Genomic DNA, 56,203 nt, shown 5'->3' with positions numbered 1-56,203 from the left:
CCCGCGCCACCCTCACGCAGATGACCGACCGCGACGAGGCCGACCGGTTGGCCGCCAGGCTGAGCAAGATCGACGCCGGCGTGCGTGAACTCGACCGGATCAACCGCGACCTGACCGGGATCACGCTCGACGACGCGGGGATGCGGGCCATCGAGGCTGCCGCGGTCGCGGTGGAACGTGCTGCAGGGCAGGCCGAACTGGCTTCGGCGCGAATCGAACTCGTCGCCGTCGAGAACCTCGATGTCCGAGTGGACACGGCCGGGGTCGCTCTGGAGGCCGGTAGTCCCTGGTCGGTCAACACCACCGCCGAGACCGAGATCGCCGTGCCCGGTGTGCTCACCGTCCGTGTGGTGCCGGGCACGCCGGCCGCGCAGACACAGGCCCGTCTCGACGAGGCGCAGAACGTGTTGACGGCTGCGCTGGCCGCGGCCGGGGTCGACGGCGTGGAAGCCGCGCGGGCCCTCGATGCCCGGCGTCGGGAACTGATCGGCAGCCGGGATCGGTTGCGCGCCACCGTAGAAGCGCTCACGGGCGATGACCAGTTGGCGGATCTGCGGGCCCGTCTGGCGCAGCTGAGTGCCGGGCAGCCCGACGAGGCCGGGTTGTTCGAGCTCGCCGGGCCCACCGATATCGCCACCGCCCGCACTGAACTCGATACCGCGGTGAAGGCGCACCGCCAGGCCGTGGCCGACAGTGAGACCAGCCGCAAGGTGATCGCCGCGGCGGCCCAGAAGCTCACGGAGAAGTCGACCCGCTACAGCGTGCTGCGCGAGAAGCTCACCACGGCGCAGGCCGAGCTGACCGTGGCCGGTGGCCGGTTGGAGGTCCAGCGTGCGCAGGCCGGCGACGATGAGTTGGCGGTCAAGGCTCAGGCCACCGAGGAGGAGGCCACCGCCACAGCAGGCCACGCGACCGCGCTGCGTACCGAATTGTCGGCCACCGCACCGGATTCTGTGAAGGCCGCCCTCGACGAGGCGGTCCGTCGCGCGGCGGCCCTGGATGCTCGCCACGGGGCGGCCGCTGATGCGCTGCGGGAGTTGGCTGCGCAACTCAAGGTCTACGGCACCCAGGGGCGCAAAGGGCATCTCGATGCTGCCGAGACCGAACGCGAGCACGCCCACGCCGAATACCTCCGGGTGCACCGCCGGGCCCGGGCGGCCGAGACGCTGCGGACGGTGATGGCGCGCCACCGCGATGCCACCCGTCAGCGCTACGCCGATCCGTTCCGTCTCGAGGTGCAGCGGCTGGGCCGGCTCGTCTTCGGTGAGGATTTCGAGGTCGACGTCGACAGCGACCTCAACATCCGGACCCGCACGTTGTCCGGGCGCACGGTGCCCTACGAATCGCTGTCGGGCGGCGCCAAGGAGCAGCTGGCCATTGTCGCGCGGCTGGCCGGCGCGGCGATGGTGGCCAAGGAGGACAGTGTGCCCGTGGTCATCGACGACGCCCTCGGATTCACCGATCCGGACCGGCTGACCAAGATGGGAGCGGTATTCGACGCCGTCGGCGGAGACGGGCAGGTCATCGTGCTCACCTGCAGCCCGGAGCGTTACGCGAGCATCCAGGGCGCGCACCACATCGCCTTGACGGCCTAGAAGTAGGCGTTGGACGGAACGGGCGTGCCGTGCAACAGGTTCTGGCCGATCACCCGGGCCTTGTAGGCCACCGGGTTGTGCAGGGTGATAGTGCGGATGTTGCGCCAGTGCCGGTCAAGGTTGCGCTGCCGGGACGCCGCACTGGCCCCGCCGAGTTCCAGCAGTCGGGTGGCGGCCTCGGGTGCGACGTCGTCGAGGTGCACTTTCACTTTGGCGACCTTGAGCTGGGCTTCGGCCGCGAGCCGCAGGTCGGGCACCCCGTCGACGGCAGAATCGGTCGCCGCCCCGATCGCCGTCGCTGCGTCCAGCACGGCGGCCCTCGCGACGTAGGCCGTGCTGGCCAAGACTCCGAGTTGCCGCTGCAGCAGGGGATCGTCGGTGGGTCGTTCGGTGACGGCATGGCTGAAGTTGCGCTCGCGGGAGCGCAGCAGCGCCACGCCGTCGTCGACGACATTGGCCAGGATTCCGGCGACCACCGCGTGGATGAACAACTGCAGTGAGGCGTACTGCACGGTCGGGACCGGGTCGGCGTCATACGGGGTATCGGAGAGGATCTCGTCGGCAGCGACCGTGACATCGGTGAACGTCGTGGTGCCGGTTCCGGTGCGGCGCTGGCCGAAGCCGTCCCAGTCATCGACGAGCCGTACGCCTTCGCGGTCGGTCGGCACCAGGACGTTGGCCACCGAGTCGTGGTCGGTGGTGGCGGTCACGGTCAGGTAGTCCGAGAACAGGGTGCCGGTGCTGTAGTACTTTTCGCCGGTGAGCCGGTAGGTGCCGGCCCCGTCGGCCAGCAGCCGGGTGTTGAACACCAGGCTGCCCACGGCCAATGAGCCCTTCTCGCTGAATGCGTTACCGAAGATCTTGCCTTCGGCGATCTTGCCCAGCCAGCGCGCCGACACCGGATCCTCGGCATTGCGTAGGCGCTCCTCGGTGAACCAGAAGTGGGTCCGGAAGATGTGGGCGACGATCGGGTCGGCCTTGGCCACGTCGATCACCGCGGAAAAAAGCTGCGGCACAGTGAATCCTGAGCCGCCGAGGGACTCGGGCAGGCGCAGTGTGCCGAACCCGGCCCGCTTGAGCGCCGCGACCTGATCGAAAGGGTTCTCGTCGTTCAGGTCGCGGTCCTTGGCGCCTGAGGCGATCGAGGCCAGCAGGTCATCCCATTCCGGGGTTCCGGGCCGGAGGTGGGTCACGTTCTCGACGGTGGTCATGGCACCGTTGTATCTGGACCGGCTATCACTGGGCACGTGTTTGGATCAGCCCGAACCTAAGCCCTTCACCCGCATTCCGTAGAGATAGGTGGTCAGGTATTCGTCGATCACCTGGACCCGCACCTCGGGGGTGTCGGGAATGGTGATCAGCAGTGCGTAGAGCCCGGCGAAAAACGATGCGCCGTTGTGCAACACGTCTACCGTGTCCGGGATCTCGCCGGCGTCCCTGGCGCGCTGGAGCTCTTCGATCAATGCGACCAGCACGGGATGGTGTTCCCATTCCTCCGAGGGCGGGCGGGTCGTTGAAAAATGCAGCGCCAGAAAATCTTTGAATAGCGGACGGCCCAGCCGCCGCTCCAACTTCTCCAGCATGCGCACCGATTCGGTGAGGGTGGCGCGCACATCGTGCGGTGCGGCGAAGCGCCGGATGAGCTCGGCGGCCATCCGGGCCTCCTCGCGCTGTTCCAGCTCCACCAGGACGTGTTCCTTGGTGGGGAAGTGGAAGAAGAAGGTGCCGTGGGCGACGCCCGCGGCGGATGCGATTGCTGCGGTGTCGGCAGCGGCCATGCCCCCGCGCTTGAACTCGGCGATCGCGGCCCCGAGTAACCGTTCGCGGGTCTGCTGGCCCTTGCGGCTGCGGGGGGTGGCGTGGAGCACGGCCTCATGCTACGTCAGAAATAACTGACTGTACTCAGTTCTGGCCTTTCCTTTGAACCGTGGAGCCGCTACGGTTTCGAGTATTAGTTGATCTGACTGAAGTCAGTATTTGGAGGTCGGCGTGCAGATCCTGGAGCAGGTTCAAGACCTGCCGAAAGCCGGGAACATCAAGGCCCAGTGGGTGAGCCTGTGGACCGGGCCGGCAGTCGGTGCGGTCCTGCTGGTGGCGGCGCTGGCCTTCCCCGGCTTCTGGCCACCCATGTCGCCCACCTGGAGCGCGCAGCAGGTTGCCGGTTTCTATGCCGACCACACGGCGTGGATCCGGTTCAGCCAGGTGACGTTCAACCTGTGCGGGATCCTGATCCTGCCGTTCTTCATGGTGATCGTCGTTCAGATGAAGCGGATGAAGACCCAGAGCCATGTGTTCGCCTACTGCTACCTGACTGCTGCGGTCAGCGGTGCCACGATCTTCGCGCTGTCCAACGTGTTCTTCCTGGTGGCGGCGTTTCGCCCGGATCGCAATCCCGAACTGATCATGCTGCTCAACGACCTGGCCTGGATCGTGCTGGTCGCTCCGGTGGGCATGGTGGTGTCGCAGTTCGTCTTGCTGGCGGTGGCGGTCTACTTCGACAACGGGCCCGAACCGGTGTTTCCGCGCTGGGTCGGGCACTACTCGCTGGCCACCGCGGTGGCGATGATCCCGGCTGCGGGTGCTGCGGTTTTCCACACCGGGCCGCTGGCGTGGGACGGTGTGCTGGCCTTCTGGTTGCGCAACGGTGCGTTCGCGGTCTTCGTCATCGTGATGTTCTTCGTGCTGCGCCGCGCGGTACTCAGCCAGGCTGTTCAAGACGGGGTCGTGGAAGCTCGGGTGCGGGCGTGACAGTTCAGACCGAGGCGCCGCCGGGCAGACCCGACGTGCGGCTGATGACCTGGTTCTTCCCGCTCTGGTACGGCGCCTTCGGTGTCATCATCTGCATCCTGACCCGAGTGACGCCGCCGCCGCGCCCCGATGTCACCGCTGCCGACAAGGTGGCGTTCTTCGTCGAGCACGGTCTGACCATCAAGATCGGCTTCTGTCTGCTGCTGATCCTGCTCGGCGGGGCGGCGATGACCAACGGATTGGTCGCCTACCAGATCAAGCGCATGTCGGTGGGGTCGGTGTTCGCCTACGGCTACATCGGCGGCATGGGCGTCGGCGCGCTGCCCGGGTTCTTGTTGGTATCGGTGTGCTTTCTCACGGCGGCGTTTCGGCCGGACCGTGACCCGGAACTGATCAGCCTGCTCTATGACCTCGGAATGCTTTCCTACAACGGATCATTGGGGTGTTTCACGGCGGCCTACCTGGTGTTCGCGATTGCGATCCTCTACGACAAGAACCAGATCTTCCCGGCGTGGTTCGCCTATGTGACCATCTGGCAGATCATCACCGAGGTGATCGCCACCCAGATGTTCGTGTTCGAGTCAGGGCCGTTCGCCTGGAACGGATCAATCGCCTTCTGGTGGGCGGTGGTGGTCTTCTCCGTCTGGCTGTCTGCCCTGATCGTGCTGCTCCGGCAGGCGCTCAAGCGTGAGGAAACATACAGTGACGCAGACTGATTCGCGACCACAGGCCTCGTCGGAGCACCTGCCCGGCGACGGGCACATGTGGGTGATGGTGCTCGGCGACCTGGTCATCTTCGGTGGCTACTTCATCGTCTTCATGATCTACCGCACCATGTATCCGGACGAATTCCTGCGGGCCCAACAGCATCTCGACATCACGATCGGTGTGGCCAACACCGTGATCCTGCTGACCAGTTCCTGGTTGGTGGCCCGTGCGGTGCTGGCCGCCCGCGCCGGGCGGCACGAAACGGCGATCCGGCTCACCTGCGCCGGAGGTGTCGGCGGTCTGATGTTCATGGCCTGCAAGGGTTATGAATGGGTCGTCAAGATCCGGAACGGGCACACCAATTCCGAGATGTTCTACTCGTTCTACTACGTGCTGACGGGTGTGCACCTGATCCACGTCCTGATCGGGCTCATCGTGTTGGGCGTGATCGTGCGGGAATTGCGCAATCCCTCCCGACGGCGCGCATCGGTCGTGGAGGCGAGCGCGGTCTACTGGCACATGGTCGACCTGCTCTGGGTGATCATCTTCGGCCTGCTGTACGTGGTGAGGTGACGATGACCGACAAGGCTGTGACCCAGACGTGGCTGGTACTGGTCGCCATCACCGTCGGATCCTGGTGGTTGGCACCGGCGCAGTATTCGGACGCGCTGCGGGCCAGTGTGCCGATCACCGCGCTGGTGCTTGCGTTGACGCTGATCAAGTCCCGTTTGATCATCCGGCAGTTCATGGAGGTCCGGACCGCGCCGAGGTGGCTCAAACTCGCCACGGACGGCTGGCTGGTGGCGCTGTTCGGAGCGATTCTCACCATCTATCTGATGTGAGCATCGCGCGGCACAATGGAACGCAATGACCATGAACGCCAAGCGCAGGCGGGTGCACGACAAGCTGGCTGCGCTACCGGGGGTGCGCGCGGTGCGGCGCCCGGTCAGCCCTGGTTCTGACGAGCGGTTCGACCTGTTCTACGTACGGTCCGGGCGTAAATCCGCGCATCCGGTGGTGATCATCCCGGGAGGTCCCGGCGTGGCATCGATGCAGCCGTACCGCGCGTTGCGCAGGCGGGCGGCTGCGACCGGATTCGACGTGATCATGATCGAGCACCGCGGCGTCGGGATGTCGCGGCATACCGACGCGGGTGCGGATCTGCCGCCGGCGGCCATCACCGTCGAACAGGTGGTCCACGACGTGGCCGCGGTGCTCGACGACGCGGGCGTGCACGAGGCGGTGCTGTACGGCACCTCGTACGGGAGTTACATCGCCGCCGGCTTCGGTGTCCGCCACCCGGACCGGGTCGCGGCGATGGTGCTGGACTCGCCGCTGCTGTCCACCGCTGATATCGAAGTGGTGCGCAGTGCTGTCCGGGGCCTCCTGTGGGAGGGTACGGACCCGGACACTGCGGACCTTGCGCCCAAGGTCCGGCGCCTGGTGGCCGGCGGGGCATTGGCCACCAGGGGAGGAGAACTGGCCGGTCTGCTGTACGGGTTCGGTGGCGCTGCCCTGCTGGACCGCCAACTCGATCTGCTGCTGCGCGGCCGCACGGTGGTTTGGTCGGGGCTCGCCCGGCTGAGCCGACTGTCGACGCGAAAAGCGCCGTACCGCAACGAGGTAGACCTCGTCGGGCGGATCGCCTTCCGCGAACTGAACTACGCCGGCGTGCCCGATGGCCTCCCGCTGGACCCTGCGCTGGAGATGGCCGACATGATCGGCAGCGCAAAGTTCTTCGAACCCTTCGAGGTGGAGCCCTTCGACCTGCCGGCCGAGCTACCGGACTTTCACTGGCCCACCGTCGTACTGTCCGGTGGCCGGGACCTGACCACACCGCCGGCCGTTGCGGAGCACATCGCCGAGCTGGTCCCCGGGGCCGTGCTGGTTTTCATGCCGACGGTGGTGCACAGCGTGATCGACACCAGGGAGCGTGCGGCGTTCGCAGTGATCCGTGCCGTGCGCGACGGTGTGGCCGAACAACTTTCGGCCACCGCCGACGAACTGGATGCCCTGCCCGCACGTCCTGCCATCCGGGTCGCGGTTTCGGCGATAGCGGCGGCCACGGCTGTGGAATCGGCGGTGCCGGCCGTCAATCGTCCGTGGCAATGATGACGGTGGCCGAGCCACGCGGGCGGCATACGGCAATGAACTCGTGGAACCCGCTGAGGCCGACAACCCATCCGTAGGAATGCTCGTTGCCCTCCCGCGGCACGCTCAACCGGTAGATCTCGTCGGCGGTACTCAGGATCGGCGCCGTCCACGCCATCACCAGTTCGCGCGACAGCAGGAACTCGGCGCTGACCCACGGGTTCAGGTTAGTCGCAGGCCACGACCACAGGGTTGCCACCGCGTCGGCGTGTGAACATCGCTGGAAGCCATCAGCATTGAGGGAATCCAGCCGGTAGGGACCATGCACGGGGTCGGGTTTCCCAGTCCACGGGGAAGCACAGTCGTGGTGGTAGCGGGGATGAGTCAGGACACTGTCGATCAGGTCGGTGCCCGACACCGCCACCGGGATCGCGAACGTCAGCAGAGCACACCAGCTGTACATACCCGGAGCCATGCGTACGGTGGTGTCGCCGATGAGTTCGACGTGCACGGGCGGCGCTACTTGAGGAAGCCGACCTTCGTATAGTCGGTGTCGGCCAGGCCGGGGGCCCCGAAATTGGCCAGGTTGCTGCGCACCGCCACGTTTCCGGGCGACTGGAACAACGGAAGGCTGAACACCTCGTCGAACAGCATCTTGTCCAACTCGTTGGCCAGGGTCAGGGCTTTGGCCGGGTCCAGCTCTTCCAGCGTCTGCTCGATCTTGGCGTCGATCTCCGGGCTGCCGATCTTGCCGAAGTTGCTGGCCCCGTCCTGCGCGTAGATCTGGGTCAGCGAGCTCAGCGGGAAAGCGTCTCCGAGGAAGGCGAACTGGGCAATGTCGAAGTCGCCCTTGATGATGTAGTTGGTGAAGAACCCGGTACCCGGCTTGGTGTCGAGCTTCAGGTTCACCCCGATCTGGCCGAGCATGTTCTGCGCGATCTGGGCCACCTGCCGGGTGCTGCCCGCGTCGTAGAACACATTGCGGATGACGAGTTCTTTGCCGTCTTTCTCCCGGAACTGCCGTCCTTCAGGCACTTTCCAGCCCAGCGCGTCGAGTTCGGCCTTGGCTTTCTCGGGGTCGAACGCCACCGACGCGGCGTTGTCCTGGTAACCCTGCTGACCCGCGACGAAGATGTGGTTGTTCAGCGGGACCGGGTTGTCGGTGAGACCCCGCTGGGTGATGTTGGCGAGCGCCTGACGATCGATGCCCTTGGCGACGGCGCTGCGCAGCGCCGGGTCGGCCAGGATCGAGCCGGGTGCGCCGTTGAAGGTCAGGTGGTACCAGCTGGCCGACGGTGCCCGTCGGATGCTGATCCCCGCGGTCTTACGGGCGATGGTCAGTTCGTCCAGCGACGCGGTGCCGGTCGCGTCGATGGTGTTGTTCTGCAGCGCCGGGATGCGGGCGGCGTCATCGAGCACCAGGTAGGTGATGGTGTCCAGCAGCGGCGGGGTACCCCACCATTTCGGGTTGCGGCTCAACGTGATCCGCTGAGCGCCCCGGTCGATGTTGGTCACCATGAACGGGCCCGCCGACGGCCCGGGCGCAGTCAGTTGCCCCTTGTTGAAGGCCTCGGGGGTGGAGGTCATGCTCTTGGGCAGCAGCCGGCCGTTGCCGGCGAACATGCCCTTCCAGTCCGCGTAGGGCTTGGCGAAGGTCATCACGGCCTGGCGGTCATCGACGCCGCGGGTCACCGAGGCCACCCGCTCGAAGCCGTTGGGCGCGGCGATGACGAACGCCGGGTCCTTGCCGCTGTTGGCCTCGGTCTGGGACTTGATGTCCTCCCAGGTGATCGGCGTGCCGTCGGTCCACACCGCCTTGGGATTGATCGTGTAGGTGACCACCTGGGGGTTGGTGCCCGTCAGTTCGACATTGGTGAAGTAGTCGGTGTTGACCGTCGCCGATCCGTCAGCGGCGATCACGAACGTGCGGGGCATGGTGGGCCTGGTGAGCGCGCCGACGTCGCCGGTGTTGCCGTCGAGGTGCAGCGGATTGAAGTTCGAGGGGAACTCGGTCAGGGCCAGGCGCAGATTGCCGCCCTGACGCAGGTTCGCGACGTCCTGCGGATTGATGTCGTTGGTGGTGCCGACCTCGGCGTTTCCGCCGGCGGAGGGGGTCTCCCGATCACCGCCGGAACATCCGGTGAGAGCGAGGCCGGCAACAACGGTGGCGATAGCCAATCGTCGGATATTGAATCCGTTCATGCCGCCGATGCTAGAGGTACGCGGGCCGCTATGGGGTCAGGACTCGGGCAGCGCCGGTTCGACGGTTGCGTTGGAACGGCAGCCGATACCGTGGGACCCGGGTTTTTCGACGGGGGAGGCGCGGCCGTGACGGACACGACTGGCACCGATGTTCGCTGGTCGCCGGCGACGCGAATCGGTTTCCGCTTCGGGTTCTGCTACTTCGGCCTTTTCGGGCTGGCTTGTTTTGTGGGGCTTACTCCGGTGTTGTTGGCGGGCGCCGGGATCCCTCTGCCGTGGTCCTCGGTTGCGGGCCTGCTTGAGGCGGTGCGTCCGTTGATCGATTGGACCGCATCCGGAGTTCTCGGACTGCGGATCGAGAGCATGCAGGTGGGCAGCGACAGTGCATTCCAGTGGACTGCACTGTTCCTGATGCTGGTGGTCTCCACGGTTGCGACTGTCGTCTGGTCGGTACTTGACCGTCATCGCGACAACTACGCGCGCTTGGCTGCCTGGCTCACCTTGTACCTGCGATTCGTACTGGCCACGGCGATGTTCTATTTCGGGATGGCCAAGGCCATTCCCACCCAGATGCCGTTTGTGCTGAACCGTCTGGTCGAGCCCTTCGGCAACTTCAGCCCACAGGGTGTGTTGTGGTCGCAGGTGAGCATCTCGCAGCCCTACCAGATCGCACTGGGGTCGGCCGAGCTGCTGGCCGGAGTATTACTGCTGATCCCGAGGGCGGTGCCGGCCGGCGCCTTGTTGGCAGCGATCGACATGTCGCAGGTCTTCCTGCTCAACATGACCTACGACATCCGACTCAAGACCGTGTCGTCGATGCTGCTGCTGATGAGCCTGTTCCTGCTGGCGCCCTACGCCGCGCGGCTGGCGGCGGTGCTGTTCTCTGATCGCGCCGTTCCCGCGGCGAGCACACCTCAGCTGTTCACCTCGGGACGGGCCAACCGAATCGCGTTGGTGGCCCAGCTATTGGTCGGTGCGATGCTGTTCGGTGTCACTGCGGCGCAGAACTGGCAACAGTGGGCCAGACCGGTTCCCGAGCTCTACGGCATCTACCGCGTCGACGGCTTCTCGGCCGAGGGCTACCGGCGTGATCCGCTGCTGACCGACGAATTACAGTGGCGTCGAGTGATTTTCGACCGTTCGTTCAACCTTGCCGACCCGATGCGGCTGACCATCCAGCACATGGACGACTCGTTCGAGGAATACGGCGGCACGATCGATGCGAGTCGGCATTTCATCGACTTGAATCACTACATCGAGCTGGGAACCTCCAGGCAGACGCCGGTGCGGGTGCGCCTGACCTACTGGTGGCCGGGACCCGACCGCTTGGTGATCGACGCCGACGACTACGCCGGACACCGCATTCACGCCTGGTGCACCAAGGTGGATCCGAACTCGTTTCCGTTGGTGGAGAGGGGCTTCAGTTGGGTCCGCGAGACTCCGTACAACAGGTGAACTCAGTCGGCCGGCTTTGGTTGCGGCACGGCGGCCAGCAGCTTGCGGGTGTACGCGTGCTGCGGGTTGGCGAGCACCTCCTCGCCTGAGCCCTGTTCGACGACGGCGCCCTTGTACATCACCGCGACATCGTGGGCCAGGTGTTTGACCACCGACAGGTCGTGGGAGACGAACAGGTAGGCCAGGCCGAACTGGTCCTGCAGGTCCAGCAGCAGGTTGATGATCCCGGCCTGGATCGAGACGTCCAGCGCGGAGACCGGCTCGTCGAGCGCGATGATCTTGGGCTGCAGGGCCAGGGCACGGGCGATCCCGATGCGCTGCTTCTGTCCCCCGGAGAACTCGGCCGGGTAGCGGGCGGCGTCGGCGCGTCGCAGGCCCACCAACTCGAGCAGCTCGGCCACCCGTCCGTCGATGCGCGGTTTGTCGAAGCCATTGGCGGTCAACGGCTCTGCCAACACATCCGAGACCGGCAACCGCGGGTCCAGTGAAGCCACGGGGTCCTGGAACACCACTTGAAGGTCGGTTCGCAGGGTACGCCGCGTCTTGCGGTCCAGGGTGGCCACGTCCGAGCCGAGCACTTCTATCGAGCCCGATTGCGGTGCAGACAGATTCAGGATCTCGTGCAGGGTGGTGGATTTTCCCGATCCGGACTCGCCGACGATGCCGAGGGTGCGGCCGCTGCGCAGGTCGAAGCTGACCTTGTCGACCGCGCGGACCTCACCGACCTGCCTGCGCAGCACCACGCCTTTGGTGAGCTTGTAGGTCTTGGTCAGCTCGCGCACCCGCAGTACCACATCGGCGTCGCCGGAAGGCTTCTCCGGGGCGGTGACGTCGGTCTCGGGGCCGCCCGCTAACCCGTAGATCTCGGCGGCACTGCGCCCACTCACCTGATCGGTGCGGATGCAGGCTGCATGGTGATCCGGCGCCAGCTCGATGAGTTCTGGCTCGGCGGCCAGACATTCGTCGATGGCCAGCGGGCAGCGGGGCGCGAACGGGCAGCCGGTCGGTACCGTCGTGAGCGACGGCGGTGCACCAGGGATGGGCACCAGACGCGTGCCCTGCGAGGCATCCAGGCGTGGCACAGAGCCGAGTAGGCCGACGGTGTAGGGCATCCGGGCGTTCTCGTACAGCTTGGCCACCGGAGCGTCCTCGACGGCCCGTCCGGCGTACATCACGAGTGCCCGGTCGGCGAATTCGGCGACCACACCGAGGTCGTGGGTGATGATGAGCACCCCGGCGCCGGTGACGTCGCGCGCGGTCTTGAGCACGTCGAGGATCTGGGCCTGGACCGTGACGTCGAGGGCGGTGGTGGGCTCATCGCAGATCAGCAGATCAGGATCGTTGGCGATGGCGATGGCGATGACCACCCGCTGGCGTTCGCCGCCGGACAACTCGTGCGGGAACGAGCGGGCGCGTTGTTCCGGCTGGGCGATCCCGACCAGCTCCAGCAGTTCGACGGCCCGGGACCGGGCCGCGCGCCGCCCCAGATCGCGGTTGTGGGCTTCGAGCGCCTCGGCGATCTGATCACCCACGGTGTAGACCGGCGTGAGTGCGGACATCGGGTCCTGGAACACCGTGCCGACGGTGTTGCCCCGGACCCGTGACAGCTGCGCGTCGGACAACCCGATCAGTTCCTCGCCACGCAGCCGCACCGATCCGGACACCTCGGCGAACTCGGGCAGCAACCCGATCACCGCCATGGCACTGGCCGATTTCCCGGCACCGGACTCGCCGACGAGCGCGACCACCTCACCGGAATCCACATGGAAGTTCAGGCCCCGCACCGCGTGTACCGCGTCGGTGTCCGTAGGGAAGTCCACCGTCAGATCAGATACCTCGAGTAGCCGGCTCATCGGGTGCCGCCCTTCCGCCGACTCCGCCGTCGCAACCGGCCGCTGCCCGGGTCGAGGGCGTCGCGGAGGCCGTCTCCGATCAGGTTGGCGCACAGGATGATCAGTACCAATACCCCGGCCGGGAACAAGAACACCCAGGGGAAGGTGGTGGCGGACTTGGTGCCGTCGGCGATCAGCGTGCCCAGCGAGACGTCGGGGGCCTGGATGCCGAATCCCAGGTAGCTCAAACCGGTTTCGGACAGGATCGCCACTCCCACGTTGAGCGCGGTGTCGATGATCAGGATGGACGCCACGTTCGGCAGGATGTGCCGCACGATGATGCGCGCGCTGCTGACACCCATATAGCGGGCAGCCAAGACGAATTCGCGCTCCCGCAGGCTCAGCGTCATCCCCCGCACGATGCGGGAGCTGATCATCCAGCTGAACGCCGAGAGCAGCACGATCAGCCAGAACACCCGATCGGACTGGCTCAACCGGGGCGTGACGATCGCGATCAGGATGAAGCTGGGCACCACCAGCAACACGTCGACGATCCACATGAGCGTGCGATCGCGCCAGCCGCCGAAATATCCGGCGACCGACCCGACCGTGGCGGCGATGACGGTCGAGATGAACGCCACGCACACACCGATGAGCATGGATTTCTGCATGCCGCGCAGGGTTTGGGCGAGGATGTCCTGCCCGAGTGCGTTCGTGCCGAACCAGTGGTCGGTCGACGGCGGCTCCTGCAGCGCGTAGTAATCGAGGTCCGAATAGCTGTAGGGGAGCACCGAAGGCAGCGCGTAGCAGGCCACGAACATGATCACCAGCAGTGTCAGCGACACCACGGCGGGCCAGTTGCGCAGGAACCGGCGGAACACGAGGGTGCGCCGGGTGGCGAATTCCTCGGTGTGCAGGCCCGAGCGGGCCGCGGCGGCATCCCCGGTGGGAGCAGACGTCTGGGTCATGTGACTCGCACCCTCGGGTCGAGCATCGCGTAGATGACGTCGGAGAGCAGGCCGGCGACCAGGATCACGGTCCCGGTGAACACCGTGATCGCCGCGATGATGTTGGTGTCCTGGGTGGCGATGCCCTGCACCACCCATTCGCCCATCCCGTGCCAGCCGAAGATCTTCTCGACGAACACCGAACCGGTTACCAGCCCGGCCACCCCGTAGGCGAACAGGGTGGCCATCGGAATGAGTGCGGTCCGCAGCCCGTGTTTGAACAGGGCGCGACGTCGGGTCAGCCCCTTGGCCCGCGCGGTGCGGATGAAGTCCTGGCCGAGCACGTCGAGCATCGCGTTGCGCTGGTACCGGCTGTAGCCGGCGATGGCCATCAGGGCCAGGGTGAACGTCGGCAGCACGAGGTGCTGCAGCCGGTCGACGAACTGGTCCCAGGCGCCGCCGACGGGCACCGGCGCCGTTTCCCCCGTGTACTCGAAAATTTGCACGCCGAGAATCGAGTTCACGTTGAGTGCGGCCAGGATCAGCATGTTGGCGATCACGAAGGACGGCGTGCTGATCACCAGCAGGGACAGCACGGTGATGACGCGGTCCGACAGCCGGTACTGGCGGATCGCTCCCCACGCGCCGACCACCACGCCGATCACCGCGCCCGAGATCGCGCCGATGACGAGCAGGCGCAGGGTCACCCCGATGCGTCGCCACAACTCGTCGACCACCGGCTGGCCGGTCACCGTGGTTCCGAAGTCGCCGCGGACCGCGTCGGCTGCCCAGTTCGCATAGCGGAGCGGAATGGGCTGGTCGAGGCCGAGTTCAGCGGCTTTGGCGTCGATCGCGGATTGCGGCGGCCGCGGATTGCGCTGCTCGAGGCTGTCGAGGGGTTTGAAGTTCAGCGACGTCAGCGTGAACGTCAGGAACGATGCCAGGGCCAGCAACACGATGTAGTTGAGCAGCCGGCGCGCCAGAAAGCGCGTCATCCGGTTGTTCCTGCCCACGGCTGCATGCCAGACAGGGTAGAGCAGCCGGGCACCGGAACCCGGTCATCGCGGTGATGTGAGGTTCGGCGCGCCCCGCGCTCGATGGGTAACTGGTAGTCGGCTCACAGCTTCGGCATAGCAATCAGGCGTTCACTGAAATACATGAAGGTCAGCGGACTGAAGAATGTGAAAGTGATCGCTGCGGTCGCCGGTGGTGCGGCCGTGGTGGGGCTGGGCGTGTTCGGAGCGGTCTCGGACGTTCACTCGGGGGCCGGCGAGTCCCTGGCTTCCGGATCCCACATGAACGTCGGCCAGACCAGCACGGAGACGACGCCTCCGACTGCACCGCAGGTTTCGATGGCAGTGCCTGCGATGAGGGGCTACACGCCGCCGTCCGGGTTCGCCGTCACGCACTGATCACTGCGCAAAGTGCCGGGTAGTGGTTTCACCGCCACCCGCCGTGGCTATACGTCGCGCGGAGGTGAGCGCATTGGGTAGCGCGAAGGAAAACATTCAGCGAAATCTGAAATTGGTCACTGCCGGAATGGGCGCGATCGGTGGGTTAGCTACCGCTGTGCTCGGAGTCGCGATGGGCGGAGGCGTCGCCGGAGCCCAGCAGCGGGAGGAACCACCTGTCATCACCACTGGACAAACGGTTACCGAGACGACTCCGCCGACAGCCCCTGAGACCTCGAAGGGCACTCCGTCGGTCTCGGCGACCACCCCGTCGGGGTTTGCCACGCCACACTGATCGCGGCTGATCTCGCCGACCGGGGCCTGCGAAGTCGGGTTTACCTCGCCCGCAGGCCCCGGTAGGGAGGTCTCTGTGACAGGAGACGAACGCAACAAGCGGACCAAGTACGCGATGGCCGGTGTCGGGGCGATCGCACTTGCAGCGATGGGCGCATTCGGTGCGATGGTGGCCGAGGCGCCGAGCAGTGGCGCGGTTCCGGCCGTCAATGTTGGTGAAACCGTAACGAAGACAACGGCTCCCACCGAACTCGAGACATCGTTCGCCAAGCCGAAGGTGAAGGTGGACCTGCCCGACGGGTACGGCAACGGCTAGGGGCGGGGTGCCTCGCCGATGCTGGTGACAGTCGGCTTGTCCGTCGATGCCGACCCGGTGCGGGTGGCTCGGATCAGGACCCGGTCGTTGACCCCGTACAGCGGTTTGACGGCATCAGGCAGGGCGTAGCTCTGGGTGAATCCGTCGTTGCTGCGCACCGTGACCGACGTTGCGGACAGCTCGGTGATCGTGCCGGTTTGAAACAGCGTCGTACGGTAGCCGCCGCCTTCGGTCAGTACGGCCTCGCTGTGGATCGTGGCGGGATCGGTCCCGTCGTGGGGCCGTCCGTCCATTCCCGGCCCGCCCATCCAGCGCGGGGGCCCGCCCTCTGCATTGGGCGGACCGTGGTGGCCAGGGCCCTGCGTATCGGTGGCGGCATACACCGCCGCGCGGCCGAGCCCAGCAATGGCCGCCGCGATGCCGACTGCGGCAACAGTGGGTCGGATGCTCATATGGTCCACGTTGCCGGGGCCGGCTGTGTGCCGGCTGTGTGCGGGCTCTGGCGCAGATGTGGCGCTGTTTCACAGCCGGCACATAGAAAGCGCTCAGTCGGGGCCTAACGAACGGACGAATAATGAGCGGGTGAGCAGCACGACCAATGGCACCGATTCCGAGTCCGGGCGCGCCGTCATGCGCCGCGCCGATGGCAATCCGATCCAGGTCCTGGTAGTCGACGACGAACCCGTACTGGCGGAACTGGTGTCGATGGCGCTGCGCTATGAGGGCTGGGACATCGCGACGGCAGGTGACGGCGCGAGCGCCATCGCCGCTGCCCGGGACAGCCCGCCCGATGTGGTCGTCCTCGACGTGATGCTGCCCGACATGAGTGGTCTGGACGTCCTGCGCAAACTGCGGGAACAGATTCCCGGCCTGCCTCTGCTGCTGCTGACCGCCAAGGATTCGGTGGAGGACCGCATCGCGGGCCTCACCGCCGGCGGCGACGACTACGTCACCAAACCGTTCAGCCTCGAGGAAGTGGTGCTGCGGTTGCGGGCACTGCTGCGGCGCACCGGAGTCACCAGTGAGGACGGCGGCGCCAAGATCGTCGTCGGCGATCTCGTGCTCGACGAGGACAGCCATGAGGTGACCCGGGCCGGTGATCCGATCACCCTGACCGCCACCGAGTTCGAACTCCTGCGCTTCATGATGCGCAACGCCAAGCGGGTCCTGAGCAAGGCCCAGATCCTCGACCGGGTGTGGAGCTACGACTTCGGCGGCCGGTCCAACATCGTCGAGCTGTACGTCTCGTATCTGCGCAAGAAGATCGACAGCGGACGGGAACCGATGATCCACACGCTGCGCGGTGCGGGTTATGTCCTCCGGCCCGCGCGCTGAGGTGACGGCCGGGGCAAGCGTCACCCGCTGGTGGTCACCGCGGACCTGGACGCTGCGGGCCCGGCTGGTGGTCACCCAGGTGGCCCTGCTGGCGGTGGTGTGCGCCAGTATCGGAGTGGCGACAGAGTTTGCGCTGCAACGGTTTTTGATGAACCAGCTCGACGATCAACTGATCGAGGCCGGCCGCCGCTCGGCCGCCATCTTCGAATTGCCGCCGCCACCACCGGGAACCCCACCCCCGCCGGGAATGCACCGTCATCACCGGGTTCCGTTCGACCCTGAGGAGGGGCCGGGACCCGGATTCCTCAATGCCCCGGGGCAGGCCGCCCGCACGGTCGGAGCGGTGGTGGCGCCGAACCGCCCGGTGGACGCAGGGGTCATCACCGCCGACGGCGACCGCGTCGAGGTCAGTGCCGCCGCGGCCGTCCAGCTGTCCCAGGTCCCGGCGACCCGGGAACCCGAAACCGTGGACCTCGACGGACTGGGCCGCTACCGGCTCATCGGCCTGCACCCGCGTCACGGCGGCCCGCAGACCATCGTGACCGGGCTGCCGACGGCCGTCGTCGACGACACTCTGCTGTGGGTCCTCGGCATGTTCTGTGTACTGGCCGCCATCGCGCTCATCGCCGCGACGACGGCGGGCATCCTGATCCTGCGGCGCCAACTCGCCCCGCTGTCTCGCGTCTCGGCGGCGGCACGCCGGGTGGCCGATCTCGAACTCGACCGCGGCGAGGTGGAGTTGCCGACACCGATCGTGCCGGTCGACCCCGCCAGTGCCCACACGGAGGTGGGTCAGCTCGGTACCTCGCTGAACCGGATGCTCGACCGCATCGCCAGCGCGCTGTCGGCCCGGCACGCCAGTGAGACGCGGGTGCGCCAATTCGTGGCCGACGCCAGCCACGAGTTGCGGACGCCGCTGGCGGCGATCCGGGGCTATACCGAGCTGGCCCAGCGCAAACGTGATGACCTGCCCGCCGACGTGGCCCATGCGATGAACCGGGTGGAGTCCGAGACCACGCGGATGACGCAACTGGTCGAGGACATGCTGCTGTTGGCGCGCCTCGATGCCGGGCGGCCTCTGGAGCGCGACAGCGTGGATCTGTCCAGGCTGATCGTGGACTCGGTGAGCGATGCCCACATCGCCGGCCCCGACCATCAGTGGGCGTTGGATCTACCCGAGGACCCGGTGGTGGTTGAAGGCGACGAGGCCCGGCTGCATCAGGTGCTGGCCAACCTGTTGGCGAACGCCCGTACGCACACCCCGCCGGGCACCTCGGTCACGGTGTCGCTGAAACCCGACCGGGATGCGGTGCTGCTGCGCGTCGCAGATGACGGCCCGGGTATCCCGGCGTCACTGCTGCCCGACGTGTTCGAGCGGTTCGCGCGCGGAGACTCGTCGCGGTCGCGACGGGAGGGCAGCACCGGGTTGGGTCTGGCGATCGTGGCCGCGGTGCTCAAGGCGCACGGCGGCACGATCGAGGTGAGCAGTACCGCGGGCTCGACCGAATTCGTGGTGCGGCTGCCGGTCGTCAGCTCACAGGGCACGCACAGGATGGACCAATCCGGCACCTAGCGGCCACGGCAACGATGAGAACGTGACCCTTGTTGCCGCGCATCCCGCTGCCGAGGTGCCGGCGGCGACACCCGAGGAGTCGAAGCCCCGCAGCTCGACCTCGATGACCCAGAGCATCGCCCTAGTCCTGCTGTTGGCCGGCACCGCGGTGCTCTACCTGTGGAACCTGTCGGTGAGCGGGTGGGCCAACGCGTTTTACTCGGCCGCCGCGCAAGCGGGTGCCGAGAACTGGACCGCGATGCTGTTCGGGTCCAGTGACGCAGGCAATGCGATCACCGTGGACAAGACGCCCGCGGCGCTGTGGATCACCGATCTCTCGGTGCGCCTGTTCGGGCTGAGCCCGTGGAGTGTGCTGGTGCCGCAGGCGCTCATGGGCGTCGGTGCGGTCGCAGCGCTCTACGCGGCGGTGCGCCGCGCGGCCGGGCCGTGGGCCGGTCTGTTGGCCGGCACCGTCCTGGCGCTGACGCCGGTGGCCGCCTTGATCTTCCGGTTCAACAATCCCGACGCGCTTCTGGTGCTGCTGCTCGTCGTGGCGGCCTACTGCGTGCAGCGCGGAATCGAAAAGAACTCCAGCCGTTGGTGGTTCGTCGGTGCGGGGGTTGCACTCGGCTTCGGTTTCCTGGCCAAGATGCTGCAGGCATTCCTGGTGCTGCCGGGTATTGCCGCCGCGGCGCTGGTCGCCGGAGACCGCCCACTGGGCCGACGCATCCTCGATGTCGCCACCGCCGGCGTCGCCATGGTCCTCAGCGGTGGCTGGTACCTGGTGCTGGTGGAGTTGTGGCCGTCCTCGTCACGGCCCTACATCGGTGGTTCGCAGCACGACAGCATTCTCGAATTGGCATTGGGCTACAACGGTTTGGGTCGGCTCACCGGTGACGAAACGGGTGGCCTCGGCAATCTGAACTTCGACGTCGGGCCGGGGCGGTTGTTCGGGTCGCAGATGGGCGCCGACATCGGCTGGTTGCTGCCCGCGGCGCTGATCTGCCTGGTGGCCGGCCTCTATCTGACCCGCCGGGCCGCCAGGACCGATCCGGCCCGGGCCGCCTTGATTCTGTGGGGCGGCTGGCTCCTGGTCACCGCGCTGGTGTTCAGCTTCATGAACGGCATCGTCCACCCCTATTACACCGTGGCGCTCGCCCCGGCCATCGGTGCGGTCATCGGCATCGGGGCGAGGTTGCTGTGGCAACACCGCACCGACCTCCGCGCCGCCACGGCGATGTCGGGCGCGGTGTTGGTGACCGCGGTCCTGGCCGCAGTGCTGTTGGCCCGCAACGACGATGCCTTCCCGTGGCTGCGGGCGGCAGTGGCAGTGGCGGGTGTGGGTGCCGCGGTACTGCTGCTGATGGTCACACGGTTGGAGCGCCCGATGGTGCGGGTGACGGCGGTGCTGGCGGTCGCGGCCTGCCTGGCCGGTCCGGCCGCGTACTCGATCGCCACCGCCTCCGCCCCGCACACCGGGGCGATACCGTCCGTCGGTCCATCGCGTGGTGGCGGCGGGTTCGGCGGAATGTTCGCCGCCCCCGATCCAGGGCCGACGCTGACCGCAACGCTGGCCGCAGATGCCGACGGCTACCGGTGGGCGGCCGCCGTGGTGGGCTCGTCGAATGCCGCCGGATACCAATTGGCCACCCGCGCACCGGTGATGGCAGTCGGAGGCTTCAACGGCACGGATCCGGCACCCACGCTCGACGAATTCCAGCGTCTCGTCGACGACGGCGCCATCCACTACTTCATCCGATCCCGCATCATGGCCGGAGGATTCGGCGGACACACCCCCAGCGGCAGCCAGGCGGCCACCGAGATCGCGGAATGGGTCCAGGCCCACTACAACCCGGTCACCGTCGACGACGTCACCATCTACGACCTGACTCACCGTGCGTCGAACACATAGCCGGCGCATAGCTTCGCCCAACCCGGATCACAACCCTGCGGAGAACGATGAACTCATGACAACCTTGGTCGAAGAACCCGAGCAGCGCTTTCATTTCGCGTCGCGGCCCAACGCCACACACGCCGCGCGGGACGCCGGGGTTCCGGTGCTCGACGTCGTCGTACCGGTGTACAACGAGCAGGCCACGCTCGCCCATTCGGTTCGCCGGCTGCACCGGTATCTCGCCGAGAACTTCGCGGTGCCGGTGCGTATCACCATCGCCGACAATGCGAGTGTCGACGAAACCCCGCGCATCGCTGCCGAACTGGCCGCTGACCTCGACGACGTGCGGGTGGTCCGGCTGGAGGAGAAGGGGCGCGGACGCGCACTGCGGGCGGTGTGGTCGGCTTCGGACGCGCCCGTGCTGGCGTACATGGACGTCGACCTGTCCACCGACCTGGCCGCGCTTGCGCCGTTGGTGGCACCACTGATCTCCGGCCACTCCGACCTGGCCATCGGCACCCGTCTGGGCCGCGGCTCACGGGTCGTCCGCGGCGCCAAGCGCGAGTTCATCTCGCGCTGCTACAACTTCATCCTGAAATCGACTTTGGCAGCCCGGTTCTCGGATGCCCAGTGTGGATTCAAGGCGATTCGCGCCGACGTTGCCCGCGAGTTGCTGCCCTACGTTGCCGATACCGGGTGGTTCTTCGACACCGAGCTTCTGGTGCTGGCCGAACGCAGCGGTCTGCGCATTCACGAGGTTCCGGTGGACTGGGTGGACGATCCGGACAGCCGGGTGGACATCGTCGCCACGGCGGCCGCCGATCTCAAGGGCATCGGGCGGCTGCTGCGCGGGTTCGCCAACGGGTCGATCCCGGTGAACACGATCGCCGCGCAGCTCGGGTCCTCTCGGAAATCGGCTGCCCCTGGATCGTTGTTGCGCCAGGCGGTGCGTTTCGGTGCGGTCGGTGTGGTCTCCACGCTGGCCTACCTGTTGCTGTTCACGGCCCTGCGGGCCGGTGTCGGCGCGCAGGCCGCCAACCTGATCGCCCTACTGGTGACCGCGATCGGAAACACCGCAGCCAACCGCCGCTTCACGTTCGGCATCGCCGGTTCGGGCAACGTCACCCGCCATCATCTGGAGGGATTGACGGTGTTCGGGATCGCGCTGGCCATCACCAGCGGATCACTGGGACTCTTGCACGTCGTGACGCCCGTGCCGCACCGCGGCGTCGAGCTTGCAGTATTGGTGGCGGCCAACCTGTTGGCCACCGTGGTGCGCTTCGTCCTGTTGCGCGGGTGGGTCTTCCACCCCGCGCGGACACGGCAGGTCACCGCGCCGAATCGAGGGACCGAACTATGACGACCATCGTCGACACGGCACCAGAAGCCGCCGCGGAGACCGCGGAATCGCCGAAGACATTGACACCGCGCTGGATTCGCCCCACCTATTGGGCTCTGCTGGCCGGCACCGCGGTGCTCTACCTCTGGGGGCTGGGATCGTCGGGGTGGGCCAACAGCTACTACGCCGCCGCGGCCCAAGCGGGCACCCAGTCCTGGAAGGCCTGGCTTTTCGGATCGCTGGATGCCGGCAACGCCATCACGGTCGACAAACCACCGGCCGCGATGTGGGCAATGGGCTTGTCGGGCCGGCTGTTCGGCTTCAACGAGTTCACCATGCTGCTGCCGCAGGCGTTGATGGGGGTGGGTGCGGTGGCACTGCTCTACGCCACCGTGCGCCGCACCAGCGGTCCGGCCGCCGGACTGATCGCCGGGGCGGCGTTGGCGCTGACACCGGTCGCGGCCTCCATGTTCCGCTACAACAATCCCGATGCACTCCTGGTCCTGCTGTTGGTGCTGGCGGCTTACTTCATGGTGCGTGCCGTCGGGCCGGTGTCGGCACGGGCCAGCGCCGGGTGGGTGGCATTGGCAGGATGTGCGCTCGGGTTCGCGTTCCTGACCAAGATGCTGCAGGCCTTCCTGATCGTGCCGGGCCTGGCCCTGATGTTCCTGGTCGCCGCGCCGGCGGTCGGAGTGTGGAAACGACTGGGTACCTTGCTGATCGGCGCGGCGACGGTGATCGTCTCGTCGGGCTGGTACCTCGCGCTGGTGGCGTTGTGGCCGGCGGACTCCCGGCCCTACATCGCCGGATCGACCGACAACAGCCTGTTGCAATTGGCCTTCGGCTACAACGGGCTGCAACGCATCCTGGGGCAGGAGGGGCACGGGCCCGGCGCGGGCCCCGGTCCGGGTGGACCCGGTTTCGGTCACGGTCCCGGCGGCGGCCCCAACCTGATGTTCGGCGGTGACCCCGGGATCGGCCGGATGTTCGGGATGTCGATGGGCACCGAGGCGTCGTGGCTGTTGCCTGCGGCGCTGATCGGGCTGGTTGCCATGCTGTGGCTGGCCCGGCGCACCGCGCGCACTGCCGGACCGCGGGTCGGTGTGTTGATGTGGGGCGGCTGGCTGCTGGTCACCGCCGTGGTGTTCAGCTTCATGGACGGGATCATCCATCCCTATTACACCGTGGCGCTGGCGCCTGCGGTGGCGGCTCTGGTGGGCATCTCGGTCGTCGAATTGTGGCGGGTCCGTGCCCGGTCGGCAGCCCGGCTGGTGCTGGCGCTGATGCTGGCCGGGACCGGGGCGTGGGCGTTCGTGCTGCTGGACCGGACGCCTGACTGGTTGCCGGCGCTGCGCTGGATCGTGTTGATCGGCTCGGCACTGACGGCGGTCGCCCTGGCGATCACTGCCCACCGGGCGGGCAAGGTCCCCGCGGTGGTGGCGCTGGCGGCCATGGTCTTCGGGCTCGCCGCGACGGCGGCCTACACCGTCGAGACGGTGGCGAAAGTCCACGGCGGTGGGCCGATGGCCACCTCGGGACCCAACCGGGACATGGGGTTCGGCGGACCCGGTGGTCCTGGCGGTCCTGGTGGATTCGGGCGCGCCGATGATCCGGCACTGGCCGAGCTCATCGCGGGGGCCGACGGGCGCTGGGCCGCAGCCGGTGTCGGCTCGATGCAGGTCAGCGATCTAGAGCTCAAGACGGGCGAGTCGTTGATGGCAATCGGCGGTTTCACGGGCAGTGACAACTCGCCCACGCTGGCGCAGTTCCAGCAATATGTTGCCGATGGCCAGGTCCGCTACTTCCTCGATCGGCCCGCAGGTGGTCGCGGCGGGCCGCCCGGACCGCCGCGTGATCCCGGCGGTAGCGCGGGGGAGATCACCACATGGGTTCGCGAGCACTTCACCAAGAACATGGTCGGTGAGGTTCCGGTGTACGACCTGTCTGCGCCCGTCGCCTGACACCCAGACCGCGGCGGCCGTCCACATCCCCCCGGCAGGACGGCCGCCGCCTGGGCGCACCCCAATCGGCTCAGCCTGATTCTTCCTCTGGTCCTGTCGGCGGCGCGGGGTTAGCGTCGATTCATGTCTGTCACCGACCAGTATCTGGCCAACAACGAGGTCTATGCCACGACCTTTTCCGGGCCGTTGCCGTTGCCGCCCAGCAAGCACGTTGCGGTGGTCGCGTGCATGGACGCCAGGCTGGACGTCTACCGGATCCTCGGCCTGGGCGACGGTGAGGCGCACGTCATCCGCAATGCCGGTGGTGTCATCACCGACGACGAGATCCGCTCACTGGCCATCAGCCAGCGGCTGCTCGGCACCAAAGAAATCATCCTGATCCACCACACCGACTGCGGCATGCTGACATTCACCGACGACGGGTTCAAACAGCAGATCCAGGACGAAACCGGAATCAAGCCGAACTGGGCCGCCGAGTCCTTCGTCGACCTGGCCGAGGACGTGCGTCAGTCGTTGCGTCGCATCGAGGCCAGCCCGTTCGTCACAAAGCATGAATCGTTGCGCGGCTTCATCTTCGACGTCGCCACCGGCAAGCTCAACGAGGTGACGCTGTAGCTCACCCCACCTTGTACGTCGCGATGGCCTTCGCCACCGCCTCGCCGTCAGGAGTGACGATATCGACCTCGCTGTTCACCAGGGACCTACCCTGACGCAGCACGCGCCCGAGGCCGATCAGATCGGTGGCGCGGGCCGGCGCCAGATAGTTGATTGTCATCGAGACCGTCACTCCGCGAAGCGAATCCGGAACGTCGGCGTGCGCCCAGGCTGCCGCCATCACCGTGACGTCGGCCAACGCGGCGATCGCACCGCCGTGCACCATGTCGGCGATCGTGATGTTCGACGGATCCCACGGCAACCGAAGTCGGACCTCGGGGCCGTCGAGGTTTTCGGCGAAAATGCCGAGTTTGGCCACGAACGGCGACTGGGGGAGGAATTGCGCCATGACTTCCGGGCCGGTCTGGATACTCATGGCCGCCAGTGTCTGCCGCCGGCGGTCAGCGTCTCAATTACCTGCGGGGTAAGCGCACAGTGAATCCGCCGTTCCCACGGGGGATGGCGCTGCTGGTGGCCGGGGCGCTGTTCATGGAAATCCTGGACGCCACGATCATCGCCCCGGCCATCCCGTTGATCGCCGCGTCGTTCGGTGTCGAGGCTGTCGATGTCAACGTGGCGATCTCGGCATACCTGGTCACGGTCGCGGTTCTGATCCCGGCCAGCGGCTGGCTGGCCGACCGGTTCGGTGTCCGCCGGGTGTTCATCGGGGCGATCGCAGTGTTCACGCTGGCCTCGGTCGGCTGCGCGGTGAGTGCCTCACTGCCGATGTTGGTCGCGATGCGGATCCTGCAAGGGGTCGGCGGCGCCATGATGGTGCCCGTCGGCCGCCTGGCAGTGTTGCGGCACAGCAGCAAGTCCGACCTCGTGCGGGCCATCGCACTATTGACCTGGCCGGCGCTCACCGCACCGGTGCTGGCTCCGGTGCTCGGTGGGGCCATCGCGACGCTGGGCAGCTGGCGGTGGATCTTCGCGATCAACATTCCGATCGGCGTGATCGGAATTGTCCTGGCGCTCGGACTCGTCCGCGGCGGGCCGCAATCCGCGGTCCGGTCGCTGGACTGGCCGGGCCTGCTGGCACTCGGCTCGGGGATTGCTGCGGCCCTCATCGCATTGGAGAACATCCGGGTCTCGGGGACCGACTGGGGACTGGTCACCGGATGCGGCGCCGCGGCAGTCGTCCTACTCGGCGCGGCCATGTGGCGGCTGCTCACGGCGCCGGCCCCGCTGGTGCAGTTGCGGGTGCTACGGGTGCACACGCTGCGCATCACGGTGGTGGCCGGGTCGCTGTACCGACTGGTGATCACCGCGGTGCCGTTCCTGCTGCCGCTGCAATTCCAGCTGGAGTTCGGCTGGACGCCGCTGGCAGCCGGCGTCATGGTGGCCGCGTTGTTCGCCGGGAACCTGACCATCAAGCCGGCCACCACCCCGTTGATGCGCAGGTACGGCATCCGGACCGTGCTGCTGGTCAACGGGGTGACCTCGGTCGCGTGCTTCGGCCTGCTGGCCGCGTTGCAGCCGGGCCTGCCAGTGGCGGTGATGGGCGTCGTCCTCTATCTGAGCGGGGCGCTGCGGTCGATCGGCTTCACCGCCTACAACAGCCTGGCGTTCTCCGACATAGACGGGGAGCACCTGACGCACGCCAACACGCTCAACGCCTCGGTGCAGGAGTTGGCGGCCGGACTGGGCATCGCGGTGGCAGCGCTGCTGCTCAGCCAATTCACCTCATATTCGGTGACCTACCTGGTCCTGGGCGCTTTGCTGGCGCTGACCCTGGTCGCCACGGTGCGGCTGCCGCGGCACGCAGGTGCCCACGTAAGCGGGCATCGGATTTGAAGGTTGCCCGCCATTGACACCGCGGCGGCAGGGCGGCTAGATTCCTGGCCATGCTTGCAATTCTGGCCATTCCTACCAACTTAATGGGGAAGTGATGACCACCGCCAAAACGACAGGTCCGCGAGCCAATCAGGCCGGGCAGTACGAGCTGAGCCACCTGCGGTCCCTGGAGGCCGAGGCCATCCACATCATCCGTGAGGTCGCCGCGGAGTTCGAGAAGCCGGTGCTGCTGTTCTCCGGCGGCAAGGACTCGATCGTCATGCTGCACCTGGCGGTCAAGGCGTTCGCGCCAGGACGGCTGCCGTTCCCGGTCATGCACGTCGACACCGGGCACAACTTCGACGAGGTGTACGAGACCCGCGACGAGCTCGTCGAGCACTACGGTGCGCGCCTGGTCGTGGCCAAGGTGCAGGACGACATCGATGCCGGCCGCGTGGTGGAGACCATCCCGTCGCGCAACCCGATCCAGACCGTCACGCTGCTGCGCGGCATCCGGGAGAACAAGTTCGACGCCGCCTTCGGTGGCGCCCGCCGCGACGAGGAGAAAGCCCGCGCCAAGGAGCGGGTGTTCTCCTTCCGCGACGAGTTCGGCCAGTGGGACCCCAAGGCCCAGCGTCCCGAGCTGTGGAACCTGTACAACGGCCGGCACCACAAGGGCGAGCACATCCGGGCCTTCCCGATCTCCAACTGGACCGAGTTCGACATCTGGTCCTACATTGGCGCTGAGAAGATCAAGCTGCCCTCCATCTATTACGCGCACCAGCGCAAGGTGTTCGAGCGCGACGGCATGCTGCTCGCGGTGCACAAGTTCATGCAACCCCGCAAGGACGAACCGGTGATCGAGAAGACCGTGCGGTTCCGCACCGTCGGCGACGTCACCTGCACCGGCTGCGTGGAGTCCACCGCCGCAACGGTTTCCGAGGTCATCGCCGAGACCGCGGTGTCGCGGCTCACCGAGCGCGGCGCCACCCGCGCCGATGACCGGATCTCCGAGGCCGGAATGGAAGACCGTAAGCGCGAGGGGTATTTCTGATGAGCACGTTGTTGAGAATCGCCACGGCGGGTTCCGTCGACGACGGCAAGTCCACGCTGATCGGCCGGCTGCTGTTCGACTCGAAGGCGGTCATGGAGGATCAGCTGGCCGCCGTCGAGCGCACCTCCAAGGAACGCGGCCACGACTACACCGACCTGGCACTGGTCACCGACGGGCTGCGCGCCGAGCGGGAGCAGGGCATCACGATCGATGTCGCCTATCGCTACTTCGCCACGGCCAAGCGGAAATTCATCATCGCCGACACCCCGGGGCACATCCAGTACACCCGCAACATGGTGACCGGAGCCTCCACTGCGCAGCTGGTCATCGTGCTCGTCGATGCGCGCCACGGCCTGCTCGAGCAGTCGCGCCGCCACGCGTTCCTGGCCTCGCTGCTGGGCATCCAGCACATCGTGCTGGCCGTGAACAAGATGGACCTGATCGACTGGGACCAGGAACGTTTCGAGGCGATCCGCGACGAGTTCCACGCGTTCGCCGCCCGGTTGGACGTGCACGACGTCACCACCATCCCGTTGTCGGCGCTCAACGGCGACAACGTGGTGACCAAATCAGACATCACCCCCTGGTACGAGGGCCCGTCGCTGCTGAGCCACCTCGAAGACGTCTACATCGCCGGTGACCGCAACCTCGTCGATGTCCGTTTCCCGGTGCAGTACGTGATCCGGCCGCAGACCCATGAGCACGCCGATCACCGCAGCTACGCCGGCACGGTCGCCAGCGGTGTGCTGCGTCCCGGCGACGACGTGATCGTGCTGCCGGCCGGAAAGCCCACGCGCATCACCCAGATCGACGGCCCGAGCGGTGTGGTCGAGGAGGCCTTCCCGCCGATGGCGGTGTCGATCAGCCTGTCCGACGACATCGACATCTCCCGCGGCGACATGATCGCCCGGCCCAACAACCAGCCCCGGGTCGCACAGGATTTCGACGCCACCGTGTGCTGGATGGCCGACGGATCGTCACTGGAGCCCGGCCGCGAATACCTGATCAAGCACACCACCCGAACCACCAGGGCCAAGGTGACCGGACTTGATTACCGGCTCGACGTCAACACCCTGCACCGGGACAAGACCGCGACAGCGCTCAAACTGAATGAGCTGGGCCGTGTCTCGCTGCGCACCCAGGCGCCGCTGCTGCTCGACGAGTACAGCCGCAATGCCGCCACCGGTTCGTTCATCCTGATCGACCCCAACACCAACGGCACCGTGGGTGCCGGCATGGTGCTGCGCGAGACCCGCCACGACACCGCGAGCCCCAACACCGTGCGGCACGAGTCGCTGTGCACCGCCGAGGACCGGCTGTCGAAGGGCCGCACCGTGTGGTTCACCGGCCTGTCCGGCTCGGGCAAGTCCTCGGTGGCGGTGCTCGTCGAGCAGAAGCTGCTCGAAAAGGGTGTTCCGGCATACGTTCTGGACGGGGACAACCTGCGCCACGGGCTGAACGCGGATCTGGGCTTCTCGATGGCCGACCGGGCTGAGAACCAGCGCCGACTGGCCCACATCGCCGCCATTCTGGCCGACTCCGGCCAGGTTGTGCTGGTCCCCGCAATCAGCCCGCTGGAGGAGCACCGCGCCCTGGCCCGCAAGGTCGCCACGGATGCGGGTCTGGAGTTCTACGAGGTGTTCTGCGACACCCCGCTGGAGGACTGCGAACGCCGTGATCCCAAGGGCCTGTACGCCAAGGCGCGCGCCGGTGAGATCACCCACTTCACCGGCATCGACAGCCCGTATCAGCGGCCGAAGAACCCGGATCTGCGGCTCACGCCTGACCACAGCACCGATGAACTGGCCGACCTGGTGATCGAGCTGTTGGAATTGCCGTCGTGAACGATCACGAACTGGCTGCCCGGCTGGCCATCAGGGCCGGGGATCTGCTGCTCGATGTCCGTGCCGACTTCGCCGATGCCACGCCGGCCGAGCGAAAGGCCGCCGGGGACAAGCAGTCCCACGATTTCCTGATGGCCGAGTTGGCCAAGCTGGTTCCCGGTGACTCGGTGCTGTCCGAGGAGGCCACGGCCGAGGAACGGGCCGATCCGGCGCGGCTGAACGCCGACCGGGTCTGGATCGTCGACCCGCTCGACGGCACCCGGGAGTTCTCCGAACTGGGCCGCGACGACTGGGCCGTACACGTGGCGCTGTGGAGTGCGGGCGAACTCGTGGCGGGAGCGGTCGCGCTGCCCGCGCAGAACACCACGCTGTCCACGCCCGAGGTAGCCGCACCCCGCCCCTTCGACGGCCCGCCCCGGGTCGTCGTGTCACGTACCCGGCCGCCCGCGGTGGCTCTGGCCGTGCGGGAGGCGCTCGACGGAACCCTGGTCGAAATGGGTTCGGCCGGAGCCAAAGTCGCCGCGGTGATCCGCGGGATCGCCGATGTGTACGTGCACGCGGGTGGTCAGTACGAGTGGGATTCGGCCGCGCCCGTCGCGGTGGCCCGCGCGGCCGGCCTGCACACCTCACGTATCGACGGCTCGCGGTTGGTCTACAACTCGGCCGACCCCACGCTGCCCGACCTGATCGTGTGCCGCCCCGAACTGGCCGAGCGGGTACTGGCCGTCACGGCGGGGTAGTTCTCGGCGCGGTCAGGGAATGAGCATGGGCTCGTCACCGGCCTTCGGACAGGCGGTTTTGAGGTCCTGTATTGCCTCCGCCGTGCCCTCGTACCCGCGCACGTGGTTTCCCTTGCTGACCTGATCGAGCTGGTTCGCGAGGGTGCTCGCCGTCTGCCGCAACCCGGAATCCTCGATCGCCGTGGCTTCTTGGCGGACAGCGGCGGCGGCATCGGCGGCATCAGTGGGCAACGTGGTGGGTGCGGGGCCTGTCATCGCCCGATGCGTGTCGAGTTGCACGCTGACCCAATGGGCCATGGCCTGCTCGGCATGCCCGCAGTCCTCGTCACTGGGCCCGTCGGCGTAGCCGACCACAACCATGATCAGCATCAGCGGCGACGCTGCGGCCAACATGACCAGCCTGACCTTGGCCGACGACCAATCCCGGAGTGCCACCAATGCAGCCTAAACGCGGTCGCGGACCACTACGCTCACCGAAATGAGCCGCCCCACGCTGCGCGAACTGGCCAGCCTCCCCGCCGCACCGGCCCGTCTCGCCGATTCCACCCTGGTCTTGATCGACTGCCAGAACACCTATACGCAGGGAATCATGGAGCTCGACGGGGTGCAGGCCGCTCTCGAGCAGACGGCACAACTCCTGGACCGGGCCCGCAGCGCGGGCATTCCGATCATCCACATCCAGCACTCCGACGGTCCGGGTTCGCTGTATGACATCGAAGGGGAGAGCGGCGCGATCGTCGCAGCGGTGGCTCCGCGCGAGGGAGAACCCGTGGTGGTCAAGCAATTCCCCAACTCGTTCGTGCAGACCGATCTGGACGACCGGTTGAAGGGGCTGGGCGCCTCGAACCTGCTGCTGGCCGGATTCATGACGCACATGTGCGTCAACTCGACCGCGCGCGGTGCCTTCAACCTCGGGTACGCCCCGACCGTGGTGGCCGCTGCCACTGCCACCCGCACACTCGCGGGCCCCGACAGCGCACCGGTGCCGGCCGCGGTCATGCAGTCGGCGAGCCTGGCCGCGATGTCGGATCTGTTCGCGGTCGTCGTCCCGGACGCGGCCGGTATTCCGGACTAGCCGACTGCCGAACTGCCCCTCCGTCGCCGAGATCGACGCCATGGCTGCTGCTGCGCACTGTGAGCAGCCCTAACGTCGATCTCGACGAAAATAGCCGGGCGTCACGGATGCTTGCAGGTCTCGTATCTGTCCATGAGCGCCTGTTCGGCGGCCGGAGGTTGGTAGACGAGGAGATCGCGTGCCGTGCACCCGCCGATGGTGATGGCGATGGCGCCGGTGGCCTGACCGTTCCCGGTGATGTGTCCCTGTATCTGATCGCTCGCGGTGTAGAGGGTCGGCCCGGCCAGCGTGGCCGCCAGTGGCAGATGCCGTAGGGCAAGGGCGACTGCGTCGGCAGGCTCGTGCGAGCGGGTCTGCTCCGCCAGCCATACCGACGGTTGCACGCGGCCGTTGATCGTCAGCCTGTCGATGTGCGGGATCGTCTGGTCGGCGTTCATCCGACTCCAGACGTCGAGCTCACCGGCCGTCGGGAAGCGGCGGGCACTCTTGATGTCGGCGGGGTGATCGTCGCCCGCGCTGATCGTCCAGGTCACGTTGGCCAGGCCCGGGAACTTTCCGGACATGGTGGTGACCACGGCGGCCACGTCCGTGTAATCGGTGGCATCGGCCAGCCGGATCGATCCGACATCGGAATGTCCCCATTCCTGCATCGTCGACCGGCCGTTGGGGTGAGTCACCGTCGCACGTAAACGTACTGTGGCCGTGGAGAATTCACGACGCATGGCGGCCCAGTCGCGGGCCTGGGAGATGATCTGTTGCGCGTTGTCGATCGGTAACCTGCCACCGTCGACTGCGAAGACGTTCCAGCCGTGGTGGGCGGCGAGCTCGGTGTGGTAGCCGGTGTAGTTGACCATCGTGAGGTCCTGCAGGTAGCGGGACACCACTGCCGCGAGTTGATCTTCGGTGATGCCTTCGGCGGTCTCGACATCGATGGCGAACCGCACCACGCCCTGGGCCGGGCGATTCGTCACGGTGTGGCTGACCGTCTGCACGCCGGGCATCTCGCCGAGCAATCGCGCAAGGCGCGCCACATCTGCGTTGCGGTCGGGCGGGGTGGCGTGGCAGGCGCTCAGTACTGCGGTGACAAACGCCAGGGCGAGGGTGATCGTCAAGCCGCGCCAGGAGGTCCGGTGCCTCACACCGGTCGGCTCAATCTGCCTGCCGGCGTTACGTCTTTGCTGACTTTCACGATTGCCGTCCCTCCAGGAACAATCCACATCACGGAAAGCATTGCATACGGCAATGCCGTTCAATCGACGTGGTGAGCACGGCCGATTGCCGGCCGGAGCGGCGACACCGTTCGCCCGTAGCGGTGCGGGCGATGAGTGAGCTGGCACAATCTCAGATCATGCGGATGTCGGCGAAGGCGGAGTATGCCGTCCGAGCCATGGTCCAGCTCGCGACGGTCGGTGACGGCGAGCTGGTCAAGACCGACGACCTCGCCAAGGCGCAGGGAATCCCGGCGCAGTTCCTCGTCGACATACTCACCGCGCTGCGCACGGACCGCCTGGTCCGCAGCCATCGTGGCCGCGACGGGGGCTACGAACTGGCGCGGCCGGCCGGTGAGATCAGCATCGCCGACGTGCTGCGCTGCATCGACGGACCGCTGGCCAGCGTGCGCGACATCGGTCTGGGGGATCTGCCGTACTCCGGTCCGACCGCGGCCCTGACCGATGTCTGGCGTGCGCTGCGGGCCAGCATGCGCTCGGTCCTGGAGGAGACCAGCCTGGCCGACGTGGCGGCCGGCGCGCTGCCGGGCCACGTGGACACGCTGGCCAACGCCTACCGCGATCAGGAACACGAACGCGGCCACCGCTGAAGCCGGTCAGCCCCCGTACGGGCGGGTGATGATCTCCAGGTAATGCCCGGACGGGTCCTGGAAGTACACCCCGCGACCGCCGTCGTTGTGGTTGATCTCGCCAGGGTGCTGACCATGCGGATCGGCCCAGTGCTGCATGCCACGGTCGCGGATCTTGCCGTAGATCGCGTCGAACTCGTCCTCGGAGACCAGGAATGCGTAGTGCTGCGGCCGGATCTCTTCTTCAGGCCCCATCTGGGCGTAGTCGAGGCTGACTCCGTGATTGAGCGTCACCGCCAGAAACGGACCGAACTCCTGCGGGGCGGGCAGGCCGAACAACTCGGTGAAGAACTCGGCGGAGGCCTGCCGATCCTTGGCGGCGACGATGGTGTGGTTGAAGGTGATGGCCATATCGGTCCAGTAAACCGCTGGACCCGCACCCCCGGCAACGGTGCAGGATGGGACCATGCCCAACACCCAGATCCTGGCCGGGCCACAGGTGCGGCTGCGCCCACCGGTAGTCGAGGACGCCGAAGCGCTGTACACCCGGATCGCCTCCGATCCCGAGGTCACGAAGTATCTGTCCTGGCGCCCGCATTCGGGGGTGGCCGAAACGCGGCGCGTCATCACGACATTGTTCAACGTCGGTGACGAGCAGACCTGGTTGGTCGAAGTCGACGGTGACGTGGCCGGGCTGTGTGCCAGGCGTCGACCTCAGCCGTACTCGGTAGAGCTGGGTTACTGCCTGGCCCGGCAGTGGTGGGGACGTGGCCTGATGTCGGAGGCGGTTTCGTTGATGCTGGCCGATATGCAACCGGATGACACGGTGTACCGGATCACGGCCTACTGCCATGTCGACAATGCCGGTTCGGCTGCGGTACTGCGACGGTGCGGTTTGTCACTGGAGGGAGGGCTCGCACGCTACGGGATGTTCCCCAATATCAGCGACGAACCTCAGGACGTCCTGTTGTTCGGAAAGGCGGTGCGGTAATGGGCACATTCGATATTCGCGGGCTCCGACGTCCGGTGATCGTGGCGCCGATGGCAGGTGGGCCCTCGACGCCGGAACTGGCCGCGGCCGGCAGCAATGCCGGCGGACTCGGGTTCCTCGCGGCAGGTTATCTGACCGCCGACGCGCTCGCCGAGAAAGTCACCGCGGCACGCGATCTGACTACCGAACCCCTCGGGGTGAATCTCTTTGCGCCCCAGCCCAGTGCGGGCACGTCCGAACAGATCCGGGCCTATGCCGACGCGCTGGCCGGTGAAGCGCAGCGCTACGGGGTGGCACTCGGCGAGCCGAGGTACGACGACGACGCGTGGGCCGCCAAGCTGGATGCGGTGCTCGATCTACGGCCCGAGGTGGTCTCGTTCACGTTCGGCCTGCCGAGTGAGTCCGAGATCGCCCGGTTGCGCAGCGCCGGCGTCACCACGGTCGGCACCGTGACGACTCTGGACGAAGCCTGGCTCGCGGTGAGCCGCGGGGTCGATGCCCTCGCCGTCCAGGGACCCGCAGCGGGTGGGCACCGCGGCACGTTCGATCCGTCCGCGTCGCCCGGAACACAATCACTGGACCATCTACTGGCCGACGTACTGTCGGCGGTCGACATCCCCGTAGTGGCCGCCGGTGGGTTGATCAGCGCCGACGACGTTGCGGGCGTTCTGGCTGCGGGCGCGGTGGCGGCTCAACTCGGCACGGCGTTCCTGCTGGCCGATGAATCCGGCAGCAGCCCGGTGCACCGGGACGCGTTGCGGAGCCCTGAGTTCACCGAAACCGTTGTGACGAGGGCATTTTCCGGCCGGTATGCACGTGGATTGCGCAACCGGTTCATCGTCGATCACGATGGACAGGCGCCGTTGGGCTATCCCGAGATCCATTACCTGACCAGCCCGGTGCGCAAGGCGTCGGTTGCCGCAGGCGACCCGCAGGCCACCAATGTCTGGGCCGGCACCGGGTGGCGCCAGGCCCGCACCGGTTCGGTGGCCGAGATCATGGAGGGGTTGACCTCGGACCGCTAGCGCTGTCCGAGTCCGACGTCCTCGACGACGACGTCGCCGTCATCGGAGCGCACGGTGACCTCGGCGGCGGCACTGTCGGGAACGGTCGTCTCGGGCACCCGCACCTGCGTCGAGGATCCGGACTGGGCATGCACCAGATACGGCCCACGCCCGGGCAATCCGATGGTCACATCGCCGTTGCGGCTCACCGCATCCACCCGCCGCGGCGCGGCGTCACGGAAATCGACGGCGATGTCACCGTCGGACGTGGTGGCGTTGAACTGTTCGGTGACCGCTATGGGGGAGCGCGAGAAGATCTCACCGTTGACGGTGTGGGCCTCGACGCGGCGGGCCGCACCCCGCAGGATGATCGGCCCGTCCGTGGTCCGCGCGATCAACTGGTCCAGGTCTGCCTGCGCGATCACGGTGCCGATCTCCTGCTCGGTGCGCACCGTCAGCCGCCGGGCCTGCTCGGGCGGTACGGAGACGGTGATCTCACCGCCGCGGGCCCATTCCAGGACGCGAGACGGATTGCCCAAGATGGCGATGCGCGTCTCGTCGCCGTCGGTGGTGACCTGCAGTCGGTGTGCGCCACTGTGGGTGGTGTTCACCAGGCGCAGATCGGCCGCGGCGTCGCGGGTTTCGCGGTCCGCGGTGATCCGGATCGCGACGGGGATGTGTGCGGTGTCGATGACCAGTGATCGCATCGTGCCCGGCAGGGCCTCGTGGTCAGTGATGACTCGGACGTTGCTCACGGCCCACGCCGCGAAACCCAGCGATGTCACCGAACCGGCCACGAGCAGCGTGGCCGCGACGATCAGGGCGAGACGGAAGGTGGTGCGCCCGCCGGGGTTCAGCTGGGGTGGTGGGTTGACCGGCGGCGGAGGGGCGATGGTGGTCACGTTGAAAGTCCTTCCCGGTGTGGATGTTCGGTCTAGGTCTCGAGATAGCGCAGCACTGCCAGCACGCGGCGGTTCTCGCTCTCGTCGGGAGCGAGGCCGAATTTCGTGAAGATCGAGGCGATGTGTTTCTCGGCCGAGCCGACCGAGATGTGCAGTGTCGTGGCGATCGCCGAGTTCGTCCTGCCTTCCGCCATCAACTGCAGGACGTCGCGTTCGCGCGGGGTCAGCTGGTCCAGTGCACTGTGGCGGGCCGAGCGGACGAGGATCTGTGACACCACTTCGGGATCGAGCACCGTGCCTCCTCCGCCCACGACGGCGACGGCGTCGAGGAAGGCCGGCACGTCGGCGACTCGGTCCTTGAGCAGGTAGCCGAATCCTCTGGTGTCCGACGCGATCAGATCGGCCGCGTACCGCTCCTCGACGTAGTGGGAGAGCACCAGCACCGGCGACTCGGGGTTCTGGCTGCGCAGCAGTGCCGCGGCCCGGATGCCCTCGTCGGTGAACGTCGGCGGCATCCGGACATCGAGGATGGCCAGGTCGGGGTGGTACTCGTTGACGAGCCGCAGCAGGTTGGTGGCGTCGGGCACCCCGGCGACCACCTCGTGTCCGGCGTCGGCCAGGATGCGCTCGATACCGGCCCGCAGCAGCGCCGAGTCCTCGGCGATCACGATGCGCATGGCAGCACCGCCGTGACGATCGTCGGGCCGGTGGCGGGACTGGACACCGCGAAGGTTCCGCCCGCGGCGCGTACTCGTTCGTCGAGTCCGCGCAGGCCGGTGGCGTTCTCGCCCGCGTCGACGACGGCTCCGCCCTTTCCGTCGTCGAACACCGATACGTGCAGCACGTCGGCGGCCTCGTCCAGGCGCACGGTGACCACCGCCTGCGAGGCGTCGGCGTGCTTGGCGATGTTGGTCAACGCCTCGGCGACCACGAAGTAGGCGACCGATTCGATCTCATCGGGCAGCCTGCGGGGCAGCTCGATGTGCAATGTGGTTGGTACCCCCGAGGTTTCGGCACGCTGCACCACAGAGGACAGTGCCGCGTCGAGTCCACGATCGGACAGGATCGTCGGGGCGATGCCGCGCACCACGTTGCGCAGTTCCACCAGCGCGCTCTTGGCGTCGTCGTGGGCCTCGGCGATCAGCGCCTTGGCGGCGGGCGGATCCGAATCCAGTTTGGTCTGCGCCAGGCCGATCGTCATCGCCAGGGACACCAGGCGGGGCTGCACGCTGTCGTGCAGGTCCCGCTCGATGCGGTGCCGTTCGGTCTGTGCCGAGGACACCGCGCCCTGCCGGGCATCGGCCAGCGCGCTCACCTGATACTCCAGGGCCGCGGTGGGTGACGGCGACAGCAGCCATCGATCGATCGCGGCATCGACCGCGGGCGCGAGGATCAGGATGGCGACCGCGGCGATGACGGCGATGATCGCCAGCAGCCACGTGACCGGCGGGGACAGGAACACCAGACCGGCATCGTCGTCGCTGTGCCGGATGGCGACGGCCGCGGCCGGGCCCAGGAAAGCGAACGTCAGCAACGCGAATGCCAGGCCGGTGGCCAGCATGTCGTACGTCATCCGCAGGTAGTGGTGGCAGACGCCTTTCCAGAACCGGGTACTGCTGATGTCCAGCCACAGTTGGTGAGCCCAGCCCTGGACGCCGGTATGCGGCGACAGTCGGCGGGGCGGGACGCCGAGACCGAAACCGAATACGGCTTCGCTTCGGGTCCGCTCGAACCACTCCACGCCGCGCATCAGGTAGATGAACACCACGCCGGCGAGCAGGAATCCGATCACCGACGGGATCGAGGAGACCCCGATGACCATGATGGACAACGGAATCCAGAACCACACGAGCGCGACGGCGGCGCCGGTGATCATCGATGCGGTCGGTACGACGCCGATGTTGCGTGATGTCGACACGGGCTCAGACGCCGGCGGGGCAGGCGTGGGCAGGACGGTTTCGCTGGGTGCGACCATGCCTCCAACCTACGAAGTTGTGCGGTGTGGCGACACAGCGTTTTCCCCAGACCGTGCTGGGGGATAACCCCCGGATCGGGGATCTACTTCGGCGCGGTGAGCTCCAACGCGATGTTGTCCGGGTCGCGGAACTCCAGGATGTGGGAAGGGCCGATGTCCTTGACCGGTTCGTGCGCGATATCCAGATCGTCGAGGTGAAGCGCGGCCTCGTTCAGTTCGGCGAGGCTCCTGAGCCGGAAGGCCAAGTGGTCCAGCCCGGTTCGGTTCTCGTCGAAGGCATCCCGGCCGACCGGGCGCAGTCCGATCAACGTTGCCCCGGCGTCGTAGATGACCCCACCGGACAGGAAACTCAGCCTGGCGCGGGTGGCGACGTCGGCGTCCTGCGGCAGCTCGATGAGGACCGGCCAGCCGAAAACGCTCTCGTAGAACTGCCGGGACCGTTCGATGTCGGTGACCGTGAGCCGCACATGCGCGACCGAGGACGTGGTGATGGCCATGGGGTTCATGCTGCCACCACGACATGACAGAATCCGTGGGTGCGTGTGGGGATGACGATGCCGGTCATGGAGCCTCAGTTGGATGCGACGACGCTGCGGTCTTGGGCGCGCGTCATCGACGGAGGCCCGTTCTCGTCGCTGTGCTGGGGTGAACGCATCGCGTTCGACAACCCCGACAGCCTGACCCTGCTGGGCGCGCTGGCGGCCTGGACCGACCGGGTGCGGCTGGTGACCACCGTGGTGGTGCCGCAGCTCCACGATCCGGTGATGCTGGCCAAAGGCCTGGCCACCGGAGATCTGCTCAGCGGCGGACGGTTGACCGTGGGCATCGGTGTCGGCGGCCGTCACGAGGACTATCACGCGGTCGGCGCCGACCCGGCGTCCCAGACTCGGCGGGGAATGGCCGAGCGGGTCGCGGTGATGAAGCGGGTGTGGGCCGGCGAGAAGGTCACCGAATCGGTGCTCCCGGTCGGGCCGCCGCCGGTTCAGAGCGGTGGGCCCTCCCTGCACATCGGCACCATCGGGCCCAAGACCATCCGGGACGCTGCGGCCTGGGCCGACGGCGTCGCCGGCACGACTCTGGATCTGGATGTAGACCGCCAGGCCGAGTTGTTCGACATCGCCCGCACCGCCTGGGCCGAGGCGGGCAAGTCTAAGCCGCACCTGGCCACCTCGTTCTGGTTCGCGCTCGGTAAGCCGGAGGAGGCCCGCGCGCAGGTGCACCGGCACCTGCGCCGGTACATGAACTGGATCCCGGCCGAATACGTCGACGCGATGGCCCCCGCGACCGGCTGGGCGGGCACCGAAGAGGAACTGATCGAGGTGCTCGGCAGGTTCCAGGACATCGGCACCGACGAGGTGCACCTGATCCCGACCAGCTCCGACATCGACCAGCTGCGCCGCGTGGCCGAGGTGGCGAAAGTCTTCGCCTGAGCGTCCTTGCTGGACGAGTCCAGCAAAACGTGATCAAGATCATGGAATAAGCGCCTCGTAGACTGGATCTCTGTTCGACGTGGAGATTCCCGACGTTTGTTTGCGCGGAAAGGCGCGGTGCCGACTGTCGGGGTTTCCGCTCAATGCCTGTTCGCAGACCTTTGATTCAGGCGTGTGCGGGGTTGTTCATCTGACCGTTACCGGGTGTTCGCCCGGGGTGCCCTGAGTGCGGGACACCGGCGTGGGTGGCCGCGGGCAAGTCCAGCGCACGTTCGGCTACAGCAAACGATGTCAAGGGTTCGTCAGTGATCGGCGCTCGCGCGGTTCTGGTACTAGCGTGTCGTTCGACGTCGTCGTCAGACGGCGGGGATACAACAGTTGGGGAACTCATGATCCAGAAGAGCTTGATCGCCACGACCCTCGCCGCGGGGGCCATCGGGGCCGCCGTGACGCTGGCCGCGCCGGCATCGGCCGATTCCAAGGGCAACAGCACCGTCGGATGCTCACCGTGCGACCGGGTGAATTCGTCGGTCACCGATGCCGTCACCGACGCCGCCAAGAGCGCGCTCACCGGCGGGGTCGACCTGCCTGAGAGTCCCATCGTCGACAAGTGGACGAAGTTCCCGGGTGAGACCGCCGAGAAATGGACCTCATTCCCGGGCAAGACCGCCGAGAAGTGGGCGACGTTCCCCGGCAAGACCGCCGAAAAGTGGGGAAGCTTCCCGGGCAAGGTGCTGAAGAAGTGGACCGGCCTGGGCTGAACCCGGCCGGAGGGCACCAATCTCACTCACGAACGAGCGTGTGGCAGACAAGCCGCACGCTCGTCTCGTATCTGCGGATCACCTGAAATTTCGCTGATCTTAACTGTTCTCGCAGCACAGCCCGCCCCCTGAAATAGACGCAGCCCGGTTCACCGACCAAAGGAGCCCGTCGCAATGGCTGCGCCTGCACGGCAGTTGCACCTCAACGCATTCCTGCGCAACATCGGCCAGCACGAAGCGGCGTGGCGCCTCCCCGAAACCGATCTGTCGGGTATCACCGACATCACCCACTACATCGAACTGGCCCGCATCGCCGAGCGCGGCAAGCTCGACGCGGTGTTCTTCGCCGACCATCCGGTGCTCAAGGACCAGACCGAGTTTCGCCCGTTCGATGCGCTGGACCCGATCACCCTGGTCGCAGCGCTGGCCGGCGCAACCACCAACGTCGGGCTGATCGCGACGGCATCCACCACCTACAACGACCCGTACGGGTTGGCGCGGCGGTTCGCCACGCTCGATCACGTGAGCCGGGGCCGGGCCGGCTGGAACGTCGTGACGACGGCCAACGCCTCGGCCGCGGCCAACTTCGGGGTACCGAACCACCCGGATCCGGAGGCGCGGTACCAGCGCGCCGACGAATTCCTCCAGGTCGCACTGAAGTTGTGGGACAGCTGGGAAGACAACGCCATCGTCGGCGACAAGGACGCGCCCCGTTTCGTAGATCCGGCGAAGATCCACGCGGTCAACCACTCCGGCCAATATTTCGACGTGGCCGGACCGCTGGAGGTACCGCGGTCCCCGCAAGGCCATCCGGTGCTGTTCCAGGCCGGATCTTCGGAGCCCGGTAAGGATCTCGCGGCCAGGTACGCCGAGGCCATTTTCACCGCCCAACCCACACTGGACGAGGCCCGTGACTTCTACCGCGACGTCAAGATCCGCATCCGTCGGTTCGGTCGCAACCCGGACCAGGTGCACATTCTTCCCGGACTGTCGACGATCATCGGCAGCACCGAAGCCGAGGCGCAACAGCGTCAGCGCGAACTCGAAGAACTCACCGTGCCCGATTACGGTCTCGAACAACTGAGCGCCATCGTCGGATTCGCGGTCACCAAGGCCGATCTCGACCGGAAACTGAGCTTCCCGGCCGAAGACCCGGGCGACACCTTCATCAAGAGTCGACTCACCCTGGTGAAGCGGTTGGTCGAGACCGACAACCTCACCGTTCGGGAGTTGTTGCTGCGGCTGAGCAGCGGGCGGGGTCATCGGTTGTTCGCCGGCACACCCGAACAGATCGCCGACACCATCGAGGAGTGGTTCACCACCGGCGCCGCCGACGGTTTCAACCTCATTCCGCCGGCGTTGCCGTCCTCGCTGACCGACTTCGTCGACCACGTCGTCCCAGAGTTGCAGCGCCGCGGCATCTTCCGGGAGGAATACACGGGAACCACCCTCCGCGATCACCTCGGCCTGGACCGGCCGGCCAACCGATTCACCACCGGCGCGGATGCTTCCGTGTCGGCCGCGAGCTGACAGGGAACCTGATATGCGTAATCCGTTGACCCGCGTGACCCGGGTGATCGTTGCCGCCGGCCTGGTCGCGGGCCTGGTAGCCGGCTGCCAGTCGTCCGGATCCGGGGCGCAGGGCAGCGGCGGACTGTCGACCGACGCACCGATTCCGGTGGCGGTCCCGAAGGGGACCACCTTGGTGGTGGCTGATGACGCGAACCGGCTCAAGACCCTGTTCAGACTCTCCGGTGAGCAGGACCGGCTGAGCGCCGACGTGACCTACGCCAACTTCAGCAGCGGCCCGCTACGTCTGGAGGCGATCCGGTCGGGCAATGCGCAACTGGGCCGGGTCGGCGATGTCCCGCCGATCCTCGCGCAATATTCGGACGCCGGGGTGCCCATCGTCGGGGCGGTCAAATACGACGGCAACGGGCTGGTGCTGGCAACCTCGCCGGGTTCGGGCATCAAATCGCTGAAAGACTTGGCCGGCAAGAAGATTGCGATCAATGAGGGCACGGCGCAACAGGCGGTCGTGCTGCGCAACCTGAAGTCCGTCGGCCTGAGCATCAAGGACGTACAGCCGATCAATCTGGGTCTGGCCGAGTTCGCCGACGGTCTGCGGGCCGAACAAGTCAACGCCGCGGTGCTCAAGCAACCGGACCGGGTTCGTTACCTCGCTTCCACACAGGGGGAGGGGAGCATCGAAATCCCCAACGCCCCGGGCGCCTATCCCGGCTTGTATTACGTCTACGCCAGTGGGGAAGCGCTGTCCGACCCCGCTCGCGCCGCGGCCATCCGCGAATTCGTCATCGCCTGGTATCGCGCCGAGCAGTGGCTCAATGACAACAAGCAGACCTGGATCGACGAGTACCTGATCAAGGACCAGAAGGTCAGCCCGGAGGATGCCGAGGCCATCGCCGCGGCCGACGGTAAATCCTCCGTACCGGGGTTCACGGATGAGCTGATCAACACCCAGCAGGAGACCATCGACCTGCTTCAGCAGGCCGGGGCATTCTCCGGGAAAGAGTTGCACGCCAAGGACGAATTCGATTCCCGGTTCGCCGATCTCAACGCGACGTCGACGGGCAAGCAGTGACCACCGTCCAGGCGGCACCCGCTTCGACGGTGACAGCGGAAGCGGGAGCCGCTGGGCGCCAGGATTATCCGAATCTGGAACATCGGTCGGGCACGCAGCGTCGCCGGAGGCTTGGGCCCGGACGCGCCATCCCGGCGTCGTTGGCCATCGGACCGTTTCTGCTCGTTGTCGTCTGGATCGTCACCTCACAACTGGGGATTCTCGATCCGCGCACCCTGCCGCCGCCGCTGGACATCCTGCGCACCGCCGGTGAGATGTGGTCGGACGGCCGGTTGCCCACAAACATCCTGGCTTCCCTGAAACTGGCGTCCGTCTCGCTGGCCATCGGGGTGACACTCGGCCTGGTGCTGTCGCTGATCTCCGGGTTGAGCCGCGTCGGGGAGGCGATCGTCGATGGGCCGGTCCAGGTCAAACGCGCGGTGCCGACCCTGGCGATCATCCCGCTGGCGATCATCTGGTTCGGCATCGGCGACACCATGAAGATCATCATCATCGCCACGAGCGTCCTGATCCCCGTTTACATCAATACCACCGCACAGCTCAAGGGTGTGGACCTGCGTCACGTGGAACTTGCTGAAACCGTTGGGCTTTCCCGCAGCCAATTCATCCGCAAGGTGGCCATACCCGGCGCGCTGCCCGGCTTCTTCACCGGCCTGCGGCTTGCGGTCACCATCTCGTGGACCGCCCTGGTCGTCGTCGAACAGGTCAATGCCACCAGTGGTATCGGGTACCTGATGACCCAGGCCCGCCTCTACGGGCAGCTGGACATCGTGGTGGTCGGCCTGTTGGTCTACGCGGTGTTCGGACTCACCGGGGACTACGCGGTTCGCGCCGTCGAGAGGAGAGCGTTGTCGTGGCGGCGCGCGCTGGGAACCTGACCGAGGAAGTTGCCGTCGTTCGACAACTGAGCCGATCATTCGGTGGCTCAACGATTCTCGACTCGGTGGACCTGACCATCCGCAAGGGCGAATTCGTGGCCCTGCTGGGACGCAGCGGCTCCGGTAAGAGCACGCTGCTGCGCGCTCTGGCCGGGTTGGACCACGGGGTCGCCGGCACAGGGGACCTGTTCGTCGCCCGTGATGTATCGGTGGTGTTCCAGGATTCCCGGTTGCTGCCGTGGTCGCGGGTGCTCGACAACGTCGCCCTCGGGTTGTCCGGCAGTGAGGTCAGACAACGAGCGAGCGCGGTGCTCGCAGACGTCGGCCTGGCCGGGCGCGAGCGAGCCTGGCCGTACGAGCTGTCCGGCGGTGAACAACAGCGTGTGGCACTGGCCCGGTCACTGGTGCGCAATCCCGCGCTGCTGCTGGCCGACGAACCTTTCGGGGCGCTCGATGCGCTCACGCGGGTTCGTATGCACCACCTGCTCAAGGAGTTGTGCGCGAAGTACGAGCCCGGCGTGCTACTGGTGACGCACGATGTCGACGAGGCCGTCACCCTCGCCGACCGGGTCCTCGTTCTCGACGGCGGATCGTTTGTCGTCGATCGACACCTGGATTTTCAGACTCCCGACGCCCGTACCTACCGCAATCCCGAGTTCGTCGCGCATCGCGAGGCGCTGCTCGCTGCGCTCGGGGTGGGGGCGGGCGAAGGGCCCTGAACAGATCAGTGGTGATCCGCTGTAAACGGACCACCACTGATACGTGGGCGGTGTTGGAGGGTTCCTCCCCCTGATCACCACCACCGCTCCCGCGCCTCTGGTCGAAAGCCGACGCGATGGAGCCACTGTATACCTCTGGTGCAGTTTGCTGAAGGGTTGTTTGCAGAAGCGAACAACCAACTTCAAGATCACTTCACTGTCTAGGATCGGTCTTTGCCGGGGGAGGCTTCGCCCTGAGCGAGATGCTCGGCGAGCAGCGCTCCGGCATTGCGGATGTGGCCGGCCATGGCAGCACGGGCCTTCTCGGGGTCGCCTGCCCGTAGGTGCTCGATGACGGCGCGGTGATCCTGGGCCGAGGCCTCGGGCCACCCTTCCACCGCGGCGAAGAACTTTCGCGGTGCGTAGGACAACGTCGTCTTGATCAGCCAGCGCATCTTGCGCGATCCGCTCAGCCGGTAGATGAGGGCATGGAACTGATGGTTGAGGCGTTCCTCCTCGTCGAAATCACGGTTGGCAGCCGCAATTTCGAGCGCGTCCTGGATGCGCTCGAGTTCGTCGACCATTGCCGGGGTGATCGTCGTGGCCGTACGGGCGGTGAGTTCACCACCCAGCAGTGCCTGCGCGTCGTAGATGTCGCGGATGTCGTCGCTCGACAGCGCGGTCACCATGAAGCCGCGCCGAGGCTCGACGGACAGAAAGCCTTCGGTCTGCAGTTGCAGCAGGCCTTCGCGCGCCGGGGTTGCGCTGATCCCGAGCTCGTCGGCGACAGTCTCCGGGCGGATGAATTCTCCGGAGTGCAGCTGCCCCGAGACGATGAGCTCGCGCACGTGGGCCGCGGCGACGTCGGACAGCCGTAGCGGCGTGCGTCTCTTCGAATTCCCGGTCATGGCAGCGGGCCTCAGACGTCGATTCCGCCGCGCTTGACCAATTGCTTGGCGATCACGCCGCGCTGGATCTCGTTGGTTCCTTCGCCGACGATCATCAGTGGCGCGTCGCGGAAGTAGCGTTCGACGTCGTACTCGGTGGAGTATCCGTAGCCGCCGTGGATCCGCACTGCGTTCAGTGCGATCTCCATGGCGGTTTCCGAGGCGAACAGTTTGGCCATACCGGCCTCCATGTCACAGCGGCCTCCTGCATCGATCCGCTCGGCCGCATCCAGCAGCAGGCTGCGGGCAGCGTAGAGCTTGGTTCCCATGTCGGCGAGCATGTTGCCGACCGATTGGTGCTGCCAGATCGGCACCCCGAAGCTTTCGCGGTCCTGCGCGTACCGCAGTGCGTCGTCGAAGGCGGCGCGGGCCACGCCGGTCGCCCGGGCCGCGACCTGAATTCGGCCGACCTCAAGTCCCTTCATCATCTGGGCGAAACCGCGTCCTTCGACGCCGCCCAGCAGCGCATCCGAATCCACGTGGCAGTCAACAAAATTGATCTCGCAACTCTCGACGCCCTTGTAGCCGAGTTTCGGCAGGTCCTTCGAGACCGTGAAGCCGGGAACCTTCTCCACCAACAGGATCGACACACCCTTGTGGGCGGGCGTGGCGGCCGGATCGGTCTTGCACAACAGCGCGACGAGGCCGGCCTTGCGGGCATTGCTGATCCAGGTCTTCGAGCCGTTGATCAAATAACCGGATTCGTCCTTCGCGGCGACGGTGCGCATGGCCTGCAGGTCGGAGCCGCCACCGGGTTCGGTGAGTGCCATCGTGGCCCGTAGCTCTCCGGTGGCCATCCGGGGCAGGAACTTGTCTTTCTGCTCCTCAGTGCCGAACTGCAACAACAGCTTCGACACCACGGTGTGCCCGCCCATGGCGCCGGCCAGGCTCATCCAGCCGCGCGCTAGCTCTTCGGTGACCTGCGCATAGCAGGGCATCGAGACCGCGGCGAAGCCATACGGTTCCGGGATCGCGAGCCCGAAGATGCCGAGCTCCTTCATCGCGTCGATGAGTTCTTCGGGGTAGGTGTTCGTGTGCTCGAGTTCCCGGACGACGGGCCGGACCTGTTTGTCGACGAAGTCGCGGACGGTACTGACGATGGCCTGCTCTTCGGCGGACAGCGTGATCACTGCGGCATCCCTTCCATAAACTTTATAGAAAATATTCTATAGAGAATGCGATCCTGCTGTTGCCCCGTGGTTCGGCTAGGGTTCGCTGAACATCGGGAGGTTTGGGAGGATCGGCCGCTTCGAGTACCGGGTCGGCCCGTGAAAGGGGGCGGTGATGGTCGGGTGGCGGAGTGTTGCTGTGAGCGCGTCTCTCGCACTGGGAGTCGTCGTGGCCTGTGCGCCCTCTGAGAAAACGGATGTGCGCCAGATACCGAGCAGTGAAACGCAGGTCAAGCGGTCGGACACGCTCAGCGATTTCCGTTTTCGATGGACTGCCGAGCCGGGCATTGATCTGTACTCGGGTGCTGCGGTCCCACTGCGCGCGTATGCGGAGTCTTGGCGGGTCGCGCAAATGAAGTCCGACATGAGCGCTGCCTACCCCGGATTCGAACGGGCCGTTCCCGCCAACCGTGAACTGACCGATCATTCACCGCGTGATGCACCTGCGTACATGTTGACCTTTGTGCGTCCGTACATGGACGACGAACTCGACGAGGTGTACACCGGTCAGCCCCGATATGAGTCAAAGCGGTTCTATGGCAACGAGTACTTCCACATCCTGTCGCTGGACGAGGTGGATGGCGGCTGGCGGGCGTACGTGTGCGACGGGTTGTACGACATGTACCGCGATGACGCGGACGGCTACAGTCCGGTAACCGGTTTGCGCGGTTGGGCCGGACCTCCCAAGGAGCCGATGAAGGCCATCCGGGTGTGGCACGTCGAAATGGCAGCACCAGAAAGTTCGGCAGCGAATGCTCCTCAGAAAGGTCCCAACCCGGCCCCGATGGACGACGTCTTCTCATCGTGGCGCATCCGGGGCGCGGCTCCCGACAGCAAGTGGGAGTCTGCTCCGGGATTCGGCGGCAGCGATTACCACGAGACCTTTGCCGACTTCGAGCGCCGACGGGAGCAATGTAGCGACCGGCTACCTGATGGACGTGATGCGCGGAACGCCGACGGCCGATCAATCAATACCAAGCCGGATATGCAGCCTGCGGCACCAGGCTGGCCAGACAACGCGGCATAGCCGTCTTCAACGTCGTGCGCTCGTTGTCGCTGAGCGTTTACGCAGTTCAGAGAGGGTGCCCCCGGCAGGATTCGAACCTGCGGCCTTCTGCTCCGGAGGCAGACGCTCTATCCCCTGAGCTACGGGGGCGCGGGCTGAAGATCAGCTGCGCCGATTGGGCTTGCATAGCGTAGCGCATAGAAGAGCGAATACGGATTCGGGGCGCGGGGACCCCAGACCATAGGATGGACCCTCGTGACCCCCGCCGACCTTGCAGAGCTGCTCAAGGCTACTGCCGCCGCAGTGCTGACCGAACACGACCTGGACACCGCCGCGTTGCCCGACACCGTCACGGTCGAGCGCCCGCGCAACCTTGAGCACGGCGACTACGCGACCAACCTCGCGCTGCAGCTCGGTAAGAAGGTCGGTGTCAACCCGCGCGAGCTGGCCGGCTGGTTGGCCATCGCGCTGACCGCGGCCGACGGCATCGCCGCCGCCGAGGTCGCCGGCCCCGGCTTCGTCAACCTGCGCATCGAGGCTTCGGCGCAGGGCGTCATCGTCACCAACGTGCTGACCGCCGGCGCGGCCTACGGCAACTCCACCGAGCTCGCCGAGAAGATCAACCTCGAGTTCGTCTCGGCCAACCCGACCGGCCCCATCCACATCGGCGGCACCCGCTGGGCCGCAGTGGGCGACGCGCTGGGCCGGCTGCTGACCACGCAGGGTGCCGACGTCACCCGCGAGTACTACTTCAACGACCACGGCGCCCAGATCGACCGGTTCGCCCGCTCGCTGGTCGCCGCCGCCAAGGGGGAGCCGGCGCCGGAGGACGGCTACGCCGGCGCCTACATCACCGACATCGCCGCCTCCGTGCAGGCCAAGCGCCCCGATGTCATGAGCCTGCCCGCCGACGAGCAACAGGAAGTGTTCCGCGAGGTCGGCGTAGACCTGATGTTCACCCACATCAAGGAATCTCTGCACGAGTTCGGCACCGACTTCGACGTCTACACGCACGAAGACTCGATGCACACTTCCGGCCGCGTCGACCAGGCCATCGCCAAGCTGCGCGAGACCGGCAGCATTTACGAGAAGGACGGCGCAACCTGGTTGCGCACCACCGAATTCGGTGACGACAAGGACCGCGTCGTCATCAAGAGTGACGGCAACCCGGCCTATGTCGCCGGCGACATCGCCTACTACCTGGACAAGCGTGAACGCGGGTTCGACCTGTGCATCTACATGCTCGGCGCCGACCACCACGGTTACATCGCCCGGCTCAAGGCCGTCGCGGCCGCACTGGGCGAGGATCCCGCGACCGTCGAGGTGCTGATCGGCCAGATGGTCAACCTGGTCCGCGACGGGCAGCCGGTCCGGATGAGCAAGCGCGCGGGCACCGTCATCACCCTCGACGATCTGGTCGAGGCCATCGGCGTCGACGCCGCCCGGTACTCGCTGATCCGCTCCTCGGTGGATACCTCGATCGACATCGATCTGGCGCTGTGGTCCAGCGCGTCCAGCGAAAACCCGGTCTACTACGTGCAATACGCGCACGCCCGGCTGTCCGCGCTGGCGCGCAACGCCGCCGATCTCGGCGTCGCTGCCGACACCGCGCACCTGGATCTGTTGTCCCACGAGAAAGAGGGCATCCTGATCCGTAACCTGGGCGAGTTCCCCCGGGTGCTCAAAGCCGCTGCCGCACTGCGGGAACCGCACCGCGTGTGCCGATACCTGGAGGACCTGGCCGGCGACTATCACCGGTTCTACGACGCTTGTCGCGTGCTGCCCCAGGGCGACGAGGAAGCAGGCGATCTGAACGCGGCGCGCTTGGCGCTGTGCGAGGCCACCCGCCAGGTGATCGCCAACGGTCTGGGCATCCTCGGTGTGACCGCTCCGGAGCGCATGTGAACGCGCACCCTGCCGGCCCCCGGCACGCCGAAGAGATCCACCACGCCGGTGCACCCGTCAAGCCGCAGTCTCCCGACGAGATCCTGCTGCTGGCACCAAACGTGTGGCCGCGCAACCTGGTTCGCGATGAGGACGGTGTCGTGTCGATCGCCGGGATTCCGGTCACCGACCTGGCCGCCGAGTACGGCACCCCGTTGTTCGTGATCGACGAGGACGATTTCCGGTCGCGTTGTCGAGACATCGCCGCTGCCTTCGGTGGCGGGGACTACGTCCACTATGCGGCCAAGGCGTTCCTGTGCAGTGAGATCGCCCGCTGGGTCAATCAGGAAGGCCTGTCGCTGGACGTCGCGACCGGGGGAGAGCTGGCGGTGGCGTTGCACGCCGACTTCCCGCCGGAGCGAATCACCTTGCACGGCAACAACAAATCCGTCGCCGAGCTCACCGCGGCCGTCAAGGCCGGGGTCGGGCACGTGGTGGTCGATTCCCTGATCGAGATCGAGCGCCTGGACCGCGTCGCCGGGGATGCGGGCATCGTCCAGGACGTGCTGGTCCGGGTGACCCCGGGCGTGGAGGCACACACCCACGAGTTCATCTCCACCGCCCACGAAGACCAGAAGTTCGGCCTGTCGCTGGCCAGCGGTGCGGCGATGGAGGCGGTGCGCAAGGTGTTCGCCACGGACAACCTGCGCCTCGTGGGGTTGCACTGCCATGTCGGTAGCCAGATCTTCGACGTGGCCGGATTCGAAGTGGCCGCCCACCGCGTGATCGGACTACTGCGCGACGTCGTGTCCGAATTCGGTGTCGAGAAGACATCGCAGATGTCGGTCATCGACCTTGGCGGCGGATTGGGCATTTCCTATGTGCCGCAAGATGATCCACCTCCGATGCGGGAGCTGGCCGACAAACTGCTGGCCATCGTGCGAAGCGAGTCGGCCGCCGTCGGGCTACCTACCCCGAAGCTCGTGGTGGAGCCGGGCCGCGCCATTGCCGGGCCGGGAACCGTCACCCTGTACGAGGTCGGCACGGTAAAAGACGTGGCGATCAGCGCCACCGCACAGCGACGCTACGTGAGCGTCGACGGCGGTATGAGCGACAACATCCGCCCGGCGCTGTACGACGCCGAGTACGACGCCCGGCTGGTGTCTCGGACCAGCGACGCAGCCGCGACTCTGGCGCGCATCGTCGGCAAGCACTGCGAGACCGGCGACATCGTGGTCCGCGACACCTGGGTGTCCGACGACATCGCGCCCGGTGATCTGCTGGCCGTCGCCGCCACCGGTGCCTACTGCTATTCGATGTCGAGCCGGTACAACCTGCTGTGCCGGCCCGCCGTGGTGGCAGTGAAGGACGGCAAGTCGCGGTTGGTGCTCCGACGGGAGACTGTCGACGATCTTTTGAGCCTGGAGGTGAGTGGTCAATGAGTGATGAGAAGCCCATCGGCGTAGCGGTATTGGGGCTCGGCAACGTCGGCAGTGAAGTGGTGCGCATCATCAACGAGAGCGCCGCTGACCTCGCGGCCCGCATCGGTGCCCCACTCGAGGTGCGCGGCATCGGCGTGCGCAAGGTCTCCGGCGACCGCGGTGTGCCCAAGGACCTGCTCACCGACGACATCGTCGAGCTGGTGTCGCGCGACGACGTCGACATCGTGGTCGAGTTGATGGGCCCGGTGAAGCCGGCCCGCAAGGCCATCCTGGCCGCCCTCGAACAGGGCAAGTCGGTGGTCACCGCCAACAAGGCACTGATGGCCCAGTCCACCGGTGAACTGGCGCAGGCCGCCGAAAAGGCGCGCGTCGACCTGTATTTCGAAGCCGCTGTGGCAGGCGCGATCCCGGTGATCCGTCCGCTGACCCAGTCGCTGGCCGGCGACACCGTGGTGCGGGTGGCCGGCATCGTCAACGGCACCACCAACTACATCCTGTCCGAGATGGACAGCACCGGCGCCGATTACACCTCGGCACTGGCCGACGCCAGTGCTCTGGGGTATGCCGAGGCCGATCCCACCGCCGACGTCGAGGGCTACGACGCAGCGGCCAAGGCCGCGATTCTCGCCTCGATCGCCTTCCACACCCGGGTCACCGCCGACGACGTCTACCGCGAAGGCATCACCAAGGTCAGTGCGGCCGACTTCGAGTCCGCCCGAGCTCTGGGCTGCACCATCAAACTGTTGGCCATCTGCGAGCGGCTCACCACTGACGAAGGCAAGCAACGTGTTTCGGCACGCGTGTACCCGGCACTGGTGCCGTTGACGCACCCGCTGGCCTCGGTCAACGGAGCCTTCAACGCCGTAGTGGTCGAGGCCGAGGCGGCCGGCCGGCTGATGTTCTACGGCCAGGGCGCCGGCGGCGCACCCACCGCGTCGGCCGTGATGGGCGACGTCGTGATGGCCGCGCGCAACCGGGTCCAGGGTGGCCGGGGTCCGCGCGAGTCCAAGTACGCCAAGCTGCCGATCGCCCCGATCGGCTTCATCCCCACCCGCTACTACGTCAACATGAACGTCTCGGACAAACCAGGCGTGTTGTCCGCGGTGGCGGCAGAATTCTCCAAGCGCGAGGTCAGCATCGCCGAGGTGCGCCAGGAGGGCATGGTCGACGAGGAGGGTCAGCCCTGCGGCGCCCGCATCGTGGTGGTCACCCACCAGGCCACCGATGCCGCGCTCTCGGAAACCGTCGAGGCGCTGGCCGATCTCGACGCGGTGCAGACCATCAACAGCGTGCTGCGTATGGAAGGAACGAACGCATGAACCCCGGGACGCAAGGAAAGACCAGCGCAGGGCCGGTGCACCGGCCCTGGCCGGGATTGATCGAGGCCTACCGAGATCGCCTTCCGGTCGGCGACAACTGGACGCCGATCACCTTGCTCGAGGGCGGCACGCCGCTCATCCATGCCAAGCGCCTGAGCGAGTTCACCGGCTGCACAGTGCATCTCAAGGTCGAGGGGCTCAACCCGACCGGGTCTTTCAAGGACCGCGGCATGACCGTTGCGGTCACCGAGTCCCTGGCGCGTGGGCAGGAGGCCGTGCTGTGCGCGTCGACGGGTAACACGTCAGCCTCGGCGGCCGCCTATGCCGCTCAGGCCGGGATCACCTGTGCGGTGCTGATCCCGCAGGGCAAGATCGCGATGGGCAAGCTCGCGCAGGCGGTCATGTACGGCGCCAAGATCATCCAGGTCGACGGAAACTTCGACGACTGCCTCGAACTGGCCCGCAAGATCACTGCGGATTTCCCGACCATCGCGCTGGTGAACTCGGTCAACCCTTACCGCATCGAGGGGCAGAAGACCGCCGCGTTCGAGATCGTCGACGCGCTGGGCACCGCACCTGACGTGCATGCTCTGCCGGTGGGCAACGCGGGCAACATCACCGCCTACTGGAAGGGCTACACCGAGTACCACCGCGACGGTCTGACGGACCGGCTGCCGCGCATGCTCGGCACCCAGGCCGCCGGAGCTGCCCCGCTGGTCCTGGGGGAGCCGGTCAAGGAACCCGAGACCATTGCCACCGCCATCCGCATCGGTTCGCCCGCGTCGTGGTCCGGTGCGGTCGAGGCCCAGCAGCAGTCCAAGGGCCGATTCCTGGCTGCCACCGACGAAGAGATCCTCGCGGCATACCACCTGATCGCCCGCAATGAGGGCGTGTTCGTCGAGCCCGCGTCGGCGGCCAGCGTGGCAGGTCTGCTGAAGTCGATCGAGGACGGCTGGGTCAAGCGCGGCTCCACGGTGGTCTGCACGGTCACCGGCAACGGACTCAAGGATCCCGACACCGCACTCAAGGACATGCCCACCGTCACGGCCGTGCCGGTCGATCCGGTAGCCGTCGTCGCCAAGCTCGGACTGGTCTGAGCCTGGTGAATCAGACCCTGCCCGCCGGGCTCACGGCCACTGCTGTCGTCGCAGCCTCCAGCGCAAACCTCGGCCCGGGCTTCGACAGCCTGGGGCTGGCGCTCAGCCTTTACGACGAAATCATCGTCGAGACAACTGAAGCCGGCTTGCAGCTGGAGGTCGAGGGCGAGGGTGCGGGTCAAGTTCCGCTCGATGCGACGCATCTTGTGGTGCGCGCCATCGAGGCCGGGTTGCGGGCCACCGGCTATCGTGCGGCCGGACTGATCGTGCGCTGCCGCAACGAGATTCCGCATTCGCGCGGGCTCGGATCATCGGCCGCTGCCGTCGTCGGCGGCCTCGCCGTGGTCAATGGTCTTGTGGCGCAAGCCGGTTCGGACCCGATGACCGAAGATCAGCTGATTCAGCTGTCGAGTGAGTTCGAGGGGCATCCGGACAACGCCGCGGCGGCTGTGCTGGGCGGGGCGGTCGTGTCCTGGACCGAAACCGATCCCGACGGGCGGCCGCGCTACCGCGCGGCCCAGGTGCGCGTGCATCCGGACATCCGACTGTTCCCCGCGGTCCCGCAGCAGCGGTCGTCCACCGCAGAGACCCGGGCGGTGCTACCCGAGCAGGTCAGCCACGTCGATGCGCGATTCAACGTCAGCCGCGCGGCCCTGCTCGTCGTGGCCTTGAGTGAGCGCCCGGATCTGCTGATGACCGCCACGGAGGATGTGTTGCATCAACCACAACGCGCCGCGGCCATGCCGGCCTCCGCGGAATACCTGCAGTTGCTGCGGCGTTGTGGAGTGGCAGCAGTGTTGTCCGGGGCCGGACCTACGGTTCTGGGGCTGAGTTCGCAGGTAGGACTGCCTGATGAGGCCGTGGATTACGGCACTGCGAACGGGTTCGCCGTCAGGGAGATGTCGGTCGGAACGGGCGTCCGCTGGACGTCGGGTGTGGCCGCCAGGAACTGACGATGTGCGGCACAAGAAGAGCCGAACGCCACACGCCCAGTGTTGACGTTGCTTGATTACTTCACAAAAGCGAGTTATTCTCGCTTTCGTCCAGCACTCGCAGGGTCTCTGCCTGCGTCGACACCAGGACGACCACCCAATCTTCTTGTGTTCTACTCGTGGACTGACGGCTCGCCGTATATCGGCGGACCCGGGCGATCGCCGTTGCAAAGGCGACGGTGTGAGCTACGCGCTCAGCGGTTCAGCTGAACGCGCTTCGACCTTTGGGGAACCCTCGCACGACCTGATGAGCGAGGGAAAGAAAGGAAATCCGTGACAGAAACGGACCTCTTCACGGCTGACAACGCCAACGGCACTGGGGATTTGCCGAACGCCGTGACATCTGAAAGCACCGCGACCACTGACACCGCGGCCGCGCGGCGCGCTTCCAGCGCCCGGCCCGCGTCGTTGTCGACCATGGTTCTGCCTGAGCTGCGCGCCCTGGCCAAGGAAATCGGTGTCGAAGGCGCGTCCGGGTTGCGTAAGAGTGAGCTGATCGCAGCTATCCGCGCCCACCGTGGTGAATCCAACGGTGCGACCGCCGAGGCCAAGCCGGCCGCCGATACCCAGCCGGACGCCGGTGCCGAGGCTGCTGAGCAGCCCGCGACTCGTCGTCGTGAGCGTCGGGGTTCCTCGCGCCAGGCCGGCGCGCCGGTCGCCGACGCGGCCAAGGACGACGCAGGCAAGAACGATGCGGGCACCGAGGCCGTCAAGGCCGAGGCGAAGACCGATTCCGCCGAGCCCGACGCGAAGACCGCTGAGGCTGCCGCCGAGCCGCAGGAAAAGCCTGCCAAGCAGGACAAGCGTGAACGCCAGGAACGGCGCGAAAAGCGCGAGCAGTCCGACGCCGACAAGGGCGAGGCCAAGGCCGACAACAAGGCTGACAACAAGCAGGACGACAAGCGCGACCAGAAACAGGACCGCGGCCAGGGGCGCGAGCAGTCCGACCAGTCTGACAACCAGCAGAACCGGGGCGGCAACTCCAACTCCCACGCCGATGACGATGGCGATGGGGACGGCCGGCAGGGCCGTCGCGGCCGTCGGTTCCGCGACCGTGACCGTCGCCGGCGCGGTGAGCGTGGCGCCGAGGGGGGCAACGAGACCGAGCTGCGCGAGGACGACGTCGTCCAGCCGGTCGCCGGCATCCTCGACGTGCTGGACAACTACGCGTTCGTCCGGACCTCGGGCTACCTGGCCGGGCCGAACGACGTCTACGTGTCCATGAACATGGTCCGCAAGAACGGCTTGCGCCGTGGCGACGCCGTGACCGGTGCAGTCCGCGTGCCCCGCGAGGGTGAGGGCGGCGGGGGCCAGAACCCGCGGCAGAAGTTCAATCCGCTGGTGCGCCTGGACAGTGTCAACGGTGGTCCGGTCGAGGCGGCCAAGAACCGCCCCGATTTCACCAAGCTGACCCCGCTGTACCCGAACCAGCGGCTGCGCCTGGAGACCACGCCGGAGCGGCTGACCACCCGCGTCATCGACTTGATCATGCCGATCGGTAAGGGGCAGCGCGCCCTGATCGTGTCGCCGCCGAAGGCCGGTAAGACCACGATCATGCAGGACATCGCCAACGCGATCACCAAGAACAACCCGGAATGCCACCTCATGGTGGTGCTCGTCGACGAGCGCCCGGAAGAGGTCACCGACATGCAGCGTTCGGTGAAGGGCGAGGTCATCGCCTCGACCTTCGACCGTCCGCCGTCAGACCACACCCAGGCCGCCGAGCTGGCGATCGAGCGGGCCAAGCGCCTGGTCGAGCAGGGCAAGGACGTCGTCGTGCTGCTGGACTCGATCACCCGTCTGGGCCGCGCGTACAACAACGCGTCGCCGGCCTCGGGTCGCATCCTGTCCGGTGGTGTCGACTCCACCGCGCTGTACCCGCCGAAGCGGTTCCTCGGCGCGGCCCGCAACATCGAGCACGGCGGCTCGCTGACCATCATCGCCACGGCGATGGTCGAGACCGGTTCGACCGGTGACACGGTGATCTTCGAGGAGTTCAAGGGCACCGGCAACGCCGAGCTTAAGCTTGACCGCAAGATCGCCGAGCGCCGGGTGTTCCCCGCGGTCGACGTCAACCCGTCCGGTACCCGCAAGGACGAGCTGCTGCTCTCGACGGACGAGTTCGCGGTGGTGCACAAGCTGCGCCGGGTGCTCTCGGGGCTGGATTCGCATCAGGCCATCGATCTGCTGATGAGCCAGCTGCGCAAGACCAAGACCAACTACGAGTTCCTGGTCCAGGTCTCCAAGACCGCTCCGGGCAACATGGACGTCGACTAAGCGCGACACCAAAAAGGCCCCCGATATTGAAGTGCTCCCCGGAAGTTGGACTGAGAAATTCAGTTTGTTCTTCTGGGGAGTACTTTTTTGCATCCTTGTAGTTCGTTGACTGAGGCCCAGCGCGGTGCGGCGGTAGCGTTGTTCGAGCAGGGTCGGGGCTATAGCGTCACC

Annotated in this window: 54 protein-coding genes and 1 tRNA gene (1 of these 55 only partly in view); 36 read left to right on the top strand and 19 right to left on the bottom strand. The window is 66.8% G+C overall.

What is annotated here, in order from left to right:
• Nucleotides 1–1,595 carry the 3' portion of an AAA family ATPase gene (locus AC4ELS_RS31660; RefSeq protein WP_448448363.1) on the top strand. Its footprint begins 1,039 nt before the window's first position, so the window shows 1,595 of its 2,634 coding nt (coding positions 1,040–2,634); its start codon lies beyond the left edge, outside the window; its stop codon occupies nt 1,593–1,595.
• Here AC4ELS_RS31660 and AC4ELS_RS31655 read toward each other — a convergent pair.
• Nucleotides 1,592–2,806 carry an acyl-CoA dehydrogenase family protein gene (locus tag AC4ELS_RS31655; RefSeq protein WP_448448364.1) on the bottom strand — a complete coding sequence of 405 codons (1,215 nt, stop codon included), beginning with the start codon at nt 2,804–2,806 and terminating at the stop codon, nt 1,592–1,594. The two genes, AC4ELS_RS31660 and AC4ELS_RS31655, sit on opposite strands and share 4 nt — an antisense overlap.
• 45 nt (nt 2,807–2,851) lie before the next feature.
• A complete protein-coding gene (locus AC4ELS_RS31650; RefSeq protein ID WP_448448365.1) occupies nt 2,852–3,463 on the bottom strand; it encodes a TetR/AcrR family transcriptional regulator in 612 nt (203 codons plus the stop codon).
• Nucleotides 3,464–3,584: 121 nt separating this feature from the next.
• On the opposite strand from AC4ELS_RS31650, the gene AC4ELS_RS31645 reads away from it, so the two are divergent.
• The 5 genes from AC4ELS_RS31645 to AC4ELS_RS31625 are packed head-to-tail and all read left to right on the top strand — an operon-like array spanning nt 3,585 to nt 7,163.
• The gene (locus AC4ELS_RS31645; protein WP_064879682.1) at nt 3,585–4,343 is read left to right on the top strand and encodes a hypothetical protein; all 759 of its coding nucleotides are present in this window, start codon (nt 3,585–3,587) and stop codon (nt 4,341–4,343) included.
• 44 nt (nt 4,344–4,387) lie between these two features.
• On the top strand, nt 4,388–5,059 hold the full coding sequence (locus AC4ELS_RS31640; protein WP_448448400.1) for a hypothetical protein: 672 nt from the start codon (nt 4,388–4,390) through the stop codon (nt 5,057–5,059).
• Nucleotides 5,060–5,105: 46 nt separating this feature from the next.
• The gene (locus tag AC4ELS_RS31635; RefSeq protein ID WP_448448401.1) at nt 5,106–5,624 is read left to right on the top strand and encodes a cytochrome c oxidase subunit 3; all 519 of its coding nucleotides are present in this window, start codon (nt 5,106–5,108) and stop codon (nt 5,622–5,624) included.
• 2 nt (nt 5,625–5,626) lie between these two features.
• The gene (locus tag AC4ELS_RS31630; RefSeq protein ID WP_448448366.1) at nt 5,627–5,893 is read left to right on the top strand and encodes a cytochrome C oxidase subunit IV family protein; all 267 of its coding nucleotides are present in this window, start codon (nt 5,627–5,629) and stop codon (nt 5,891–5,893) included.
• 25 nt (nt 5,894–5,918) lie between these two features.
• Entirely contained in the window at nt 5,919–7,163 is a 1,245-nt protein-coding gene (locus AC4ELS_RS31625; RefSeq protein WP_448448367.1) for an alpha/beta hydrolase, read from the top strand.
• Here AC4ELS_RS31625 and AC4ELS_RS31620 read toward each other — a convergent pair.
• On the bottom strand, nt 7,144–7,653 hold the full coding sequence (locus AC4ELS_RS31620) for a hypothetical protein (RefSeq protein ID WP_064879624.1): 510 nt from the start codon (nt 7,651–7,653) through the stop codon (nt 7,144–7,146). The genes AC4ELS_RS31625 and AC4ELS_RS31620 overlap by 20 nt on opposite strands.
• A gap of 8 nt (nt 7,654–7,661) precedes the next feature.
• On the bottom strand, nt 7,662–9,344 hold the full coding sequence (oppA, locus tag AC4ELS_RS31615) for an oligopeptide ABC transporter substrate-binding protein OppA (RefSeq protein ID WP_135359155.1): 1,683 nt from the start codon (nt 9,342–9,344) through the stop codon (nt 7,662–7,664).
• Between the two features lie 90 nt (nt 9,345–9,434).
• Here oppA and AC4ELS_RS31610 point away from each other — a divergent pair, with 90 nt between their 5' ends.
• Nucleotides 9,435–10,799, top strand: coding sequence for a hypothetical protein (locus tag AC4ELS_RS31610; RefSeq protein WP_064879620.1), 1,365 nt, complete (start codon nt 9,435–9,437; stop codon nt 10,797–10,799).
• Between the two features lie 2 nt (nt 10,800–10,801).
• Here AC4ELS_RS31610 and oppD read toward each other — a convergent pair whose 3' ends face one another.
• The 3 genes from oppD to oppB are packed head-to-tail and all read right to left on the bottom strand — an operon-like array spanning nt 10,802 to nt 14,573.
• Entirely contained in the window at nt 10,802–12,652 is a 1,851-nt protein-coding gene (gene oppD / locus AC4ELS_RS31605; RefSeq protein ID WP_448448369.1) for an oligopeptide ABC transporter ATP-binding protein OppD, read from the bottom strand.
• On the bottom strand, nt 12,649–13,599 hold the full coding sequence (gene oppC / locus AC4ELS_RS31600) for an oligopeptide ABC transporter permease OppC (protein WP_448448370.1): 951 nt from the start codon (nt 13,597–13,599) through the stop codon (nt 12,649–12,651). Before oppC ends, oppD begins: the two co-directional genes overlap by 4 nt.
• On the bottom strand, nt 13,596–14,573 hold the full coding sequence (gene oppB / locus AC4ELS_RS31595; RefSeq protein ID WP_064879614.1) for an oligopeptide ABC transporter permease OppB: 978 nt from the start codon (nt 14,571–14,573) through the stop codon (nt 13,596–13,598). Before oppB ends, oppC begins: the two co-directional genes overlap by 4 nt.
• Nucleotides 14,574–14,735: 162 nt before the next feature.
• Here oppB and AC4ELS_RS31590 point away from each other — a divergent pair, with 162 nt between their 5' ends.
• Together AC4ELS_RS31590 and AC4ELS_RS31585 are read left to right on the top strand one after the other, a co-directional pair.
• Nucleotides 14,736–14,990: a hypothetical protein gene (locus AC4ELS_RS31590; protein ID WP_064879612.1), complete on the top strand. Its 255-nt coding sequence runs from the start codon at nt 14,736–14,738 to the stop codon at nt 14,988–14,990.
• Between the two features lie 409 nt (nt 14,991–15,399).
• Complete coding sequence (locus AC4ELS_RS31585; protein WP_055116241.1) at nt 15,400–15,639, top strand: hypothetical protein; 240 nt, start codon at nt 15,400–15,402, stop codon at nt 15,637–15,639.
• Here AC4ELS_RS31585 and AC4ELS_RS31580 read toward each other — a convergent pair.
• The gene (locus AC4ELS_RS31580; RefSeq protein WP_499050887.1) at nt 15,636–16,091 is read right to left on the bottom strand and encodes a hypothetical protein; all 456 of its coding nucleotides are present in this window, start codon (nt 16,089–16,091) and stop codon (nt 15,636–15,638) included. The two genes, AC4ELS_RS31585 and AC4ELS_RS31580, sit on opposite strands and share 4 nt — an antisense overlap.
• A gap of 178 nt (nt 16,092–16,269) precedes the next feature.
• Here AC4ELS_RS31580 and AC4ELS_RS31575 point away from each other — a divergent pair, with 178 nt between their 5' ends.
• From AC4ELS_RS31575 to AC4ELS_RS31550, 6 genes are all read left to right on the top strand, one after another.
• On the top strand, nt 16,270–16,974 hold the full coding sequence (locus AC4ELS_RS31575; RefSeq protein ID WP_064879676.1) for a response regulator transcription factor: 705 nt from the start codon (nt 16,270–16,272) through the stop codon (nt 16,972–16,974).
• On the top strand, nt 16,952–18,547 hold the full coding sequence (locus AC4ELS_RS31570) for a sensor histidine kinase (protein WP_448448372.1): 1,596 nt from the start codon (nt 16,952–16,954) through the stop codon (nt 18,545–18,547). Before AC4ELS_RS31575 ends, AC4ELS_RS31570 begins: the two co-directional genes overlap by 23 nt.
• A 103-nt stretch (nt 18,548–18,650) precedes the next feature.
• Nucleotides 18,651–20,438 carry an ArnT family glycosyltransferase gene (locus AC4ELS_RS31565; protein ID WP_448448402.1) on the top strand — a complete coding sequence of 596 codons (1,788 nt, stop codon included), beginning with the start codon at nt 18,651–18,653 and terminating at the stop codon, nt 20,436–20,438.
• A 55-nt stretch (nt 20,439–20,493) separates the two neighbouring features.
• The gene (locus AC4ELS_RS31560; protein ID WP_499050884.1) at nt 20,494–21,780 is read left to right on the top strand and encodes a bifunctional glycosyltransferase family 2/GtrA family protein; all 1,287 of its coding nucleotides are present in this window, start codon (nt 20,494–20,496) and stop codon (nt 21,778–21,780) included.
• Complete coding sequence (locus AC4ELS_RS31555) at nt 21,777–23,720, top strand: ArnT family glycosyltransferase (protein WP_448448373.1); 1,944 nt, start codon at nt 21,777–21,779, stop codon at nt 23,718–23,720. The genes AC4ELS_RS31560 and AC4ELS_RS31555 overlap by 4 nt, the downstream gene beginning before the upstream one ends.
• A gap of 123 nt (nt 23,721–23,843) precedes the next feature.
• A complete protein-coding gene (locus AC4ELS_RS31550) occupies nt 23,844–24,335 on the top strand; it encodes a beta-class carbonic anhydrase (protein WP_064888106.1) in 492 nt (163 codons plus the stop codon).
• Between the two features lies 1 nt (nt 24,336).
• On the opposite strand, the gene AC4ELS_RS31545 is transcribed toward AC4ELS_RS31550, so the two are convergent.
• Nucleotides 24,337–24,750 carry a PaaI family thioesterase gene (locus AC4ELS_RS31545; protein ID WP_064888108.1) on the bottom strand — a complete coding sequence of 138 codons (414 nt, stop codon included), beginning with the start codon at nt 24,748–24,750 and terminating at the stop codon, nt 24,337–24,339.
• An 83-nt stretch (nt 24,751–24,833) separates the two neighbouring features.
• Here AC4ELS_RS31545 and AC4ELS_RS31540 point away from each other — a divergent pair, with 83 nt between their 5' ends.
• The 4 genes from AC4ELS_RS31540 (at nt 24,834) to AC4ELS_RS31525 (ending at nt 29,785) form a co-directional block, all read left to right on the top strand.
• Nucleotides 24,834–26,168 (top strand): MFS transporter, encoded by a 1,335-nt coding sequence (locus tag AC4ELS_RS31540; protein ID WP_448448403.1) that lies wholly within the window; start codon nt 24,834–24,836, stop codon nt 26,166–26,168.
• A 94-nt stretch (nt 26,169–26,262) separates the two neighbouring features.
• A complete protein-coding gene (gene cysD, locus AC4ELS_RS31535; RefSeq protein WP_448448374.1) occupies nt 26,263–27,201 on the top strand; it encodes a sulfate adenylyltransferase subunit CysD in 939 nt (312 codons plus the stop codon).
• Nucleotides 27,201–29,045, top strand: coding sequence for a sulfate adenylyltransferase subunit CysN (gene cysN / locus AC4ELS_RS31530; protein WP_448448375.1), 1,845 nt, complete (start codon nt 27,201–27,203; stop codon nt 29,043–29,045). The genes cysD and cysN overlap by 1 nt, the downstream gene beginning before the upstream one ends.
• Nucleotides 29,042–29,785 carry a 3'(2'),5'-bisphosphate nucleotidase CysQ gene (locus AC4ELS_RS31525; protein WP_448448376.1) on the top strand — a complete coding sequence of 248 codons (744 nt, stop codon included), beginning with the start codon at nt 29,042–29,044 and terminating at the stop codon, nt 29,783–29,785. Before cysN ends, AC4ELS_RS31525 begins: the two co-directional genes overlap by 4 nt.
• A gap of 12 nt (nt 29,786–29,797) precedes the next feature.
• Here the strand turns inward: AC4ELS_RS31525 and AC4ELS_RS31520 are convergent, their stop codons facing one another.
• Nucleotides 29,798–30,220: a hypothetical protein gene (locus AC4ELS_RS31520; RefSeq protein WP_448448377.1), complete on the bottom strand. Its 423-nt coding sequence runs from the start codon at nt 30,218–30,220 to the stop codon at nt 29,798–29,800.
• Between the two features lie 43 nt (nt 30,221–30,263).
• Between AC4ELS_RS31520 and AC4ELS_RS31515 the strand changes: the two genes are divergently transcribed.
• A complete protein-coding gene (locus tag AC4ELS_RS31515) occupies nt 30,264–30,860 on the top strand; it encodes a cysteine hydrolase family protein (protein WP_064957990.1) in 597 nt (198 codons plus the stop codon).
• Between the two features lie 101 nt (nt 30,861–30,961).
• On the opposite strand, the gene AC4ELS_RS31510 is transcribed toward AC4ELS_RS31515, so the two are convergent.
• Nucleotides 30,962–31,972 (bottom strand): hypothetical protein, encoded by a 1,011-nt coding sequence (locus AC4ELS_RS31510; protein ID WP_448448378.1) that lies wholly within the window; start codon nt 31,970–31,972, stop codon nt 30,962–30,964.
• Between the two features lie 236 nt (nt 31,973–32,208).
• Here AC4ELS_RS31510 and AC4ELS_RS31505 point away from each other — a divergent pair, with 236 nt between their 5' ends.
• Nucleotides 32,209–32,679 (top strand): Rrf2 family transcriptional regulator, encoded by a 471-nt coding sequence (locus AC4ELS_RS31505; RefSeq protein ID WP_064880158.1) that lies wholly within the window; start codon nt 32,209–32,211, stop codon nt 32,677–32,679.
• Between the two features lie 6 nt (nt 32,680–32,685).
• On the opposite strand, the gene AC4ELS_RS31500 is transcribed toward AC4ELS_RS31505, so the two are convergent.
• The gene (locus tag AC4ELS_RS31500; RefSeq protein WP_463793817.1) at nt 32,686–33,069 is read right to left on the bottom strand and encodes a VOC family protein; all 384 of its coding nucleotides are present in this window, start codon (nt 33,067–33,069) and stop codon (nt 32,686–32,688) included.
• Nucleotides 33,070–33,124: 55 nt separating this feature from the next.
• On the opposite strand from AC4ELS_RS31500, the gene AC4ELS_RS31495 reads away from it, so the two are divergent.
• Entirely contained in the window at nt 33,125–33,649 is a 525-nt protein-coding gene (locus AC4ELS_RS31495; protein ID WP_499050878.1) for a GNAT family N-acetyltransferase, read from the top strand.
• On the top strand, nt 33,649–34,674 hold the full coding sequence (locus AC4ELS_RS31490; RefSeq protein WP_499050875.1) for a nitronate monooxygenase: 1,026 nt from the start codon (nt 33,649–33,651) through the stop codon (nt 34,672–34,674). Before AC4ELS_RS31495 ends, AC4ELS_RS31490 begins: the two co-directional genes overlap by 1 nt.
• On the opposite strand, the gene AC4ELS_RS31485 is transcribed toward AC4ELS_RS31490, so the two are convergent.
• The 4 genes from AC4ELS_RS31485 to AC4ELS_RS31470 all read right to left on the bottom strand — a co-directional run bounded on the left by AC4ELS_RS31485 (nt 34,671) and on the right by AC4ELS_RS31470 (nt 38,027).
• Complete coding sequence (locus AC4ELS_RS31485; RefSeq protein WP_064880140.1) at nt 34,671–35,555, bottom strand: DUF4097 family beta strand repeat-containing protein; 885 nt, start codon at nt 35,553–35,555, stop codon at nt 34,671–34,673. The genes AC4ELS_RS31490 and AC4ELS_RS31485 overlap by 4 nt on opposite strands.
• 32 nt (nt 35,556–35,587) lie before the next feature.
• The gene (locus AC4ELS_RS31480; protein WP_064880138.1) at nt 35,588–36,232 is read right to left on the bottom strand and encodes a response regulator transcription factor; all 645 of its coding nucleotides are present in this window, start codon (nt 36,230–36,232) and stop codon (nt 35,588–35,590) included.
• Nucleotides 36,220–37,530, bottom strand: a complete 1,311-nt coding sequence (locus AC4ELS_RS31475; protein ID WP_064880136.1) for a sensor histidine kinase — start codon at nt 37,528–37,530, stop codon at nt 36,220–36,222. Before AC4ELS_RS31475 ends, AC4ELS_RS31480 begins: the two co-directional genes overlap by 13 nt.
• A gap of 83 nt (nt 37,531–37,613) precedes the next feature.
• A complete protein-coding gene (locus AC4ELS_RS31470) occupies nt 37,614–38,027 on the bottom strand; it encodes a VOC family protein (protein ID WP_448448384.1) in 414 nt (137 codons plus the stop codon).
• Nucleotides 38,028–38,078: 51 nt separating this feature from the next.
• On the opposite strand from AC4ELS_RS31470, the gene AC4ELS_RS31465 reads away from it, so the two are divergent.
• The 6 genes from AC4ELS_RS31465 to AC4ELS_RS31440 all read left to right on the top strand — a co-directional run bounded on the left by AC4ELS_RS31465 (nt 38,079) and on the right by AC4ELS_RS31440 (nt 43,920).
• Nucleotides 38,079–38,960 carry an LLM class flavin-dependent oxidoreductase gene (locus tag AC4ELS_RS31465; protein WP_499050917.1) on the top strand — a complete coding sequence of 294 codons (882 nt, stop codon included), beginning with the start codon at nt 38,079–38,081 and terminating at the stop codon, nt 38,958–38,960.
• A gap of 389 nt (nt 38,961–39,349) precedes the next feature.
• The gene (locus tag AC4ELS_RS31460; protein WP_064880130.1) at nt 39,350–39,721 is read left to right on the top strand and encodes a hypothetical protein; all 372 of its coding nucleotides are present in this window, start codon (nt 39,350–39,352) and stop codon (nt 39,719–39,721) included.
• A 174-nt stretch (nt 39,722–39,895) separates the two neighbouring features.
• On the top strand, nt 39,896–41,251 hold the full coding sequence (locus AC4ELS_RS31455; RefSeq protein ID WP_448448385.1) for an LLM class flavin-dependent oxidoreductase: 1,356 nt from the start codon (nt 39,896–39,898) through the stop codon (nt 41,249–41,251).
• A 13-nt stretch (nt 41,252–41,264) separates the two neighbouring features.
• Complete coding sequence (locus tag AC4ELS_RS31450) at nt 41,265–42,323, top strand: ABC transporter substrate-binding protein (RefSeq protein ID WP_448448386.1); 1,059 nt, start codon at nt 41,265–41,267, stop codon at nt 42,321–42,323.
• On the top strand, nt 42,320–43,201 hold the full coding sequence (locus tag AC4ELS_RS31445; protein WP_448448387.1) for an ABC transporter permease: 882 nt from the start codon (nt 42,320–42,322) through the stop codon (nt 43,199–43,201). The genes AC4ELS_RS31450 and AC4ELS_RS31445 overlap by 4 nt, the downstream gene beginning before the upstream one ends.
• Nucleotides 43,177–43,920 (top strand): ABC transporter ATP-binding protein, encoded by a 744-nt coding sequence (locus AC4ELS_RS31440; protein WP_064880122.1) that lies wholly within the window; start codon nt 43,177–43,179, stop codon nt 43,918–43,920. The genes AC4ELS_RS31445 and AC4ELS_RS31440 overlap by 25 nt, the downstream gene beginning before the upstream one ends.
• A gap of 200 nt (nt 43,921–44,120) precedes the next feature.
• Here the strand turns inward: AC4ELS_RS31440 and AC4ELS_RS31435 are convergent, their stop codons facing one another.
• Both AC4ELS_RS31435 and AC4ELS_RS31430 read right to left on the bottom strand, forming a co-directional pair.
• A complete protein-coding gene (locus AC4ELS_RS31435; protein ID WP_448448389.1) occupies nt 44,121–44,807 on the bottom strand; it encodes a GntR family transcriptional regulator in 687 nt (228 codons plus the stop codon).
• A gap of 11 nt (nt 44,808–44,818) precedes the next feature.
• Complete coding sequence (locus AC4ELS_RS31430; protein ID WP_217267071.1) at nt 44,819–45,976, bottom strand: acyl-CoA dehydrogenase family protein; 1,158 nt, start codon at nt 45,974–45,976, stop codon at nt 44,819–44,821.
• A 403-nt stretch (nt 45,977–46,379) separates the two neighbouring features.
• Here AC4ELS_RS31430 and AC4ELS_RS31425 point away from each other — a divergent pair, with 403 nt between their 5' ends.
• Nucleotides 46,380–47,042, top strand: a complete 663-nt coding sequence (locus AC4ELS_RS31425) for a hypothetical protein (protein ID WP_448448390.1) — start codon at nt 46,380–46,382, stop codon at nt 47,040–47,042.
• Nucleotides 47,043–47,098: 56 nt separating this feature from the next.
• Here the strand turns inward: AC4ELS_RS31425 and AC4ELS_RS31420 are convergent.
• Nucleotides 47,099–47,171: transfer RNA gene (locus AC4ELS_RS31420), tRNA-Arg, on the bottom strand.
• Between the two features lie 105 nt (nt 47,172–47,276).
• Here AC4ELS_RS31420 and argS point away from each other — a divergent pair.
• The 6 genes from argS to rho all read left to right on the top strand — a co-directional run bounded on the left by argS (nt 47,277) and on the right by rho (nt 56,032).
• A complete protein-coding gene (gene argS / locus AC4ELS_RS31415; protein WP_448448391.1) occupies nt 47,277–48,926 on the top strand; it encodes an arginine--tRNA ligase in 1,650 nt (549 codons plus the stop codon).
• A 35-nt stretch (nt 48,927–48,961) separates the two neighbouring features.
• Nucleotides 48,962–50,347 (top strand): diaminopimelate decarboxylase, encoded by a 1,386-nt coding sequence (gene lysA, locus AC4ELS_RS31410; protein WP_498888335.1) that lies wholly within the window; start codon nt 48,962–48,964, stop codon nt 50,345–50,347.
• Nucleotides 50,344–51,666, top strand: coding sequence for a homoserine dehydrogenase (locus tag AC4ELS_RS31405; protein ID WP_448448393.1), 1,323 nt, complete (start codon nt 50,344–50,346; stop codon nt 51,664–51,666). Before lysA ends, AC4ELS_RS31405 begins: the two co-directional genes overlap by 4 nt.
• A complete protein-coding gene (gene thrC, locus AC4ELS_RS31400; RefSeq protein ID WP_448448394.1) occupies nt 51,663–52,763 on the top strand; it encodes a threonine synthase in 1,101 nt (366 codons plus the stop codon). The genes AC4ELS_RS31405 and thrC overlap by 4 nt, the downstream gene beginning before the upstream one ends.
• A 5-nt stretch (nt 52,764–52,768) precedes the next feature.
• Entirely contained in the window at nt 52,769–53,716 is a 948-nt protein-coding gene (gene thrB / locus AC4ELS_RS31395; protein ID WP_064957957.1) for a homoserine kinase, read from the top strand.
• Between the two features lie 312 nt (nt 53,717–54,028).
• Nucleotides 54,029–56,032, top strand: coding sequence for a transcription termination factor Rho (rho, locus tag AC4ELS_RS31390; protein WP_448448395.1), 2,004 nt, complete (start codon nt 54,029–54,031; stop codon nt 56,030–56,032).
• Nucleotides 56,033–56,203 lie beyond the last annotated feature (171 nt).

Source organism: Mycobacterium shunyiense, assembly GCF_058270035.1.
The sequence above is the reverse complement of the archived record's forward strand: the minus strand, read 5'-3'. Positions and strand labels throughout refer to the sequence as shown.

What these genes read in the sequence shown, in the direction of transcription:
- AC4ELS_RS31655 (WP_448448364.1), bottom strand. Translation starts at nt 2,806, where the DNA reads ATGACCACCGTCGAGAACGTGACCCACCTCCGGCCCGGAACCCCGGAA.
- AC4ELS_RS31640 (WP_448448400.1), top strand. Translation starts at nt 4,388, where the DNA reads ATGACCTGGTTCTTCCCGCTCTGGTACGGCGCCTTCGGTGTCATCATC.
- AC4ELS_RS31635 (WP_448448401.1), top strand. Translation starts at nt 5,106, where the DNA reads ATGTGGGTGATGGTGCTCGGCGACCTGGTCATCTTCGGTGGCTACTTC.
- AC4ELS_RS31630 (WP_448448366.1), top strand. Translation starts at nt 5,627, where the DNA reads ATGACCGACAAGGCTGTGACCCAGACGTGGCTGGTACTGGTCGCCATC.
- AC4ELS_RS31625 (WP_448448367.1), top strand. Translation starts at nt 5,919, where the DNA reads ATGACCATGAACGCCAAGCGCAGGCGGGTGCACGACAAGCTGGCTGCG.
- oppA (WP_135359155.1), bottom strand. Translation starts at nt 9,344, where the DNA reads ATGAACGGATTCAATATCCGACGATTGGCTATCGCCACCGTTGTTGCC.
- oppD (WP_448448369.1), bottom strand. Translation starts at nt 12,652, where the DNA reads ATGAGCCGGCTACTCGAGGTATCTGATCTGACGGTGGACTTCCCTACG.
- oppC (WP_448448370.1), bottom strand. Translation starts at nt 13,599, where the DNA reads ATGACCCAGACGTCTGCTCCCACCGGGGATGCCGCCGCGGCCCGCTCG.
- oppB (WP_064879614.1), bottom strand. Translation starts at nt 14,573, where the DNA reads ATGACGCGCTTTCTGGCGCGCCGGCTGCTCAACTACATCGTGTTGCTG.
- AC4ELS_RS31590 (WP_064879612.1), top strand. Translation starts at nt 14,736, where the DNA reads ATGAAGGTCAGCGGACTGAAGAATGTGAAAGTGATCGCTGCGGTCGCC.
- AC4ELS_RS31580 (WP_499050887.1), bottom strand. Translation starts at nt 16,091, where the DNA reads ATGAGCATCCGACCCACTGTTGCCGCAGTCGGCATCGCGGCGGCCATT.
- AC4ELS_RS31575 (WP_064879676.1), top strand. Translation starts at nt 16,270, where the DNA reads ATGCGCCGCGCCGATGGCAATCCGATCCAGGTCCTGGTAGTCGACGAC.
- AC4ELS_RS31570 (WP_448448372.1), top strand. Translation starts at nt 16,952, where the DNA reads ATGTCCTCCGGCCCGCGCGCTGAGGTGACGGCCGGGGCAAGCGTCACC.
- AC4ELS_RS31565 (WP_448448402.1), top strand. Translation starts at nt 18,651, where the DNA reads ATGACCCAGAGCATCGCCCTAGTCCTGCTGTTGGCCGGCACCGCGGTG.
- AC4ELS_RS31560 (WP_499050884.1), top strand. Translation starts at nt 20,494, where the DNA reads ATGACAACCTTGGTCGAAGAACCCGAGCAGCGCTTTCATTTCGCGTCG.
- AC4ELS_RS31555 (WP_448448373.1), top strand. Translation starts at nt 21,777, where the DNA reads ATGACGACCATCGTCGACACGGCACCAGAAGCCGCCGCGGAGACCGCG.
- AC4ELS_RS31550 (WP_064888106.1), top strand. Translation starts at nt 23,844, where the DNA reads ATGTCTGTCACCGACCAGTATCTGGCCAACAACGAGGTCTATGCCACG.
- AC4ELS_RS31545 (WP_064888108.1), bottom strand. Translation starts at nt 24,750, where the DNA reads ATGAGTATCCAGACCGGCCCGGAAGTCATGGCGCAATTCCTCCCCCAG.
- AC4ELS_RS31540 (WP_448448403.1), top strand. Translation starts at nt 24,834, where the DNA reads ATGGCGCTGCTGGTGGCCGGGGCGCTGTTCATGGAAATCCTGGACGCC.
- cysD (WP_448448374.1), top strand. Translation starts at nt 26,263, where the DNA reads ATGACCACCGCCAAAACGACAGGTCCGCGAGCCAATCAGGCCGGGCAG.
- cysN (WP_448448375.1), top strand. Translation starts at nt 27,201, where the DNA reads ATGAGCACGTTGTTGAGAATCGCCACGGCGGGTTCCGTCGACGACGGC.
- AC4ELS_RS31515 (WP_064957990.1), top strand. Translation starts at nt 30,264, where the DNA reads ATGAGCCGCCCCACGCTGCGCGAACTGGCCAGCCTCCCCGCCGCACCG.
- AC4ELS_RS31505 (WP_064880158.1), top strand. Translation starts at nt 32,209, where the DNA reads ATGCGGATGTCGGCGAAGGCGGAGTATGCCGTCCGAGCCATGGTCCAG.
- AC4ELS_RS31500 (WP_463793817.1), bottom strand. Translation starts at nt 33,069, where the DNA reads ATGGCCATCACCTTCAACCACACCATCGTCGCCGCCAAGGATCGGCAG.
- AC4ELS_RS31495 (WP_499050878.1), top strand. Translation starts at nt 33,125, where the DNA reads ATGCCCAACACCCAGATCCTGGCCGGGCCACAGGTGCGGCTGCGCCCA.
- AC4ELS_RS31490 (WP_499050875.1), top strand. Translation starts at nt 33,649, where the DNA reads ATGGGCACATTCGATATTCGCGGGCTCCGACGTCCGGTGATCGTGGCG.
- AC4ELS_RS31480 (WP_064880138.1), bottom strand. Translation starts at nt 36,232, where the DNA reads ATGCGCATCGTGATCGCCGAGGACTCGGCGCTGCTGCGGGCCGGTATC.
- AC4ELS_RS31475 (WP_064880136.1), bottom strand. Translation starts at nt 37,530, where the DNA reads ATGGTCGCACCCAGCGAAACCGTCCTGCCCACGCCTGCCCCGCCGGCG.
- AC4ELS_RS31470 (WP_448448384.1), bottom strand. Translation starts at nt 38,027, where the DNA reads ATGGCCATCACCACGTCCTCGGTCGCGCATGTGCGGCTCACGGTCACC.
- AC4ELS_RS31465 (WP_499050917.1), top strand. Translation starts at nt 38,079, where the DNA reads ATGACGATGCCGGTCATGGAGCCTCAGTTGGATGCGACGACGCTGCGG.
- AC4ELS_RS31460 (WP_064880130.1), top strand. Translation starts at nt 39,350, where the DNA reads ATGATCCAGAAGAGCTTGATCGCCACGACCCTCGCCGCGGGGGCCATC.
- AC4ELS_RS31455 (WP_448448385.1), top strand. Translation starts at nt 39,896, where the DNA reads ATGGCTGCGCCTGCACGGCAGTTGCACCTCAACGCATTCCTGCGCAAC.
- AC4ELS_RS31450 (WP_448448386.1), top strand. Translation starts at nt 41,265, where the DNA reads ATGCGTAATCCGTTGACCCGCGTGACCCGGGTGATCGTTGCCGCCGGC.
- AC4ELS_RS31435 (WP_448448389.1), bottom strand. Translation starts at nt 44,807, where the DNA reads ATGACCGGGAATTCGAAGAGACGCACGCCGCTACGGCTGTCCGACGTC.
- AC4ELS_RS31425 (WP_448448390.1), top strand. Translation starts at nt 46,380, where the DNA reads ATGAGCGCTGCCTACCCCGGATTCGAACGGGCCGTTCCCGCCAACCGT.
- AC4ELS_RS31405 (WP_448448393.1), top strand. Translation starts at nt 50,344, where the DNA reads ATGAGTGATGAGAAGCCCATCGGCGTAGCGGTATTGGGGCTCGGCAAC.
- thrC (WP_448448394.1), top strand. Translation starts at nt 51,663, where the DNA reads ATGAACCCCGGGACGCAAGGAAAGACCAGCGCAGGGCCGGTGCACCGG.